The sequence below is a fragment of the Pseudarthrobacter sp. NPDC055928 genome, from assembly GCF_042270935.1.
Lineage (GTDB): Bacteria > Actinomycetota > Actinomycetes > Actinomycetales > Micrococcaceae > Arthrobacter.
On the sequence record NZ_JBHJZH010000015.1, the window covers coordinates 1 to 56191 of the forward strand.

53 protein-coding genes (1 of these 53 cut by a window edge) are annotated in these 56191 nt (G+C 65.7%); 32 read left to right on the forward strand and 21 right to left on the reverse strand.

The window, feature by feature from the left end:
* The first annotated feature begins 201 nt into the window (after positions 1-201).
* Positions 202-474 (forward strand): DUF2277 domain-containing protein, encoded by a 273-nt coding sequence (locus ACFC25_RS17300; protein WP_337348627.1) that lies wholly within the window; start codon positions 202-204, stop codon positions 472-474.
* A 15-nt stretch (positions 475-489) separates the two neighbouring features.
* On the opposite strand, the gene ACFC25_RS17305 is transcribed toward ACFC25_RS17300, so the two are convergent.
* The 6 genes from ACFC25_RS17305 to ACFC25_RS17330 form a co-directional block, all read right to left on the reverse strand.
* A complete protein-coding gene (locus ACFC25_RS17305; RefSeq protein ID WP_376047618.1) occupies positions 490-2838 on the reverse strand; it encodes a heavy metal translocating P-type ATPase in 2349 nt (782 codons plus the stop codon).
* Positions 2839-2924: 86 nt separating this feature from the next.
* A complete protein-coding gene (locus ACFC25_RS17310) occupies positions 2925-3155 on the reverse strand; it encodes a heavy-metal-associated domain-containing protein (protein ID WP_337348629.1) in 231 nt (76 codons plus the stop codon).
* Positions 3156-3200: 45 nt separating this feature from the next.
* The gene (locus ACFC25_RS17315; protein WP_337348630.1) at positions 3201-3551 is read right to left on the reverse strand and encodes a metal-sensitive transcriptional regulator; all 351 of its coding nucleotides are present in this window, start codon (positions 3549-3551) and stop codon (positions 3201-3203) included.
* Between the two features lie 309 nt (positions 3552-3860).
* A complete protein-coding gene (locus tag ACFC25_RS17320; RefSeq protein ID WP_376047389.1) occupies positions 3861-4373 on the reverse strand; it encodes a universal stress protein in 513 nt (170 codons plus the stop codon).
* A gap of 53 nt (positions 4374-4426) precedes the next feature.
* Positions 4427-5149 carry a sortase domain-bontaining protein gene (locus ACFC25_RS17325; protein ID WP_337348632.1) on the reverse strand — a complete coding sequence of 241 codons (723 nt, stop codon included), beginning with the start codon at positions 5147-5149 and terminating at the stop codon, positions 4427-4429.
* 101 nt (positions 5150-5250) lie between these two features.
* Positions 5251-6069, reverse strand: a complete 819-nt coding sequence (locus tag ACFC25_RS17330) for a hypothetical protein (protein WP_376047392.1) — start codon at positions 6067-6069, stop codon at positions 5251-5253.
* A gap of 301 nt (positions 6070-6370) precedes the next feature.
* On the opposite strand from ACFC25_RS17330, the gene ACFC25_RS17335 reads away from it, so the two are divergent.
* The 3 genes from ACFC25_RS17335 to ACFC25_RS17345 all read left to right on the forward strand — a co-directional run bounded on the left by ACFC25_RS17335 (position 6371) and on the right by ACFC25_RS17345 (position 8069).
* Positions 6371-6571, forward strand: coding sequence for a hypothetical protein (locus ACFC25_RS17335; RefSeq protein ID WP_337348634.1), 201 nt, complete (start codon positions 6371-6373; stop codon positions 6569-6571).
* Positions 6572-6634: 63 nt separating this feature from the next.
* Positions 6635-7789 carry an exo-alpha-sialidase gene (locus ACFC25_RS17340; RefSeq protein ID WP_337348635.1) on the forward strand — a complete coding sequence of 385 codons (1155 nt, stop codon included), beginning with the start codon at positions 6635-6637 and terminating at the stop codon, positions 7787-7789.
* Complete coding sequence (locus ACFC25_RS17345) at positions 7782-8069, forward strand: MoaD/ThiS family protein (protein ID WP_376047397.1); 288 nt, start codon at positions 7782-7784, stop codon at positions 8067-8069. The genes ACFC25_RS17340 and ACFC25_RS17345 overlap by 8 nt, the downstream gene beginning before the upstream one ends.
* Positions 8070-8154: 85 nt before the next feature.
* Here the strand turns inward: ACFC25_RS17345 and ACFC25_RS17350 are convergent, their stop codons facing one another.
* Positions 8155-8391 (reverse strand): hypothetical protein, encoded by a 237-nt coding sequence (locus ACFC25_RS17350; RefSeq protein WP_131131975.1) that lies wholly within the window; start codon positions 8389-8391, stop codon positions 8155-8157.
* A gap of 172 nt (positions 8392-8563) precedes the next feature.
* Here ACFC25_RS17350 and ACFC25_RS17355 point away from each other — a divergent pair, with 172 nt between their 5' ends.
* Positions 8564-9052 (forward strand): hypothetical protein, encoded by a 489-nt coding sequence (locus ACFC25_RS17355; RefSeq protein WP_376047399.1) that lies wholly within the window; start codon positions 8564-8566, stop codon positions 9050-9052.
* Positions 9053-9061: 9 nt separating this feature from the next.
* Here the strand turns inward: ACFC25_RS17355 and ACFC25_RS17360 are convergent, their stop codons facing one another.
* Complete coding sequence (locus ACFC25_RS17360; RefSeq protein ID WP_376047402.1) at positions 9062-10288, reverse strand: pyridoxal phosphate-dependent aminotransferase; 1227 nt, start codon at positions 10286-10288, stop codon at positions 9062-9064.
* Between the two features lie 100 nt (positions 10289-10388).
* On the opposite strand from ACFC25_RS17360, the gene ACFC25_RS17365 reads away from it, so the two are divergent.
* Positions 10389-12122, forward strand: coding sequence for an alpha-glucosidase (locus tag ACFC25_RS17365; protein WP_376047405.1), 1734 nt, complete (start codon positions 10389-10391; stop codon positions 12120-12122).
* A 54-nt stretch (positions 12123-12176) separates the two neighbouring features.
* On the opposite strand, the gene ACFC25_RS17370 is transcribed toward ACFC25_RS17365, so the two are convergent.
* Both ACFC25_RS17370 and ACFC25_RS17375 read right to left on the reverse strand, forming a co-directional pair.
* Positions 12177-13871: an alpha-amylase family protein gene (locus tag ACFC25_RS17370; protein ID WP_376047406.1), complete on the reverse strand. Its 1695-nt coding sequence runs from the start codon at positions 13869-13871 to the stop codon at positions 12177-12179.
* Positions 13868-14860, reverse strand: a complete 993-nt coding sequence (locus ACFC25_RS17375) for a TIGR03885 family FMN-dependent LLM class oxidoreductase (RefSeq protein WP_376047409.1) — start codon at positions 14858-14860, stop codon at positions 13868-13870. Before ACFC25_RS17375 ends, ACFC25_RS17370 begins: the two co-directional genes overlap by 4 nt.
* Before the next feature lie 104 nt (positions 14861-14964).
* Here ACFC25_RS17375 and ACFC25_RS17380 point away from each other — a divergent pair, with 104 nt between their 5' ends.
* Positions 14965-16053 (forward strand): ATP-dependent DNA ligase, encoded by a 1089-nt coding sequence (locus tag ACFC25_RS17380; protein ID WP_337348642.1) that lies wholly within the window; start codon positions 14965-14967, stop codon positions 16051-16053.
* A 115-nt stretch (positions 16054-16168) separates the two neighbouring features.
* On the opposite strand, the gene ACFC25_RS17385 is transcribed toward ACFC25_RS17380, so the two are convergent.
* On the reverse strand, positions 16169-17488 hold the full coding sequence (locus ACFC25_RS17385) for an MFS transporter (protein WP_376047413.1): 1320 nt from the start codon (positions 17486-17488) through the stop codon (positions 16169-16171).
* Between the two features lie 231 nt (positions 17489-17719).
* On the opposite strand from ACFC25_RS17385, the gene ACFC25_RS17390 reads away from it, so the two are divergent.
* From ACFC25_RS17390 to ACFC25_RS17470, 17 genes are all read left to right on the forward strand, one after another.
* A complete protein-coding gene (locus tag ACFC25_RS17390; protein WP_376047416.1) occupies positions 17720-18547 on the forward strand; it encodes an IclR family transcriptional regulator in 828 nt (275 codons plus the stop codon).
* Between the two features lie 130 nt (positions 18548-18677).
* Positions 18678-19559, forward strand: coding sequence for a shikimate dehydrogenase (locus tag ACFC25_RS17395; RefSeq protein ID WP_376047419.1), 882 nt, complete (start codon positions 18678-18680; stop codon positions 19557-19559).
* Positions 19559-21505 carry a bifunctional sugar phosphate isomerase/epimerase/4-hydroxyphenylpyruvate dioxygenase family protein gene (locus tag ACFC25_RS17400; RefSeq protein WP_376047422.1) on the forward strand — a complete coding sequence of 649 codons (1947 nt, stop codon included), beginning with the start codon at positions 19559-19561 and terminating at the stop codon, positions 21503-21505. The genes ACFC25_RS17395 and ACFC25_RS17400 overlap by 1 nt, the downstream gene beginning before the upstream one ends.
* Positions 21506-21560: 55 nt before the next feature.
* Positions 21561-22436, forward strand: coding sequence for a protocatechuate 3,4-dioxygenase subunit beta (gene pcaH / locus ACFC25_RS17405; RefSeq protein ID WP_376047425.1), 876 nt, complete (start codon positions 21561-21563; stop codon positions 22434-22436).
* A gap of 3 nt (positions 22437-22439) precedes the next feature.
* Entirely contained in the window at positions 22440-23006 is a 567-nt protein-coding gene (pcaG, locus tag ACFC25_RS17410) for a protocatechuate 3,4-dioxygenase subunit alpha (protein ID WP_376047427.1), read from the forward strand.
* A complete protein-coding gene (locus ACFC25_RS17415) occupies positions 23003-24499 on the forward strand; it encodes a lyase family protein (protein WP_376047430.1) in 1497 nt (498 codons plus the stop codon). Before pcaG ends, ACFC25_RS17415 begins: the two co-directional genes overlap by 4 nt.
* Positions 24492-25310 (forward strand): alpha/beta fold hydrolase, encoded by an 819-nt coding sequence (locus tag ACFC25_RS17420; protein WP_337352664.1) that lies wholly within the window; start codon positions 24492-24494, stop codon positions 25308-25310. The genes ACFC25_RS17415 and ACFC25_RS17420 overlap by 8 nt, the downstream gene beginning before the upstream one ends.
* The gene (gene pcaC, locus ACFC25_RS17425; RefSeq protein WP_337348650.1) at positions 25307-25753 is read left to right on the forward strand and encodes a 4-carboxymuconolactone decarboxylase; all 447 of its coding nucleotides are present in this window, start codon (positions 25307-25309) and stop codon (positions 25751-25753) included. Before ACFC25_RS17420 ends, pcaC begins: the two co-directional genes overlap by 4 nt.
* Positions 25754-25851: 98 nt before the next feature.
* Complete coding sequence (locus tag ACFC25_RS17430; RefSeq protein ID WP_376047435.1) at positions 25852-27051, forward strand: thiolase family protein; 1200 nt, start codon at positions 25852-25854, stop codon at positions 27049-27051.
* 16 nt (positions 27052-27067) lie between these two features.
* On the forward strand, positions 27068-27757 hold the full coding sequence (locus ACFC25_RS17435) for a 3-oxoacid CoA-transferase subunit A (RefSeq protein WP_376047438.1): 690 nt from the start codon (positions 27068-27070) through the stop codon (positions 27755-27757).
* A 2-nt stretch (positions 27758-27759) separates the two neighbouring features.
* Positions 27760-28452: a 3-oxoacid CoA-transferase subunit B gene (locus tag ACFC25_RS17440; protein WP_376047441.1), complete on the forward strand. Its 693-nt coding sequence runs from the start codon at positions 27760-27762 to the stop codon at positions 28450-28452.
* 90 nt (positions 28453-28542) lie between these two features.
* The gene (locus ACFC25_RS17445) at positions 28543-29352 is read left to right on the forward strand and encodes an IclR family transcriptional regulator C-terminal domain-containing protein (RefSeq protein WP_376047444.1); all 810 of its coding nucleotides are present in this window, start codon (positions 28543-28545) and stop codon (positions 29350-29352) included.
* Positions 29353-29623: 271 nt separating this feature from the next.
* On the forward strand, positions 29624-30877 hold the full coding sequence (locus tag ACFC25_RS17450) for a Re/Si-specific NAD(P)(+) transhydrogenase subunit alpha (RefSeq protein ID WP_376047446.1): 1254 nt from the start codon (positions 29624-29626) through the stop codon (positions 30875-30877).
* Positions 30877-31212, forward strand: a complete 336-nt coding sequence (locus ACFC25_RS17455; RefSeq protein ID WP_337348656.1) for an NAD(P) transhydrogenase subunit alpha — start codon at positions 30877-30879, stop codon at positions 31210-31212. Before ACFC25_RS17450 ends, ACFC25_RS17455 begins: the two co-directional genes overlap by 1 nt.
* On the forward strand, positions 31209-32582 hold the full coding sequence (locus tag ACFC25_RS17460) for an NAD(P)(+) transhydrogenase (Re/Si-specific) subunit beta (protein WP_337348657.1): 1374 nt from the start codon (positions 31209-31211) through the stop codon (positions 32580-32582). Before ACFC25_RS17455 ends, ACFC25_RS17460 begins: the two co-directional genes overlap by 4 nt.
* 91 nt (positions 32583-32673) lie before the next feature.
* Positions 32674-32916, forward strand: coding sequence for a hypothetical protein (locus ACFC25_RS17465; RefSeq protein ID WP_337348658.1), 243 nt, complete (start codon positions 32674-32676; stop codon positions 32914-32916).
* A gap of 47 nt (positions 32917-32963) precedes the next feature.
* The gene (locus ACFC25_RS17470) at positions 32964-33881 is read left to right on the forward strand and encodes a diacylglycerol/lipid kinase family protein (RefSeq protein ID WP_376047449.1); all 918 of its coding nucleotides are present in this window, start codon (positions 32964-32966) and stop codon (positions 33879-33881) included.
* Between the two features lie 53 nt (positions 33882-33934).
* Here ACFC25_RS17470 and ACFC25_RS17475 read toward each other — a convergent pair whose 3' ends face one another.
* Entirely contained in the window at positions 33935-34780 is an 846-nt protein-coding gene (locus ACFC25_RS17475; protein ID WP_376047452.1) for an amino acid-binding protein, read from the reverse strand.
* 207 nt (positions 34781-34987) lie between these two features.
* Between ACFC25_RS17475 and ACFC25_RS17480 the strand changes: the two genes are divergently transcribed.
* Both ACFC25_RS17480 and ACFC25_RS17485 read left to right on the forward strand, forming a co-directional pair.
* Positions 34988-35737, forward strand: a complete 750-nt coding sequence (locus ACFC25_RS17480) for an IclR family transcriptional regulator (protein WP_376047455.1) — start codon at positions 34988-34990, stop codon at positions 35735-35737.
* Between the two features lie 122 nt (positions 35738-35859).
* On the forward strand, positions 35860-37053 hold the full coding sequence (locus ACFC25_RS17485) for a 4-hydroxybenzoate 3-monooxygenase (protein WP_376047458.1): 1194 nt from the start codon (positions 35860-35862) through the stop codon (positions 37051-37053).
* A 104-nt stretch (positions 37054-37157) separates the two neighbouring features.
* Here ACFC25_RS17485 and ACFC25_RS17490 read toward each other — a convergent pair whose 3' ends face one another.
* Positions 37158-37697, reverse strand: coding sequence for a TetR/AcrR family transcriptional regulator (locus ACFC25_RS17490; RefSeq protein WP_376047461.1), 540 nt, complete (start codon positions 37695-37697; stop codon positions 37158-37160).
* A 56-nt stretch (positions 37698-37753) separates the two neighbouring features.
* Between ACFC25_RS17490 and ACFC25_RS17495 the strand changes: the two genes are divergently transcribed.
* The gene (locus ACFC25_RS17495; RefSeq protein WP_376047463.1) at positions 37754-38809 is read left to right on the forward strand and encodes an FAD-dependent monooxygenase; all 1056 of its coding nucleotides are present in this window, start codon (positions 37754-37756) and stop codon (positions 38807-38809) included.
* Here the strand turns inward: ACFC25_RS17495 and ACFC25_RS17500 are convergent, their stop codons facing one another.
* From ACFC25_RS17500 to ACFC25_RS17520, 5 genes are all read right to left on the reverse strand, one after another.
* Entirely contained in the window at positions 38810-40651 is a 1842-nt protein-coding gene (locus ACFC25_RS17500) for an ABC transporter permease (protein ID WP_376047466.1), read from the reverse strand.
* Positions 40648-41715: an ABC transporter ATP-binding protein gene (locus ACFC25_RS17505; RefSeq protein ID WP_337348666.1), complete on the reverse strand. Its 1068-nt coding sequence runs from the start codon at positions 41713-41715 to the stop codon at positions 40648-40650. Before ACFC25_RS17505 ends, ACFC25_RS17500 begins: the two co-directional genes overlap by 4 nt.
* 43 nt (positions 41716-41758) lie before the next feature.
* A complete protein-coding gene (locus tag ACFC25_RS17510; protein ID WP_376047469.1) occupies positions 41759-42844 on the reverse strand; it encodes an extracellular solute-binding protein in 1086 nt (361 codons plus the stop codon).
* A gap of 282 nt (positions 42845-43126) precedes the next feature.
* Complete coding sequence (locus ACFC25_RS17515; protein WP_337348668.1) at positions 43127-43630, reverse strand: GNAT family N-acetyltransferase; 504 nt, start codon at positions 43628-43630, stop codon at positions 43127-43129.
* Between the two features lie 140 nt (positions 43631-43770).
* Positions 43771-48636 (reverse strand): NAD-glutamate dehydrogenase, encoded by a 4866-nt coding sequence (locus tag ACFC25_RS17520; protein ID WP_376047471.1) that lies wholly within the window; start codon positions 48634-48636, stop codon positions 43771-43773.
* A 212-nt stretch (positions 48637-48848) separates the two neighbouring features.
* Here ACFC25_RS17520 and ACFC25_RS17525 point away from each other — a divergent pair, with 212 nt between their 5' ends.
* Both ACFC25_RS17525 and ACFC25_RS17530 read left to right on the forward strand, forming a co-directional pair.
* Entirely contained in the window at positions 48849-49358 is a 510-nt protein-coding gene (locus ACFC25_RS17525) for a MarR family transcriptional regulator (RefSeq protein ID WP_337348670.1), read from the forward strand.
* Positions 49359-49705: 347 nt separating this feature from the next.
* A complete protein-coding gene (locus ACFC25_RS17530) occupies positions 49706-50641 on the forward strand; it encodes a serine/threonine-protein kinase (RefSeq protein ID WP_376047473.1) in 936 nt (311 codons plus the stop codon).
* Between the two features lie 4 nt (positions 50642-50645).
* Here the strand turns inward: ACFC25_RS17530 and ACFC25_RS17535 are convergent, their stop codons facing one another.
* Positions 50646-51317, reverse strand: coding sequence for a histidine phosphatase family protein (locus ACFC25_RS17535; protein ID WP_337348672.1), 672 nt, complete (start codon positions 51315-51317; stop codon positions 50646-50648).
* 244 nt (positions 51318-51561) lie between these two features.
* Positions 51562-53004 carry an adenylosuccinate lyase gene (gene purB / locus ACFC25_RS17540; protein WP_376047476.1) on the reverse strand — a complete coding sequence of 481 codons (1443 nt, stop codon included), beginning with the start codon at positions 53002-53004 and terminating at the stop codon, positions 51562-51564.
* 169 nt (positions 53005-53173) lie between these two features.
* Between purB and ACFC25_RS17545 the strand changes: the two genes are divergently transcribed.
* Both ACFC25_RS17545 and ACFC25_RS17550 read left to right on the forward strand, forming a co-directional pair.
* A complete protein-coding gene (locus ACFC25_RS17545) occupies positions 53174-53476 on the forward strand; it encodes a hypothetical protein (RefSeq protein WP_337348674.1) in 303 nt (100 codons plus the stop codon).
* Positions 53476-54921 (forward strand): hypothetical protein, encoded by a 1446-nt coding sequence (locus ACFC25_RS17550; RefSeq protein WP_376047479.1) that lies wholly within the window; start codon positions 53476-53478, stop codon positions 54919-54921. Before ACFC25_RS17545 ends, ACFC25_RS17550 begins: the two co-directional genes overlap by 1 nt.
* An 8-nt stretch (positions 54922-54929) precedes the next feature.
* Here ACFC25_RS17550 and ACFC25_RS17555 read toward each other — a convergent pair whose 3' ends face one another.
* Positions 54930-55358 (reverse strand): phage holin family protein, encoded by a 429-nt coding sequence (locus ACFC25_RS17555; protein ID WP_376047481.1) that lies wholly within the window; start codon positions 55356-55358, stop codon positions 54930-54932.
* Between the two features lie 58 nt (positions 55359-55416).
* Here ACFC25_RS17555 and ACFC25_RS17560 point away from each other — a divergent pair, with 58 nt between their 5' ends.
* Positions 55417-56191, forward strand: partial view of a histidinol-phosphate transaminase gene (locus ACFC25_RS17560; protein WP_376047484.1) — the 5' portion only. The gene runs 344 nt beyond the window's last position; the window shows 775 of its 1119 coding nt (coding positions 1-775); its start codon is at positions 55417-55419; its stop codon lies off the right edge, out of view.

Consider the following 56191-nt stretch of genomic DNA (forward strand, 5'->3'; position numbering starts at 1 on the left):
CGTTTAGTCTTGGATCCGATCAAGGTCGGCATCCCCAGCGGCCCCCGGCTGATCCGGAAGATCCATTACCTAGAACCTATCCCGGCCCCAAAACACTGTCGATGGGGACCGCTGCCCATGCACCGCTGCCCATCGCGGAAGACCGCAAGCAGGATGGGGCAGGGGGTCGATCCCAGGCGTTCCAGAGCCTAGCATGGCCTTATGTGCCGGAACATCCGAACCCTCCACAACTACGAACCGCACGCCACGTCCGAGGAGGTGCACGCCGCCGCCCTGCAGTACGTGCGCAAGATCAGCGGCAGCACCAAGCCCTCCAAAGCTAATGAGGCGGCCTTCAACGAGGCAGTACACGAGATCGCCCATATCACTGCGCACCTTCTCGATGCGCTCGTGAGCCATGCGCCCGCCAAGGACCGGGAAACGGAGGCCGCGAAGGCCAAGGCCCGGGCTGCAGTGCGCTTCGGCGCTGCCTGACCCTAGTCCGCGCGGTTAGCGGCCGAAGCTGCGCAGCCGGAGCGAGTTCGCCACGACCAAGACGGAGCTCGCCGCCATCGCAGCGCCGGCAATCATCGGGTTGAGCAGGCCCAAAGCGGCGACGGGGATACCCACGGCGTTGTAGAAGAACGCCCAGAACAGGTTGGTCCTGATGGTGGCCAGGGTCCTGCGGGACAGCTCAATGGCCTGCGCCACCTGGCCCAGGTCATTGCCCATAACAGTGAGGTCCGCGGCCTCGATGGCCACGTCGGTGCCAGAACCCATGGCGATCCCTAGGTCAGCCTGCGCCAACGCGGCGGCATCGTTCACACCGTCCCCAGCCATGGCCACGATCGCTCCGTTGGCCTGCAGCTTCCGGACAGCGTCCACTTTTCCGGCCGGGAGAATTCCGGCATACACGTCATCGGGCGAAATGCCGACGGCGTCGGCCACTTGGGCGGCGACGGCGGCGTTATCGCCTGTCAGCAGGATGGGCCGGAGCCCCAGGGCCCTCAGCCGGGAGATGGCTGCCGCTGATCCCGGTTTGATGGTGTCCCGGAGGCTGATGACGCCCGCTGCGGTCCCGTCCACGGCCACCCAAATGGCAGTGGCACCGGATGCCTCGGTGGTATGTAGGACCTCTTGCTGCGCGGGGGAGATCTGGACGCCGTTCTCGTGCAGCCACCCGGTGCGGCCGGCAAGCACCGGACGGCCCTCCACTGTGCCGGCCACTCCGCCGCCGGGCGCCGAACGGAACTGCTCGACGGCGGGAAGCCGCCCGCCGTCGTCGTCCTGGCCCTCAGGGCTCCGGACGGAACCCCCCGTGGCAGGCATCCGGGCCGCGGCGGCCGAGACCTGGCCGAGGGCGGCGGCTGCAATGGCGTGGGCAATCGGGTGCTCGGACGCTGCCTCCACCGCGCCGGCGAGTCGCAGTACCTCGGAACGGGTGAACCCGTCGAAAGCTACGGTGTTGTCCACGGCCAGCCGGCCGGTGGTGACCGTCCCGGTCTTGTCCAGCAGGATAGTGTCCACGGTCCGGGTGTCCTCCAGCACCTGGGGCCCCTTGATCAGGATGCCCAGCTGCGCGCCGCGGCCGGTACCGGTGAGCAGTCCCACGGGTGTTGCCAGTCCCAGCGCGCAGGGGCAGGCGATGACCAGGACCGCGACGGCAGCGGTGAAGGCGGCCCGCAGTTCGGCTTCACTGACGGAGGGTCCGGCAAGGAGCAACCAGGCCGCGAAAGTGAGCACTGCGATGACCAGCACTACCGGGACGAAGACGGCGCTGATGCGGTCCGCGAGGCGGGCAATCGGTGCCTTGCCTGTCTGGGCCTGGGAAACCAGGCGCGCCATCTGGGCGAGGGTGGTTTCGGATCCTACCCGGGTTGCGCGAACCAGGAGCCGTCCCGAGGTGTTGATGGTGGCTCCAGTGACTTTGCTGTCCGGGCCCACTTCCACCGGTACGGATTCACCCGTTACCAGGGACTCGTCCACCGCGGAACTGCCCTCGATGACCAAGCCGTCAGTGGCGATCTTTTCACCCGGCCGGACCACGATGACGTCACCCACCTGGAGCTCGTCGGCAGGGATCTTGGTTTCGCCGCTGTCCCGCAGGACCGTGGCGTCCTTGGCGCCCAGGTTCAGCAGGGCCCTGAGTGCGTCCCCGGCCCTCTGTTTGGCGTTGGCCTCCAGGAAGCGGCCCAGGAGCAGGAACGTGGTGACGACGGCGGCCACCTCGAAGTAGAGGCCGCCGGGTTCCATCCCTTCCATCCCGGGGTGTTCGGTCATTCGGGGGTTGCTGAACAGCTGCCACGCTGAGAAGAGGTAGGCGGCAATGACGCCGAGGGACACCAAGGTGTCCATCGTTGACGCTAAGTGCCGGGCGTTGATAGCTGCCGCCCGGTGGAACGGCCACGCTGCCCAAGTGACCACGGGCAACGCCAGGGCTCCCGCCGCCCAACCCCAGTGCGCGAACTGGAAGGCCGGGACCATGGAAATCAGGAAGACCGGCACCGTGAGGACGGCTGCCAGGATGAGGCGCGGCTTGAGCTGGGAGGCCGTGCCGCCGTGCTGCATGTGGTCGCCACCAGGAGTGGCGCCCTCGGTGCCATGGTCCGCGTGGTCACTTTGGGTGGCGCCACCTGAGACAACCTCGGCATGCTCGTGCGCATGGTGGCTGTGGGAGGGTGACTGGCGGATCCTTGCCTTGTAGCCTGCTGCTTCCACCGTGGCCGTAATCTGTTCGTCCGTGATGCCTGCGGGGACTTTCACGTGGGCGGATTCCAGGGGGAGGTTGACCGAGGCTTCCACGCCGTCGAGCTTGCCAAGCTTCTTCTCTACGCGGTTCACGCAGGAGGCGCAGGTCATGCCCTCGATCTCAAGGTCAACCACCCGGCTCCCGGGCTGGTGGGGATGTTCAGTGCTCACGGAGCGTCCTCTGATCAGCGGTGCACTCAGGCATCGTTGGCTACCACCAGGTATCCGGCCTCGGCCACGGCCTCGCCAATTTCCGATGGTGACAGTTCCTGGCTGGAGGTAATGGTGACCGTGGAAATACCACCGGCATTGAGGTCCACGTCCACGGCTTCGACCCCGGCGAGGGATTCAAGTTCTTCGCTGACCGACGAGACACAGTGGCCGCAGGTCATACCCGAAACACTGACGGTGGTGGAGGTGGTGCTCATGGGGGCTCCTTAGGGTGGACCGGCTGGTGGCCGGTAAATGGTGGTTTAGCGAAGCAGGCGCCCGATGGCGTCGGCGGCTTCCTTGACTTTGATGTCGATCGCTTCGGCGCGGAGTTCGGGATCGGGCTCGGAGGCGGCTCCCACGACGCAGTGGCCGATATGCTCCTCCACAAGCCCGAGGCTGACGGCGTGAAGGGCCTTGGTCACGGCGGAAACCTGAGTCAGGATGTCGATGCAGTACTTGTCCTCGTCAACCATCCGGGCGATGCCGCGCACCTGTCCCTCGATGCGCTTGAGCCGGCGAAGGTAGGCCTCTTTGTTGCCGGTATAGCCATGCTCCGTCGCGGAATCCGTGCCATGGGCCAGCTCTGCGACAACTTCTTCCGGTACGTTCATAAAACCCAAGGTATACCCCATGGGGGTATAGCACAAGTACCCCTGGGGGGTATTGAGAAGGGCGGCTTAGGTGAGTGCCGTTGCCAGATGCCCGGGAAAAGGGCAACAAAAAGCTCCGGAGTGCGTTATTGGGGGATACGCACTCCGGAGCAGCTTTTGGGCAGTTTACCCATCCATTCCATCAGGCTGGATCGGTCTGCTTGAACCAGCTTACTTGCCGGTAAGGCGGTCCGCCACCACCTCGAATAACTACTTTCACTTTATTATTCCAGGGCGCCGCAGCCATGGCGTTCTGCGGCAGCTGCGGCCTTATCCGGCGTCCTCGTGGGCGGGCATCCGGTATGGAACCACCAGTACGGGCCTGCTCTGGTGATGGCTGAGCCACGAGGCCACGGAGCCGCTGAGCGCCTCAGAAATCCGGTGCGCGAGTCCCCGTTCGGAGGTCCCCACAATGATCATGGGAGCGTTGGTCTCTGCCGCGAGCCGGGCGAGGGCGCGTGCAGGATCGCCGGCCAAGGTGCGGAGTGTCCAATTGATGGGAGGGTCTCCGGCGGTGGTGACGGCGTCGTTAATGACCGCCCTGATTTCCATTGTCACGGCACGGACGTCCTCGTCATCCTTGTCAGGATGGAGGGACAGCCTGTGCGCGGAGCGGGCCGGATCCCATTCGACCAGGTAGCTCGCCTCGTCTACGTACGCGCAGAGCAAAGGGGCAGAGAGCCGCACCGCGAGTTGGGTCGCGGTACGGAGTACCTCGGGGTGCTGATCAGGGATAACACCCACCAGCAGGGGAGGCGGACCGCTGAATCGTTCTGGCGTCATAAGCTCATTCTCTGCCCGGCGGGTGTGCTTGAACAGTGTCCGGGAGTTCGTTCCTAGGCTGGTGAGGCGGAGACCACCACGTTTTTCCCCCACGGATCTTCCGTGTAGCAACTGATCAGCACCAGCCTGCTGGGCACCATGTCCCAGATGGGGCTGTCCTTGAGTGTGGCCTTGAGGTACGTGGTCACAGTGTCCACGCGATACCGGATAGTTCCGGTGGCGGTGACTACCTCGAACTCGTCGCCCACTGCTGCCGCGGAGCTGAGGTGGTTAAACGGGGCATCCTGGCCTTCCCAGCTGTGGCCAATGACGTAAGTGGTGTTGTTCGATCCGTTTCCCGGCACACCGAAGGGTGTTAGCCAATAACCATCCATGGTGGTGGGCGGCACGATTGTCTGGCTCTCGACGGCGGTGCTGTCCGGCGCCAGTGGATGTACGGCTGTGTCCATCGCAGCTTTCGGATAGACGACCCGCAGTGGCGGCGAAGCCGCCGGGAGGACGGGACCTGCGGCTACGGGCGCGGCAGTTGGTGCGTGGGTGGGAGAGGACGGCAGGCCAGAAACGGCCAGGGGCAATGGCAGTTCGATCGACGACGTTCCCGCCGAGTGCACAGTGCCGGTTGTTCCGGGCGCAGCGGCCCCATGCTGGTCCAGCAGCGGCCCGCCAAATGTGAAGGAAAAGAAACCCAGAACACCGCAGGCAAGAATGGCCAGGTCGGCGCGGTTCCATCCGCGGCGCCGTTTCGCCAGTTCGTGCCTGCCGGTTTGCTTTGCCACGATGCTCCTTAGGCTTTTCGAAAATGTGCTTACAGGAAGGGCGCCCCGCCTTGGGTTGGCGGGGCGCCCTGCAGGTCAGTTCGGCCCAGTCCGAACTGGTGCTAGCCTGCTTCTGCCTCCAGGGACCTGCGGCGGACAGCAACCACTGCGCCTGCGCCCAGCATCACGGCCAGGCCCGCTAGCCACGTAGGAGCACTTTCAGTTCCGCCTACTGCCGTCTGGGCGTTGAAGCCGCGGTTGGTGCCTTGGCTGACGGCCTGCGCCCCGGTGGTTACCGGCGTCTGTACTGTTGCCGGTGCCACGGGGGTCTGTGCTGTTGGGGTCACGGTGGTTACCGGCGTCTGGACAACACCCGGTGTCTGCACCACGGGCGTCTCCACGACGGCGGGCGGGTCCACCACGACGACCGGCGTCTCCACGACAACGGGCGGGTCGACGACGACGACGGGTGGGTCGACGACGACGGCGGGTGGGTCGACGACGACTGGTGGGTCCACCACGACGACGGGTGGGTCGACGACGACGACGGGTGGGTCGACGACGACTGGTGGGTCCACCACGACAACCGGTGGGTCGACGACGACTGGTGGGTCCACCACGACGACTGGTGGGTCCACCGGCGGATAGACCGGAGGCTCCTCGCCCGGCGGCAACGGCGCGCAGTTGGCGATGTAGATAATCTTTCCGGCGTTCGTCCAGTTCAGGCCGCCCGGTATGGACGCATTCGGCGGGATGATGTCGGTGGCATGTCCGTCGTGGCCGTTGAGACCGTTCACGTTGAATTGAATCGCATCCCAGCCGGTCCCGGTTTCTGAACCGTCGTGGCAGACAATAACCATGTTTGGAGCAGCGATTGCTGGTGCTGTCAGGCTGATCAGCCCTAGCCCCATGACCCCCAGTGTTGCAACGGTACGTTTCATTGTTTTCTCCCCAGTGTGTGTGAAACGGACCATGATGAGGGGGAGTAGCGGTGACTCTGAGTGCCCCAGCAGCACGGTCAGCTTGCTTGTCACTTCAGGCTAGGGTGGCCCCAAGAGGCAGTCGCGAGTAGCGGGTACTCGACTTTAAAGGCCGCTGAACTGCGGCGATACCTGCTACTACGCGGAAGCCGTGGGAATACTACTTGTTCCTTCCGCACGGAACTGGCTTCGTGGACTGGCACCCTTGAACGTGGACATGCCCGCGCCTAACGTATGAGTCATACGAAAGGGCGTGACGGGCATGGAAATTTACATGTGGTGGCTGGACTTGGACCTTGCCTCCAAGGAATGGCTCCGGGAGAACCTGCGTGCGGAGGAGCTGCCCCTCCCAGTGCTGCAGGGCATCGCCGAAGCGGGAGGACCCCACCCTGAGAATCCCGTCTCGGTGCTCACTGAAGCGGACTGGGATTTCATCGAGACCCAGTCCGAGTTCGTGGACTAACGCCGCCGGACTAAGAGCCGGCCCTGTCGAAAACCGTTGCGGCCTTCCGGCCGGAGTGGTTGCATGGGGTGCATGGCATCCACAGAGAGCTTTGTCCTGGCGATCGGAACCAAAAAGGGCCTGTGGCTGGCCACCAGCCAAGACAGGCAACAGTGGTCCTTCTCCGGCCCGCATTTCTTGATGAGCGAAATTCCCAGCATTGGCATCGACACCCGAAACGGCCGCACCCGGATCATGGTGGGGGTCCGGTCCGAGCATTGGGGGCCTACCGTGGCCCACTCCGATGACCTCGGCGCCACCTGGTCCGAGCCCGAACAGGGGGCCATCACCTTTCCCGAAGACACCGGAGCCGCCGTCGAGCGTATCTGGCAGATCTATCCGGACGCAGAGTCGCGGCCCGGAGTGGTCTGGGCAGGCGCCGAACCCATTTCCGTGTGGAAATCCACTGACGGCGGCGAACACTTCGAGCTGAACCGCGGGCTGTGGGACCACCCGCACCGCAGTGAGTGGGGTGCCGGCTACGGGGGCGCCGCCGCCCATTCGATCGTGGTCAACCCGGCGGGTGACAACGTCCATATCGCCATGAGTACCGGCGGCGTATACCGCTCGCTCGACGGCGGAGCGTCCTGGGAGGCCAGGAACAAGGGTATTTCGGCCTACTTCATGCCGGACCCCAACCCGGAATTCGGCCAGTGTGTGCACAAGATCGCTGCGGATGCCGCCGTCGAAGGTCGCCTCTACGCCCAAAATCACCACGGCGTGTACCGTACGGACGACAACGGCGAGCACTGGGAATCCATCGCGGAGGGGCTGCCTGCGGACTTTGGCTTTGTGATGCTCACACACCCCCGGCGGGAGGGGACTGCCTGGGTGGTGCCGCTAAAGGCCGACGGCGAACGTATCCCTCCCGAAGGAAAGCTTGCAATGCACCGCACGGACGACGCCGGAGCCACTTGGAAGCGCCTCTCCACCGGACTGCCCGAGGGGGAATACAACAGCGTGCTCCGGGACGCCGCGTGCGTGGACTCCGCCGAGCCGGTGGGCGTCTACTTCGGGACCCGCGGCGGCGCGGTGTACGCCAGCGCGGATGAGGGGGAGACATTTACGGAAGTTGCCAGCCATCTTCCGGATGTTCTGTGTGTCCGCGCCGCCCTGGTGGCGGGAGCAGGGCTGCCGGAGTCGCGTGTTCCGGAAACGGCGGCGTCCCAGGGTGCCTGATATCCGCCTGGTGCTGCCCAGCATCCTGCAGCCCCTGGCCGGCGGGCAGTCCATCCTGACTGCGCCCGCCGAAGGCTCGATGACGGTGCGGAAGCTCCTGGACTCGGTAGCAGGGGACTACCCCGTGCTGGCGAGGCGCCTGCGGGACGAGACCGGTGCCCTGCGCAGGTACGTGAACGTCTACGTGGACGGCGACGAGGTGCGCAGGCTCCAAGGCCTGGAAACTGAGGTGACGGACGGACAGGAAGTTCTGATTATCCAGTCGGTTGCCGGCGGCTAAACCGGCTTGGCTCCATGACGGCGGGCAGTCCTGACTGACTGCGCCCGCCGTCGTGGTGCTGTTTGAGTGGCACGAACGTTCCTGGTCAGGCGATGCGCCACACGCTGCATTCGTCGGTATTGATTGCTTTGCGCATTCCTGTGTGGCGGTCCATGATCCAGACGACTCCGATGCCCGGAGCCGTTTCCTGGACGCTTCCACGGCGGATCACAACGTCGTCGTAGCTGGGCCCAACCGAGAGACGGGCTTCGATTTCATCGCCGCGGTGGAGCTGGTCCAGGGCGCGGACCCGGGTGACATGGGCTTTGACTTCCTTCAACATGGCTGGGGCCTCCTGGACTGGAGCTGGACGCCTGCGCTTGCCGGCACTTCCAGTGTGGCGGGGCATTGTTGCGCCCGCGTTTCCTGACGGTTAGGAGCCGGTTAGATCCCTGCGCCGGGCCCGTTTCCGCGTCCACCAGCCGATCCAGGGGCGGCGTGTCTAAGGTGATGGCATGGAGATCATGGACGGGATCTGGACTGCTGTGCTGGGGGCTGCAGCGGTGGCACCCCTGGCCACCTTCGGAGTAGTCCTGGTGGCCTACCTGACGTACCGGCAGAAGTCGCACGCGGACCGGCGCGACCAATGGTGGAAGCGCGCCCAGTGGGGCATCGACTCGGCCCTGAGCGATGCTGATCCTCAGCGGCGGCTGGCGGGGATTAAAGTCCTGGTGCAACTGATCGGCAGCGACCTCGCCACGGCTGAAGACGCCGAGCTGATGAGTGCGCTGGCCGTTGGCATCCAGGACCAGGAACTGGACCGCCTGGCCTCCCTGGAAGGCGTCCCAGGGGTCCGTCCCGGAGCCGGCCAGCGCCCGGACCGTGACGTGCCGCTGCCCTCCCGGAATATTGCGGTGCCGGTGGGGTCGGCGGCGGCGGCCCACATCCTGCGGGAGGCTGAGAAGCTTATTGCCGCCGCAAAGGAGCGCTCAAACCAGACCTGACTCCCGCGGTCAGTCCGCCACACTGCTGCGGTAGGTCGCCAGGAACGTGGAGATCCTCCGCACGGCTTCCTCGATGTCCAGGACGGAGGGGAGGATCACAAAGCGGAAGTGGTCCGGAGCGGGCCAATTGAAGGCCGAGCCGTGGGACACCAGGATCTTTTGGTCCTGGAGGAGGTCCAGGACGAACTGCTCATCACTCCTGATCGGGTATAGCTCCGGGTCCAGACGGGGAAACAGGTACATGGCTCCCGCCGCAGGGACGCACGTGACGCCGGGGATGGCCGTGAGGAGCTTGTACGCCAGATCGCGTTGGTCGCGCAGCCTGCCGCCCGGCTTCACCAGCGCCTCGATGCTTTGGTAGCCGCCCAGGCACGTCTGGATTGCATGCTGGGCCGGAACGTTGGGGCACAGGCGCAGCGAGGCAAGGAGCTCAAGTCCCTCGCGGTAGTCGGCAGTGGCGGCGTGGGGTCCAGTGACCGCCACCCAGCCTGCCCGGTACCCCGGCATGCGGTACGCCTTGGACAAACCGCTGAAGGTCAGGACGCACACGTCTTCGGCCACGGAGGCCGTGTGGATGTGGGTAGCGTCCTCGTAAAGCACCTTCTCGTAGATCTCGTCCGAGAACAGGACCAGGTTGTGCTTCCGGGCCAGCGCAGCAAACTGTTCCAGTATGTGCCGCGGGTAGACAGCACCGGTGGGGTTGTTCGGGTTGATGATCACGATCCCCTTGGTGCGGTCGGTGATCTTTGCCTCGACATCGGCCATGTCCGGCCACCAGTGCTCAGCCTCATCGCAGAGATAGTGCACCGGCTTGCCTCCGGTGAGGGTCACCGCGGCCGTCCACAGGGGGTAGTCGGGGGCCGGGACCAGGATCTCATCGCCGTTTTCCATAAACGCCTGCAGGCACATGGAAATGAGCTCACTGACACCGTTCCCGATGAAAATGTCCTCCACGCCGATCTGCATGAGGCCACGGGTCTGGTAGTACTGCGAGATGGCCGTCCGGGCGGAGAAGATCCCCTTGGAATCGCTGTAGCCCTGGGCGTCCCGCAGGTGGTGGATCATGTCCACCACCACTGACTCCGGCGCCTCCATGCCGAACGGTGCGGTGTCCCCGAGATTCATCTTGAGGATCCGGTGCCCCTCGGCTTCCATGACCTTGGCCGCCTGGAGGATGGGCCCGCGGAGTTCATACCGGACGTTCTGGAGTTTGCTGGAGTGTTGCATAGGGCGCATGGTTGATCTTTTCATAATGGGGGCCATTGACCGCAGTACCTGCGGGAACCAGACTTTCACTGAGCCCGTATCCCGCCGCGCCGCGTCCCAGGAGGAAGCCATGACCAGCCAGGAAATCCAGTCGGAAACGGCCCGCCGAGCGGGACGGGAATGGTTCAAAAGCGCCGTGGTCTACCAGATCTACCCGCGCAGCTTCGCCGATTCCGACGGCGACGGCGTGGGCGACCTCCGCGGCATCATCGGGCGGCTTGACTACCTCCAGGACCTTGGCATCGACGTCCTCTGGCTGTCCCCGGTTTACCGCTCGCCGCAGGACGACAACGGCTACGACATCAGCGACTACCGTGACATCGATCCGGTGTTCGGGGACCTCGACACCCTGGACGAACTGCTGGACGGCCTCCACGCCCGCGGCATGAAGCTGGTGATGGACCTGGTGGTCAACCACACTTCCGACGAGCATCCGTGGTTTGCCGAGTCCCGCTCCTCCCGGGACAACCCAAAACGGGACTGGTACTGGTGGCGCGCCCCGCGGGACGGCGCGGAGCCGGGTGCGCCCGGAGCCGAACCCAACAACTGGGGCTCGGCGTTCTCCGGCCCGGCGTGGGAGTATGACGCCGCCAGCGGCGAATACTACCTGCACCTTTTTTCGAAGAAGCAGCCGGACCTGAACTGGGAAAACCCCGAGGTCCGGGCCGCCGTCTACGACATGATGAACTGGTGGCTGGACCGCGGTGTGGACGGTTTCCGGATGGACGTCATCAACTTCATCTCCAAGGACCCTTCCCTGCCGGACGGGCCGCGGGCTGACGGCATGCTCTACGGCGACGGCGGCCCGCATTACATCTGCGGTCCGCGGATCCACGAGTTCCTCCACGAGATGCACCAGGAGGTCTTCGAGGGCCGGGATAAGGACCTGCTGACCGTGGGCGAAATGCCTGGCGTCACCGTGGAGGACGCCGTCCTGTTCACCGACCCCGCCCGGGCGGAGGTCGACATGGTCTTCCAGTTTGAGCACGTGGCCCTGGACCAGGAGGGCGGCAACAAATGGCGGCCCAGGAAGCTCCGGCTCACCGACCTGAAGAAGTCACTGGGCCGCTGGCAGGAGGCGCTGGGGGAGCGCGGGTGGAACAGCCTCTACTGGGGCAACCATGACCAGGCCCGGGCCGTGTCCCGCTTCGGCGACGACGGCCAATACCGTGACGTGTCCGCCAAGATGCTGGCTGCCGTCCTCCACCTGCACCGTGGCACGCCGTATGTCTACCAGGGCGAGGAGTTGGGCATGACCAACATGACCTTCGGCGCCATCAGTGACTACCGGGACATCGAAGTACTCAACCACCACCGCGAGGCCACCACCCACCTCGGCCACACCGATGCCGAGGTGCTGGCCGCCCTGGCACCACTGAACCGGGACAACGCCCGCACTCCCGTCCAATGGGACGCAACCCGCCACGGCGGCTTCACCACCGGGGCGCCATGGATTGCCGTGAACCCCAACGCCAACACCATTAACGCTGCCGCGCAGGTGGACGACCCGGACTCCGTGTACAGCTTCTACCGCAGGGTGATCGGCCTGCGCCACACGGACCCCGTGGTGGCCTATGGAGATTTCACTATGCTGCTGCCCGACGACGAACACGTCTATGCCTTCACGCGCTCGCTGCCGGACGCCGAACTGCTGGTACTGGGCAACTTCTCCGGTTCAGACCAAATGGCCGACGTCGGTGACCCCAGTTGGGCGGGCGCCGCCCAAGTCCTGGGGAACTACCCACCCGACGGCGGTCCGGCGTTGCGGCCCTGGGAAGTGAGGGTCCTGCGCCGGGAACTGTAGGTCCACACCTGTCAGCTGCCGAGGAGCTGCCACAAGGGCAGGGCGCCAGTCTGCTCAGGGCGCCAACCGGTCGCCCGGCTGCTGCACGCGGAACCACCGGTAGCCGTAACGGCCCAGCTCCACGCTGAAGCCGCCGTCGGGCTCCAGCGGCACGTTGTCGCCGTCGAGCACGTCCAGCAAGGTGGCCCCCCTAAACGCCCGCTTCGGCCCGTCCTCAGGCCCCACCTTGCCGGTGACCTTGACCGTGCTGGTGCCGAAGTTGTGCAGCAGCACCATGGTGGCCCCGTCCGAGACGCATGTGTGGGCGAAGACGCCAGGCTCAGCCTGGTCGATCACTGCGAACTCGCCCCAGCCGAGCTCCGGGGATTCGCGGTAGCGCTGGATCAGCTTGGCCATGAAGTTCCAGAGGGAATCCGGGTCCCGTTTGGCGGCGGAGGCGTTGACGTTCGCCGGACCGTACTCGCCGCGGGCCAGCGGGACCACGAGGTCGGACGCCTTGGCGCTTGAGAATCCGCCGTTCCTGGTGCTGTTCCACTGCATGGGCGTGCGAACCGCGGCGCGGCTCTTCTGCCGCAAGTCCTCCCCCATGCCGATTTCCTCGCCGTAGAACAGGACAGGGGTGCCGGGAAGGGAGAACATCAGCGAGTACACCATCCTGATCCTTTCGGCGTCACCGCCGAGCATGGGTGGCAGCCTGCGGCGGAGCCCGCGCCCGTAGATCTGCATGTTCTTCTCAGGGCCGAAGGCAGCAAAGACCTCCTGGCGCTCGGCGTCATTGAGCTTGTCCAGGGTCAGTTCATCGTGGTTGCGCACGAACATCGCCCACTGATTGTCGGGGTGCAGCGGCGGGCGGCTCTTAAGGTTCTCGGTCAGCGGCCGGGCATCCTGGCGGGCCAGGGACAGGTAAAGGTGCTGCATAGTCATGAAGTCGAACTGCATGTTCAGCTCGTTGCCCTCGGCCCCGCCGAAGTATTCAAGCTGCTCCTTGTAGGGGAGGTTGACCTCGCCGAGCATCACGGCGCTGCCGTTGCGGCGGCCCAGGAAGCTGCGCAGCGCGCTGAGGTATTCGTGCGGATCGCGGTTGGCGGCCTCGTCCTTGGGCTGGCCCCGCGTCTCGAGGAAGAACGGCACGGCGTCCAGCCTGAATCCGTCCAGGCCCAGTTCAAGCCAGAGACCCATGGCTTTGGCGATCTCGTTGCGGACCTTGGGGTTTGTCACGTTCAGGTCCGGCTGGTGTTCGGCGAACATGTGCAGAGACCACTCGCCGGTGGGTTCATCCTTGGTCCAGAGGGAGGTCTGCTCACCGGGGAAAACCACCTCGGAGGAGGTGTCCGGCGGAGTGTCGCTCCGCCACACGAAGTAGTCCCGATACGGATTGTCCTTGGACTTCCGGGCCTCAACGAACCAAGGGTGCTGGTTGGAGGTGTGGTTGACCACGAAGTCAGCGATGACGCGCATTCCCCGGTCCTTGGCGCTGCGGATGAACTCGACGAGGTCGCCCATGGTGCCCAGCCGGGAATCCACCGTGAAGAAATCCGTCACGTCATATCCGTCGTCGCGGTCCGGTGACGGGTAGAACGGCATCAGCCAGATGCACGTCACGCCCAAGGCAGAGAGGTAGTCCACCCGCTGCGTGAGGCCGGCGAAATCACCGGTGCCGTCGCCGTCGTCGTCGAAGAAAGTCTCGACGTCCAGGCAGTAGATCACGGCGTTTTTCCACCAGAGGTCCGAGGTCTCGGCGATCCTCACAGCCTGGCCTCCAGCGGGTCCGTAACGGCCGCCGGGCGCAGTTGCGGCAGCACGTCGGCGCCGAAAGTATCGATGAACGGCGCCTGCTCCTGCCCCACAAAGTGCAGGTACAACTCGTCGAAACCCAGGTCAACGTACCCGGCCAGCCACTCCGCGTGCCGGTCCAGGCTGGCGGAGATATTCACCGACTTCCGGACCTGGTCCTCGCCGACGTGGCCGCTGACGCCGTCGAAATGGGCCGCAGTGGGGAGGTCCCACGGCACGGGAGGGGCGAAGGTGTTGGTCCTCCACTGGTCCAGCGCCGTGGCCACGGCGTCCTCCTCGCGCGGCGCCCACGACAGGTGCACCTGCAGGACCGCTTTGCCCTGGCCCCCGTTGTCCCGGTACGCGGCCAGCATGTGTTTCAGCTTGTCAGCCGGCTGGTTGACCGTCACCAGACCGTCCGCCCAAGCTGCGGCACGGCGGGCGGTCTCCACGCTGATGGCAGGGGCGATCAGCGGGGGCGGAGGTTCCGGCACGTCCCAGATCCGGGCCTGCTCTACGGTCACCAGCCCGTGGTGGGTGACCTCCTCGCCGCGGTGCAGGCGCCGGATGATGTCCACGCACTCCTCAAGCCGGCGCTGGCGGGTCTCCTTGGGCGGCCAGGCATCGCCCGTGACGTGCTCGTTCATGTTCTCGCCGCTGCCCGGCGCCAGCCAGAACCGGCCCGGGAACATGCCCGCCAGGGTGGCCGAGGCATGCGCGGTGATGGCGGGGTGATAGCGCTGGCCCGGGGCGGTGACGACACCAAAGCGCAGGCTTGTGGTGGCCAGAGCGGCACCCAGCCAGGACCAGGCGAAGCCAGAGTGGCCCTGCCGGGCAGACCATGGCTCAATGTGGTCCGAGCACATGGCGGCGTCGAAACCCGCCTGCTCCGCGTGCTGGACGTCCTCAAGGAGCTGGCGGGGACTGATCTGTTCATGCGAGGCGTGAAAGCCGACGGTGACCATCGTTAAGGTCTACAGGTCCGCGGCGCATGGTGTCGAGGCTTTCAGCTCGGCTGTTCCTGGACCGGGCCTACCGCTGGCGCGGCCGCCGGGCAAGAATGGGGCCTATGAAACTTCCTGTGATGCCGCCCGTCCCGCCGATGCTCGCGAAAGCCGTCAGTGGATTTGGTGGTGTCCCGCAGGGGCGTGCCCTGAGCTATGAGCCCAAGTGGGACGGCTTCCGGTCCATCATTTTCCGGGACGGCGACGAGGTGGAGATCGGCAGCAGGAACGAGAAACCCATGACACGGTACTTCCCCGAGGTGGTGGAAGCGCTGAAGGCCAACCTGCCTCCGCGTTGCGTGCTCGATGGTGAGATCGTCCTGGTGGGCCGGTCGGGGGACCGGCTGGACTTCGACGCCCTGCAGCAGCGTATCCATCCGGCGGCAAGCCGGGTGAAACTCCTTTCGGAGCAGACGCCGGCGAAGTTCGTCGCCTTTGACCTGCTGGCACTCGGAGACGAGGACTACACCGGCCGGCCGTTCTCCGAGCGTCGGGCCGCCCTGGAGAAGGCGCTCGCCGGCAGCAGCGCGCCAATCCACGTCACCGCCGCCACCCAGGACAGGGCAGTCGCCGAGCAATGGTTCCAGCAGTTCGAGGGCGCGGGGCTGGACGGCATCGTGGCCAAGCACCTTGACAGCAGCTACCAGCCGGACAAGCGCGTGATGTTCAAGGTCAAGCACGAACGCACGGCGGACTGCGTGGTGGCGGGCTACCGCCTGCACAAGAGCGGACCGGATGCGATCGGCTCGCTCCTGCTCGGGCTGTACAAGGACGACGGCGCCCTGGCCAGTGTGGGTGTGATCGGCGCCTTCCCCATGAAGCGCCGCCAGGAACTGTTCGCCGAGCTCCAACCATTGGTCACCGACTTTGAGGGGCATCCCTGGGCCTGGGCCAAGCAGGAGGAAGGCGAAAGGACGCCGCGGAACGCCGAAGGCAGCCGGTGGAGTGCGGGCAAGGACCTGTCCTTCGTGCCCCTGCGCCCCGAGTTGGTGGTGGAGGTCAGGTACGACCATATGGAAGGTGAAAGGTTCCGGCACACCGCACAGTTCAACCGGTGGCGGCCGGACCGGGATCCCGGGTCATGCACCTTCGAACAGCTCGAAGAGCCGGTTAACTTCGATCTTGCCGAGGTGCTTCAAACCGGGCGGCCCTGACTCTCCGGCCACCCGCCGTCGCACTTTTGCTGCCGGAGTGGCCCATTTATCACCAGGGAAAGCCCGCCATTTGGGGGAATGGCGGGCTTTCCGGTCTCAAAAGTGGGCTGGTGCGTTACTTAAGGCCGAGCTGCTTGGTGGGAATCCGGAAGGTTTCCTTGGCCGTCAGCGCGGAGACCGCAGCGACGGAGCAGATGATGGCTGTGAAGATGCTGATCTGGACCCAGCCGCCGGGCTTGATGCCGCCCATGGCTGCCACGATCGCCGGGGCAAAGCCAGCCATCAGGAAGCCCAGCTGCGTGCCGATCGCCAGGCCCGAGAAGCGGACCTTTGTGCTGAACATTTCGGCGTAGAAGGACGGCCAGACGGCGTTGGAGGCAGCGTAGCCGCAGGAGAAGAACCCGATGGCTGCGAGGAACATCAGCGGGACGCTGCCGGATTCCAGGCTGAGCAGGAAGACCGGGGTAAGGATGGCGCTGGAGAGTGCGCCGTAGATGAAGACGGGCTTGCGGCCGATCTTGTCGGCGAGCTTGCCGAAAAGGGGCTGCGTGCCCAGGGCCACAAGGTTGGCGCCCACCACGAGCCACAACGTGGTGGTGCCGTCCACGCCGGCGACGGTCTTTGCGTAGCTGATGGCCAGCGTGCCGAACACGGTGGAGACGGCGGCAATGAAAGCGCAGCAGATGACCCGGAGGACGTCGCGCCAGTGTGCTTTGAGGAGGTCGGCGACGGGGAGCTTGGAGATCTGGGCGGTCTTCTGGGCTTCCTCGAAGGCGGGCGGTTCGTGCAGCGTGCGGCGGATAAAGAACGCAACAACAACCACGACGGCGCTGAGCCAGAACGGGACGCGCCAGCCGATGCCGTACTTGATCTCATCCGGGAGGGCCAGGACGGGGATGAAGACGAGGGCTGCGAGGATCTGACCGCCCTGGGTGCCCGTGAGGGTCCAGGAGGTAAAGAAGGAGCGCTGGTTGTCAGGGGCGTGCTCGAGCGTCATGGAGGAGGCCCCTGCCTGCTCGCCCGCGGCGGAGAGGCCCTGGCACAGCCGGGCAAGGACCAGCAGGGCCGGAGCCCACCAGCCAACAGTGTTGAAGTCCGGCAGGCAGCCGATCAGGAAGGTGGAGGCACCCATCAGCAGGAGGGTGAACATCAGGACCTTCCGCCGGCCCACCCGGTCACCGAAGTGGCCGAGGATGACGGCGCCCACCGGGCGGGCCACGTAGGCGAAGCCGAAGGTGGCGAAGGACATGATGGCTGCGTTCGCGTCAGCATTCGGGAAGAAGACCGTGGGGAAGATCAGGGCGGCGGCGGAACCGAAGATGAAGAAGTCGTAGTATTCGACGGCGCTGCCCAGGAAGCTTGCGAGGGCTGCCTTCTTCGGCGTCCCGGCCGGGGCAGCGATGCCTGGCTCGGCGGACGGAAGTATCTGGCTCATGGAGTTCCTTTGATGTGACGACATTGTCGCGGATGGATCAGGGGCTGGCCGACGGCGCGGCCTGGGATGGAGGCTTCGGTGCGGCACGGCTGGAGTTGGGGGGAACCCGGACAGTAGCCACATGGTGGGAGCTACTTGTGCGATATAGCAATGATGACTGTGAGGGTGGTCACCTGTCAAGAAAATAATCACCATCTAGGAATAGTTGCCACCATGTGGCAATATCAGGTTATGAGTGTGAACCAAACCACAGTGGGCGATGACATGGCCGCCGAATCAAAAGCCGAGTCAAAGGCGGCCAAGGGCGACCGGACGGACATGGTGGGCAAGGCGCTGGGCCTCCTGGTCCTCCTGGGGGATGAACCCCGCGGCGCCAGTGCTGCGGAGATCTCCCGGCGTGCGGATCTTCCCTTCAGCACCACGTACCGCCTTCTGGGTTCGCTCACGCGGGACGGCTTTGTGGACTATGAAGCGGATGGGCGCCGCTACCATCTGGGGCTGCGCATCTTCCAGCTGGGCCAGCGGGTGTCCAACCATCACGGTTTCGCCGGTACGGCCATGCCCGTTCTCCGGCGGGTGACCGAGCAGACGGGTGAGGCCACCATCCTCAGTGTCCGCGACGGCCACCACCACCTGACGGTGAACAAGGTTGACGGTCCGCAGATGTTCCGGGTGACCAGCGATCCCGGCCACCTCGGCTCCCTTCACACCACGGCCGTGGGCAAGGCGCTGGTGGCATTTGCGGAGGACTCGGAGCGTGAACGCCTGCTGGAGGAGCTGGACCTCGAGCCTCTCACCGAGCGTTCCATCACGGACCGTGACGTCTTTCGCGCCGAAATAGACAAAGTCCGGCGCCAGGGGTTCGCGGTGATGGATGAGGAAAATGAGACCGGCATGCGGGCTGTGGCGGTTCCTCTTCTCAACTCCCAGGGCCATGCCTTCGCGTCCCTGGCCACGGCCGTTCCGGTCTTCCGCCTGAGCCTGGAAGCTCTCATAGCCCACGTCCCCCTGCTGCAGGAGGCGGCGGCCGAGCTCTCCGCCCGGCTCCCGCAGCGTTAGTCAATGTTCGCATCTCGAACAAGCGTGCGAGATATGAACAAATGTTGTACTGTAATCCCTAACATCGGACTTGCCGCGCCTGCCTTGGCCTGCGCGCCCGCCCGGTGCTGTTATCAAAGGAGCTGCACGGATGAGTAATCGAACTGAGTCCTACCTGGTGGGACTGGTCGGCGATGGCGTGACGCCGTCACTCACCCCCCACATGCACGAACGCGAAGGCGACGTGCAGGGACTGCGCTATCTGTACCGCCCTATTGACCTGCTGGAACTCGGCCTTCCCGGCGAGTCCGTGGGCCACCTGCTGCAGAGCGCCCGCAGCCTCGGATTCAACGGCCTGAACATTACCCACCCCTGCAAGCAGCTGGTGCTGCAGCACCTCGATGAGGTTTCGCCGGACGCCCTCCGGCTCGGTGCCGTCAACACTGTGGTGATCGAGGACGGCCGGTTCATAGGCCATAACACCGACTTCTCCGGCTTCGGCGCCGCGCTCGCCTCCGGCCTCCCGGGCGCGAAGCTGGACCGGGTGGTCCAGCTCGGTGCCGGCGGTGCGGGTTCCGCCGTCGCCTATGCCCTGCTCGCCGCCGGCGTGAAGGCCCTGGACCTGGTGGACGTGGACACCGCACGCGGCACTGCGAAAGCCGAGGAACTGGCTGGCTTCTTCCCTGACAGCGCCGTCACAGCACGCACGACGGTGGAGCTGCCGCAGCTTTTGCCCATCGCCGACGGCCTGGTGCACTGCACCCCCGTAGGAATGGCGGCACACCCGGGTGTCCCGCTTGACCTTGACCTGCTCGAAGCCCGGCACTGGGTGGCGGACATCGTCTACCGCCCCATCGACACCGAACTGGTCCGCGGCGCCCGGGCCAGGGGCTGCGACGTCCTGGACGGCGGCCGCATGGCCGTGGGCCAGGCGGCGGATGCCTTCCGGATCTTCACCGGACTGGCAGCGGACGCCGATAGGATGCGGTCGCACTTCCTGGAGCTCGTGGCAGCAGAAGAGGTGGCCGCCTGATGCGCACCGGAATCGCCACCGTCTGCCTCTCCGGGACGCTGATGGAGAAGATGCAGGCCTGCGCCATCGCAGGCTTCGACGGCATCGAAATCTTCGAACAGGACCTGGTCACGTCACCGCTGACGCCTGAGGACGTGCGCAAGATGGCGGCAGACCTGGGCCTGACCTTGGACCTCTACCAACCGTTCCGCGATTTCGACAGCGTGTCCGAGGACCTCCTGGCAGCCAACCTCCGCCGTGCTGACGCCAAGTTCAGGCTCATGGAGCGCCTGGGCATGGACACCGTCCTGGTCTGTTCCAACGTTGCCACCGCCAGCATAGACAGCGACGACCTTCGGACCGAGCAGCTGGGCCTGCTGGCCGACCTCGCGGGCCAGCACGGCGTCAAGGTTGCCTACGAAGCATTGGCGTGGGGCAAGTATGTCAGCGACTACGAACACGCCCACCGGCTCGTGGAGGCCGTGGACCACCCGAACCTGGGTACCTGCCTGGACTCCTTCCATATCCTTTCCCGCGACTGGGACACCGGACCCATTGAGGCCTTCAATCCGGACAAGATCTTCTTCGTCCAGGTGGCGGACGCCCCCAAGCTCTCCATGGACGTGCTGTCCTGGAGCCGGCACTACCGGGTGTTCCCGGGTGAGGGCCAGTTCGAACTCGCCAAGTTCATGGGACACGTAGTCCGCGCGGGCTATGCCGGCCCGGTGTCACTGGAAATTTTCAACGACGTCTTCCGCCAGTCGGACGTGGAGCGCACTGCCGTGGACGGCATGCGGTCGCTGATCTGGCTGGAGGAGCAGAGCGCCAAGTGGCTGGACGCCAACGCTCCCGTTCTTTCCAGCACCGCCACCGGTGGCGAGGCCGGCACCCAAGCCCCGATCCGCCGTCGTTATCCCATGGAACTGGCCACCCTCCCCCAGGTGGCAGAACCGGCTGGGTACAACTTTGCCGAGGTCAAAGCTGCCGATACCGCCGGGCTCGAAACCCTCCTGGGCCAGCTGGGCTTCGAGTTCAACGGCCGCCACCGCACCAAGGATGTCCAGCTCTGGACCATGGGCCACGCCCGGGTGATCATCAACGAAGCCGGCCCCGGGTCGGGGGATGATTCGCCGGCGATCGCGGCCCTTGGCTTCGACGTCGATTCGCCCGTGATTGCTTCCGCCCGGGCCCAGCAGCTCAAGGCTCCTGCAGTGCCGCGCAAGAGCCAGGCCAACGAGGAAGTGTTCCAGGGCTTCGCCGCCCCGGACTCCACCGAGATCTTCCTGTGCCAGGGCAGCCCGGACGGGACAGCGGCCTGGACCAGCGAATTCGGCGAGGGGCTGGAAGTGCCCGCAGCGGCCGCTACCGCCGTGATCGACCACGTGAACCTGGCCCAGCCCTGGCAGCACTTCGACGAAGCAGTCCTCTTTTACACCAGCGCCCTGGCCCTGGCACCGCAGCCGTTCGCCGAGGTGCCCAGCCCCACCGGCCTGGTCCGATCCCAGGTGATGCTCACCGAAAGCCGCGCCGTGCGCCTGGTGCTGAACCTTGCCCCGCTCATGCAGCAGGATGGCGCCTCGGACGGTTCGGACGCTCTGGACTCCGACGGCGGGAGAACCGGTACGCGCAGGACCTACCAGGAACACATCGCGTTCGCCGTGGACGACCTCGTGGCCACTGCGCGGGATTGCAAAGCCCGCGGTCTGGAGTTCCTGGAGATCCCGGCGAACTACTACGAGGACCTCGACGCGCGGTTCGGCCTGGCGCCGGAGTTCCTGGCCACCCTGCAGGAACTGAACCTCCTCTACGACCGCGACGCCGACGGTGAGTTCCTGCACTTCTACACCGCCACCGTGGGGAGCGTGTTTTTCGAAATGGTGGAACGCCGCGGCAGCTATGACGGCTACGGCGCGCCCAACGCCCCCGTCCGGCATGCGGTGCAGTACGACCACCAGCAGCGGCGCTGACGCTGCCCCGGAACCCTTCAACTCAACCAGCAAGCAACCACGAAAGGAGCCAGCCGTGCCGCAGCACACCAATGCCCAACAGCTTGACACCGACGAGCTCGTACCGGCCGCCGAACCACATGCCGGCCACCTGCCCCTGGACCGTGCAATCGAGACCCAGGCCGACCTCAGTGCAGAGATCAACGCCCTGGGAGACGCTTATGCACGGGCACTCAAGGACGGTGCCGCCGTCGAGACCCAGCCCCGCCTGGACTACCCGCCCTACCGCAGCAGTATCCTCCGGCACCCCACCAAGAGCCTGCACCACGCAGACCCGGAGACCATCGAGCTGTACTCGCCGGCGTTCGGACACCAGGACGTGCACGCCCTGGAGTCGGACCTGACCATCCAGCACAACGGCGAACCACAGGGTGAGCGCATCATCGTCGCCGGCAAGGTCCTGGACGGCGACGGCCGCCCGGTGGCCGGACAGCTCGTGGAAATCTGGCAGGCCAACGCCGCCGGCCGGTACATCCACAAGCGCGACCAGCACCCGGCCCCGCTGGACCCCAACTTCACGGGCATCGGCCGCTGCATCACCGGCCCGGACGGCTCCTACCGGTTCACCACCATCAAACCCGGCGCCTACCCGTGGAAGAACCACCTCAACGCCTGGCGCCCGGCCCACATCCACTTTTCGATGTTCGGCACCGAGTTCACCCAGCGCATCATCACGCAGATGTACTTCCCCGGCGACCAGCTTTTCCCGCTGGACCCCATTTACCAGACCATCGTGGACCAGGACGCCCGCGACCGCCTCGTGGCCAAGTATGACCACAACCTCACGGAGCCGGAGTGGGCCCTGGGCTACAACTGGGACATCATCCTGACCGGGCCCAAGCGGACCTGGACCGAAAACGAGGCGCTCGGCGCAGAAGGTGATGAGGACTAGGCAATGAGCAACCAGACCACCCAGCTTGTTCCCACCCCCGGCCAGACGGTGGGCCCGTTCTACGGCTACGCCCTGCCGTTCGAGAAGGACAACGAACTCCTGGCCCCGGGGTCGCCGGGCTCCATCCGCCTCCAGGGCACCGTGTACGACGGCGCCGGGGAGACTGTCCCGGACGCCATCCTGGAAATCTGGCAGCCCGACGCCGACGGCAAGGTTGTCCAAAAGACCGGTTCGCTGGTCCGGGACGGCTACACCTTTACCGGCTGGGGCCGCGGCTCCGTAGGCTACTCCGGCGTGTTCACATTCACCACGGTCAACCCCGGCCCCACTTCCCCCGGGGCTGCGCCGTTCATTTCTGTGGCCCTCTTTGCCCGCGGCCTGACGAACCGCCTGTTCACCCGCATTTACCTGCCGGAGAACGGGGAAGCCCTGGCCAAGGACCCGCTGCTCAGCACCCTGGATCCGGAACGCCGCAAGACCCTGATCGCACGCCGCGATGCGGACGGCGGGCTGACCTGGGACATCCACCTGCAGGGTCCGAACGAAACAGTCTTCCTGGACTTCCAATGAGCGACCCCGCCCTGGGCAGGTTCGAAAGCGCGGCCGACGGCGACGTCGACCTGCTGAGTCCCGTCTCGGCGTCGCCACTGGTACTGGCGCTGACCGGGGACCGCGCGGTGCTGGCCGCGATCCTCGCCGTCGAATCCGGCTGGGCCGCCGTGCTGGAGAAGGCGGGCCTGGCGCCTGCCGGTTCCGCCGCCGTCGTGGCCTCCGCCGCTGAACCCGGCCGCTACGACGCCGCAGACATCGCGCTCCGTGCCCTGGGTGGCGGCAATCCCGTGATCCCGCTCCTCGCCGACCTGCGGAAGCAGGTCGAGGCGAGGGACACGTCCAACGTAGGCGCAGTGAAGGCGGTGCACACGTCACTGACCAGCCAGGACGTGCTGGACACCGCCCTGATGCTGCTAGCCCGCAACACGGTCGAGGCGCTGCTGGCAGACCTGAAAACCACGACGGCGGCACTCGCCGCCCTTGCGGAACAGCACGCGGAAACGCTGTGCGTGGGCAGGAGCCTGACCCAGCACTCGTTGCCGTTCACTTTTGGGCTCCGCGCTGCGCAGTGGTTCAACGGCGTCGCCGCCGCAGGCAGGCAGCTGGAGGACCTGGAGCTGCCGATACAGTTCGGCGGTGCAGCAGGAACACTGGCCGCCGGGACCGTGCTGACCTCCGGGACGGCGTCCACGCCCTTTGGCCTGGCCGATTCGCTGGCCGCCCAGCTGGGCCTGGCCGCAGCGTCCGCACCGTGGCACACCAACCGCCTGGCCATCACGTCCCTCGGGCATGCGCTCGCCTCGGTGCTGGGAGCCTACGGCAAGATCGCCGCCGATGTCCTGTTCCTTAGCCGGCCGGAAGTTGCCGAGCTCGCCGAACCGCGGGCCGCGGGCCGGGGTGTGTCCTCGGCCATGCCGCAGAAGCAGAACCCCGTGCTCTCCGTCCTGGTCCGCAGCGCCGCCCTCCAGGCGCCGCAGCTCGCGGCCCAGCTCCACCTTGCTGCCGCCAACTTCAACGACGAACGTCCCGATGGCGCCTGGCACACGGAATGGCCTGCCCTGCGCGGGCTGCTCCGGCTCGCCCTGGCCGCCGCGGGGCACGTCAAGGAACTGACGGAAGGCCTGCAGGTCTTCCCGGACGCCATGCGCCGAAACCTGGACCTTTCCGGGCCGCTGCTGCTGGCCGAAGGGGTGGGGGCCGCCGTCGCGCCTCTTCTGGAGGACAAGGACGGAGCCACCGGAAAGCAGCAACTCCAAGCTGTAGTGGACCGAACCCTCGCGGCACCGGCCGCGGAACAGGCCGCTACCTACCGGCGCCTGCTCCGCGAGGCTGTGCCGGCCGGCCAGCTCACCGATCTCCGGCTGGAACAGCTCCTGGATCCGGCCAGCTACCTGGGCCAGGCCACCGAGATCACCCGGCGTATCCTCGCTGCTTTTCCAGACTTTGCGCAGTCCCCAGTTCCTGCAGAGAACCATTCCGCCAACGACGCGAACGGAGCCAACCATGGCTAAACCCACCCTGAAGGCAGTGCTGCTTTCGCCCCAGCGCCAGCTGGGGGACAGGCCCCTGCTGGTCGCGGGCCCGTCCCTGGGCACATCCACCCTCCTGTGGACCGAGGCGGCAACACTGCTCGGCACCGACTACGACGTCGTGGCCTGGGACCTGCCCGGCCACGGCGTCTCCCCGGCAGCCATCGAAACCTTTGACGTGGCCGACCTCGCGGACGCAGTGGTGGACCTCGTGGACTCCATCGCACCCGGGGCTGCCTTCCACTACGCGGGTGTTTCGCTCGGTGGCGCCACTGGACTGCAACTGGGTATCAAGCATGGCGAACGACTCAAAAGCCTCTCCGTCCAGTGCAGCGGCGCCAAGCTGGGCACCCCGGAGGGCTGGCTGGAACGCGCCGAAACCGTACGCAGCCAGGGCACGCCCGTGATGATCCAGGGCTCCGCGGAGCGGTGGTTCGCGCGGGGCTTTATGGACCGCGAACCCGCGCGGAGCAGCCGCCTCCTGCACGCCCTCCGCGACGCCGACCGCTTCAGCTACGCCTTCTGCTGCGAGGCCCTGGCATCCTTTGACGTCCGCGGGGACCTCGGCAGCATCAGTGTCCCCACGCAGGCACTGGCGGGTGCCGAGGATACTGTTGCGCCGCCGTCGTTCGCCGAAGAAGTGGCGGCGGGAATTACCGCCGGCGGAGGCACTGCCAGCGCCGTGACGCTGGGCGGGGTGGCGCACCTGGCGCCGTTTGAGGCACCCGGGCACGTGGCCGATCTGCTCCGGAACCTCATCTCCTGGAGCGAATCCCGGGAGGCAGCCAAGTGAGCGGGCTTCCGGGCAGTGAACGGAACGGCGTCGTCCAGCCGGACGCCACCAGCCAGGAGATCTACGACGGCGGCATGGTGGTCCGCCGCGAGGTGCTGGGCGCCGCCCATGTGGACCGGGCCAACGCCACCAAGGACGAATTCACCGACGACTTCCAGGACATGATCACGCGGATCGCGTGGGGTGGCATCTGGACCCGCCCGGGCCTCAGCCGGCAGATGCGCTCTGCCGTGACCATCACCGCCATGGTGGCCCACGGGCATTGGGAAGAGCTGGCCATGCATATCCGCGCAGCCATCACCAACGGCCTGAGCAGGGACGAAATCAAGGAAATCCTGCTCCAGACCGCCATCTACTGCGGTGTTCCCTCCGCCAACACAGCCTTCAAGACCGCCCAGCAGGTGTTCCGTGACATGGACAACGCTGCGGGCCCACCCAACTAGCACCCCACCCAACTAGGTAGCAGCAGATGTCGTTTTGAGCCCTCATAACGACATCAGCTGCTACCTAGTTGGGCCCGACACAGATTTAGAGGAGCACCATGAATCAGGCTTTTGTGTACGACGCAGTGCGCACCCCGTTTGGCAAGTTCGGCTCCGGCCTCGCGGCCGTCCGCCCGGATGACTTGGCAGCGCACGTGATCACCGAGTCGGTAAAGCGCGCGCCCGGGCTCGATCCGGAGCGGATCGACGAGGTTGTGTTCGGCAACGCCAACGGCGCCGGCGAGGAAAACCGCAACATCGCCCGGATGGGTACGCTTTTGGCCGGACTGCCGGTGTCCATCCCGGGTACCACGGTGAACCGGCTCTGCGGCTCCTCCCTGGATGCCGCGATCATCGCCTCGCGCCAGATCAACGCCGGGGATGCGGATCTGATGCTGGTGGGCGGCGCCGAGTCGATGTCCCGTGCCCCCTGGGTACTGCCCAAGACGGAAAAGCCCTACCCCGCCGGCGACATGACCCTGGCCTCCACCACGCTGGGCTGGCGCCTGGTGAACAAGGCCATGCCTCAGGAATGGACCATCTCCCTGGGCGAGGCCACCGAGCGGCTGCGCGAGAAGTACGGTGTGACCCGCGAGCAGCAGGACGAATTCGCCGCGAACTCGCACAACCTCTCCGCTGCTGCGTGGGACGAGGGTTTCTACGACAACCTCGTGGCCCCGGTTCCGGGAACGGACCTGGTCCGGGATGAAGGCATCCGCGCGGGTTCTTCCGCCGAGAAGCTCGCCGGGCTGAAGACCGTGTTCCGGGCCGAGAACGGGACGGTCACGGCTGGAAATGCGTCCCCGCTGTCCGACGGCGCCTCCGCGGCCTGGATCGGCTCCGAAGCTGCCGCCGGGCTGCTCGGGCTCGAACCGCTGGCCAGGATCGCCGGCCGCGGCGCGCACGGCAACGACCCCCAGTACTTCGGCTACGCCCCGGTGGAGGCCGCCAACAAGGCCCTCGCGAAGGCGGGCATCGGCTGGGACCAGGTGGGCGCCGTCGAACTTAACGAAGCGTTCGCCGCGCAGTCCCTGGCCTGCATCAACGCCTGGGGCATCAGCCACGAGATTGTGAACCGGCACGGCGGTGCCATCGCGATGGGCCATCCGCTCGGCGCGTCCGGCACCCGGATCCTGGGCACCCTCGCCCGGTCGCTGCAGGCCTCCGGTCAACGCTGGGGCGTCGCGGCGATCTGCATCGGCGTTGGGCAGGGCCTGGCCGTGGTGCTTGAAAACGTCACTGCCGGTGCTTCGGCGTAAAGGAAAGGGCTAAGCGATGCTGAATTTCGTAGACACTGTGGCCGATGCCGTCGCCGGCATCCGGGACGGTTCCACCGTGATGATCGGCGGGTTCGGCAATGCCGGGCAGCCGTTCGAACTGATCGACGCGCTGATGGACTGCGGCGCCACCGACCTGACTGTGGTGAACAACAACGCCGGCCAGGGCGACCAGGGCCTTGCGCTGCTGATCAAGGAAGGCCGGGTGAAGAAGATGATCTGCTCCTTCCCGCGGCAGTCCGACTCCTGGCACTTCGACGCCAAGTACAAGGCCGGGCAGATCGAGCTGGAACTCGTCCCGCAGGGCAACCTGGCCGAGCGCATCCGGGCCGCCGGCGCGGGAATCGGCGGGTTCTTCACCCCCACCGGCTACGGCACCATGCTGGCCGAGGGCAAGGAAACCCGGATCATCGACGGCCGCGGGCAGGTCTTTGAGACCCCCATCCACGCCGACGTCGCACTGATCAAGGCCCTCAAAGCCGACGGCAAGGGCAACCTCGTTTACCGTAAAACCGCCCGGAACTTCGGCCCGATCATGGCCGCCGCTGCCAAGCAGAGCATCGTCCAGGTTTCCGAGATCGTCCCCACCGGGGCACTGGACCCGGAGGCCGTGGTTACCCCGGGAATCTACGTCAACACCGTTGTCCGCGTGCCCGCAGACGCCGGAACACCAGAACAGGTGGCCTGAAAATGAGCGCACAGACCAACAGCCAGACCAGCATCCAGACATCCGCAACGCCACTGGGCCGCGACGACCTCGCCCGGCTCGTGGCCAAGGACATCAAGCCCGGCTCGTTCGTGAACCTGGGTATCGGCCAGCCCACCCTGGTGTCCAACTACCTCACAGCGGACCAGGACATCACGCTCCACACCGAGAACGGCATGCTGGGCATGGGCCCCGAAGCCCAGGGCGAGGAGATCGACGAGGACCTCATTAACGCAGGCAAAATCCCCGTCACCGAACTCCCGGGGGCGTCCTACTTCCACCACGCCGACTCCTTCGCGATCATGCGCGGCGGGCATCTGGACATCTGCGTCCTGGGCGCCTTCCAGGTCTCCGCCACCGGCGACCTCGCCAACTGGCACACCGGCGCCCCGGGCGCGATCCCGGCCGTGGGCGGCGCGATGGACCTCGCCACGGGCGCCAAGGACGTGTTTGTGATGATGACGCTGCTGACCCGCGAAGGCGCCTCCAAGATCGTGGAAGCCTGCACCTACCCCCTCACCGGTGTCGGCTGCGTGACCCGCGTGTACACGGACAAGGCGGTGTTCCTTACCGGGCCTGAAGGCGTCCAGGTCCGCGAAACCTTCGGCTGCACGCTGGAGGAGCTCCAGGAACTGGTGCCGGTCCCGCTCACAGCAGCCCCCGCCGTCGCGCCTTAACACTGGCCCTGGCACGAACTTGGCAGCAATCCCCTCAAACCCATGAGTTGAGGGGCATCTGCCAGTTCCCGCCGAATAGGATTGGTAACCATGACCAACGCACCAGCAGACACGCAGGCCGCTCCGCAGGCGGGCGACCAGTACGTGCAGTCGCTGGCGCGCGGGCTGGCCGTCATCCGTGCGTTCGATACCGACCACCCACTGATGACCCTCACTGAAGTGGCGGCCCGCACGGACCTCACCCGGGCCACCGCGCGGCGTTTCCTGCACACGCTGGTGGAACTGGGCTATGTCCGCACCGACGGCAAGACGTTCGCGCTGACGGCCAAGGTGCTCCAGCTCGGGTACGCGTATCTGTCCGGAATGTCGCTGCCGCAGCTTGCCCAGCCGCATTTGGAAGAACTGTCGCTGAAACTGGGCGAGTCCACCTCCGCGGCTGTATTGGACGGCACGGACATCGCGTACATCGCCAGGGTGACCACCCGCCGGATCATGAACGTTGGCATCACGGTGGGCACCCGCTTCCCGGCGTACGCCACATCGATGGGCAGGGTGCTCCTTGCCGCGCTGCCGCCGGCCGAGCTGAAGGCCTACTTGGCCGCCGCTGAGATCAAACCGCTGACGCCCCGCGCGCTGGGCACTGTCCCGGAACTGTTGGCCGTCCTGGAAAAGGTCCGCACCCAGGGTTGGTGCCTGCTGGACCAGGAGCTGGAACTTGGACTTATGTCCGTCGCCGCTCCGGTTTATGACGGACCCAAAGTGGTGGCAGCCGTCAACGTGTCCCTGCAGGCCCAATCCGTCGCGGCCCAGCCGGACCCGGATGCGTATCTTGCCTCGGTGGCGCAGGAAATAGTGGCGACGGCGAAGCTCATTTCGGCCGATCTGACCGCCCGGCGGTAGCCGAGACAAACAGAAGAGGCCGACGGCGGAATGTTCCGCCGTCGCCCTCTTGTCCCTTCTGCCTGCCTGGAACTGGACCGCGGGCCCTTTTCTGGGCCCCTGTGGGTAACTGTTTCCACATAAGCCTGCTGCGCTACTGCCGCCGGAGCGGTGCTGGCCATAGACTCTAGCCAACTACGTGCAGCAGTGCCGCTCGCGAAGTTCCCGCCGGTCAAACGGACGGACACGGACCCTGAGGCACTGCCGCACACGGCTGTGAGGGGAGTGGCGGGTGAAACTGGGCATACCGCGGGAACGCCATGAGGGTGAACGGCGAGTGGCCGCCACCCCGGAGACGGTCAAGCAATTGGCCGGCCTGGGGCTGGACGTGCTGATCGAGTCGGGGGCAGGGGACCCAGCCGGATACGGCGACCACGAATACATGCATGCCGGCGCCATGACAGTCCCAGCCCTGAATCCCGCCGACCTGGACATCCTGGTCCACGTACGTCCGCTGGAACCGGCAACGGCCCGGTCCTTGAAGCCCGGGGCCGTTACCGTGGGGATGGCGTCGCCCTCGTCCGAACTGGCCACCGTCCAGGCGCTCGCGGACGCCGGCGTCACGGCCTTCGCCTTGGAACTGGTGCCCCGCATTTCCCGGGCCCAGTCCATGGACGCGCTCAGCTCCCAGGCCTTGGTAGCCGGCTACCGCTGCGTGTTGGAGGCCGCCATCAGGCTGCCGCGCTTCTTCCCGCTGTACATGACCGCTGCCGGCACTGTGCCGCCGGCCCGGGTACTGGTGCTTGGCGCCGGTGTGGCCGGGCTCCAGGCTATTGGCACCGCCAAGCGGCTCGGTGCCCGCGTCTCCGCCAACGACATCCGGCCTGCCTCCGCGGATGAAGTCGCATCGATGGGCGGCACCTTCATCAGGCTCGACCTCGAAACGGCGGAGGCCTCCGGCGGCTACGCCCGTGAACTCAGCGCCGACCGCGGCGCCCTCCAGCGTGAGTTGCTCGCGCCGCATGTCGCCCAGGCGGATGTCCTGATTACGACGGCGGCTGTACCCGGCAGGCGGGCACCGCTTCTGGTGAGCCGGCAAATGGTGCAGGCCATGCGGCCCGGTTCCGTCGTCGTCGACCTCGCCGCGGAATCCGGCGGCAACGTGGAGGGCTCGGTTCCCGGCGAAGATATTCCGGTGCCCACAGCAGACGGGCAGGGCCACGTCACCTTGGTGGGACTGAAGGACGCACCGTCCGCGATGGCCTCGGATGCGTCCCGCCTGTACGCCAAGAACGTGGCCAACCTGCTGGCCCTGATGACTCGGGACGGGGTGGTCAGCCCAGATTTCGACGACGAAGTGGTGGCCGGCGCCTGCCTCACGCACGACGGCGCGGTGCGGCATTTGCCCACGGCCGAAGCTCTGGCGGCGCTCATCCCCGCCCCTCCGGACCATTCGCCCACGGTCCAAAACGACACGGTCCAAAACGACACTGTCCACAACGAAACGCTCCACAACGACATCGTCCGCAGCGAGGGAGGAATCTGATGGACGGCATGAGCCTGCTCACCGTCACCGTCCTGGCCGTCTTTGTGGGTTTTGAAGTGGTCTCCAAGGTCTCCAGCACCCTGCACACGCCGCTGATGTCTGGGGCGAATGCCATCCACGGCATCATCCTGGTGGGTGCCATCATCGTGGCCGGGCAGGCTGCCGATCCGGGGATCCTGGCCGTGGCCCTGCTCGCCGTAGTGCTGGCCACCGCCAACCTGGTGGGCGGTTTTGTGGTTACTGACCGGATGCTGCACATGTTCCGGGGCCGCCAGGAAGCCCCAGGCAGGGATGGCACCGTCGGGAAAGCCGTAGGCAAGGGGGAAGGACAATGACCCTCCTCGATCCGGTCTGGACCGCCCTGCTCTACCTTGCAGCGGCCGTGTTCTTCATCCTCGCCCTTCGCGGCCTCAGCTCCCCGCGCACCGCCCGCCGCGGAAACCTGGTGGGTGCCTTCGGTGCGTTGGTCGCCGTCGTCACGGTGTTCCTGTCCTCACGCCTGGACAATATTCCGTGGATTATCGGGGCCATCGCGGTGGGAACCGCCGTGGCCGCCCCGGTGGCCAGGCGGGTGAAAATGACCCAGATGCCCCAGCTGGTGGCGCTCTTCAACGGGGTGGGCGGCGGTGCTGCCGCGCTGGTGGCGCTCCTGGAACTCGGCCATACGCCGGATCCGTGGGTGCGGCTCGCCATTGTCTTCACGCTCCTGGTGGGCGCAGTTTCCTTCGCCGGGTCCGGAGTCACCTTCGCGAAGCTCCAGGAACTGATGACCACCCGCCCCGTCGTCTTCCCGGGACTGCCTGTAGTGATGGCGTTGGTGCTGCTCGCCGCGGTGGGTACCTCTGTCGCCGTCGTCCTGACCGGTTCCCTGCCGCTCGCCGTGCTGCTGATGGTCCTGGGTCTCGCCGCCGGCGTGCTGCTGGTGCTGCCGGTGGGCGGCGCGGATGTGCCGATCGTCATTTCCCTGCTGAACGCGTTCACCGGCCTCGCCGTGGCCGCGTCCGGCGTGGTGCTGGGCAACGTGCTGCTGGTGGTGGCGGGAACCCTGGTGGGTGCCTCCGGTACCATCCTCACCCGCGCCATGGCCGCGGCCATGGGCCGCAGCGTGGCCGGCATCCTGTTCGGCGCCTTCCGGGGAGGTTCGACGGCGGGATCCACCGCCGTGAGCGAACGTCCCGTGAGGTCCTCCAGCGCCGAGGACGTCGCAGTGCTGCTGGGCTACGCGCAGCGGGTCATCATTGTGCCTGGCTACGGCCTGGCCGTGGCGCAGGGACAACATACCGCCGCCGAGCTGGCCCTGGCCCTGGAGGCCCGGGGCATCGAGGTGGACTTCGCCATCCATCCGGTGGCCGGGCGGATGCCGGGGCACATGAACGTGCTTCTCGCCGAGGCCAATGTGCCGTATGAGTCGCTCAAGGAGATGGGCGAGATCAACTCTGAGTTCCGGACCGCGGATGTGGCGCTGGTGGTGGGCGCCAACGATGTGGTGAACCCGGCGGCGAAGACGTCCTCCGGCTCGCCGATCTACGGCATGCCCATCCTGGAGGTCTCTGACGCCCGCCAGGTGATCTTCCTGAAGCGCTCGATGCGGCCCGGTTTCGCGGGAATCGAGAACGAGCTGCTCTATGAACCGCAGACTTCCCTGCTGTTCGGCGACGCCAAGGATTCGCTGGCCAAAGTCCTGGGTGCTGTGAAGGCGCTGTAGTCTTGCTGGCCATAGGACCGACCCTGACGCTTACCAGCCTGGCACGTCATTCGCTGGCGATTCCATCCACGTTTCACGAGGAGACTCATCCATGAGCTACCCGCAGACTACGCCCGAAGAAGCACCCCGAACGGCCCGCCCCGTTTGGCTGCTGCCGGTCATCATGACAGTTGTTACCGGTGTGATCGGCATGGTCCTGGTGGCGGGGCAGGGCCTGTACTGGATGATCGCCGTCATCGCCGTGGTTGATGCTCTCGGCGTCTTCACCATCGTGCGGTCGGCCCGGATCAACGCCCGGAACCACGAAGCCAGGGCTCAGGAAATCCAGACTTAGGAAGTACGCTTTCTATTAACGCCCATCCAACGTCACCGAAGGACACCATGACAGGCAACAGCTCCCCTGCCCTTAAGCGCGCGGCCATCATCGTCAATCCTGCCAAGCCGGTGGATGTTGACGTGCGTGCCCTCGCAGCCAAGCACTGTTCTGAGAATGGCTGGGGCGAACCCATTTGGCTGGAAACCACCAAGGAGGACCCAGGCGTCGGCCAGGCAAAGGAAGCGCTGGAGCAGGGCGCCGCCATCGTTATTGCCGCAGGTGGCGATGGCACCGTGCGATGTGTGGCCGAAGTCCTCGCCGGCGGTGACGTGCCCATGGGCCTGCTTCCGTTCGGCACGGGCAACCTCCTGGCCCGCAACCTGGGCATGGACGTCACCGACTTTGACGGCGCCATGGCCGGGGCCCTAGCGGGAACCGAGCGGAAGATCGACGTCGTCCGCGCCCGCCGGAGCAACCCCGACAAGGAGCAGCTGTTCCTGGTGATGGCCGGCGTGGGCTACGACGCCACGATCATGGCCGACACCAACGAGGACCTCAAGGACAAGGTGGGCTGGCTGGCCTACGTGGATGCCGGCATCCGGAACCTGCCGGGCAAGCCGGTCAAGGCCACCATCGTTGTCGACGGCAAGGACGTGGTGCACCGCCGGGTCCGCAGCGTCATGGTGGGCAACTGCGGCAAGGTCCAGGGCGGCCTGGAGATCTTCCCCGACGCCAAGGTAGACGACGGCCTCCTCGATGTGGTGGTTCTGGCACCGCGGGGGAAGCTCGGCTGGTTCTCCGTGATCGCGGGCATGATCGGCAAGGGGAAGGGCCGGGACACCTCAGTGGAGTACTTCCAAGGCAAAACCGTGGAGATCACCCTGGAACACAACGACGACTACCAACTCGACGGCGACCACGAGGGTGACGGCAAGCATGTCCTCATGACCCTGGAGCCCTCCGCCCTCACCCTCCGGATGTAACCCAACTAGGTAGCAGCAGATGTCGTTTTGAGGCTCCATAACGACATCTGCTGCTACCTAGATGGGGGGCCGGCAGCGACGGGGCGGTGGGCCAGGATCTCGGCGAGCTCCGCGAGGCGGTGCGCGCGGGCCGACTCAGCGGGCGTGAACGGTTCGCCGGGACGGACGAACGTGAGGGGTCCGTGCCAGGCGGTAGGGATTTTCAGCCGCGTTCCGGCGTCGTGCTTTTCCAGAACAGCCTCCGACGGCGTGAGGATGCGTGCGCGCAGCAGTTCGGCCACGGCCAGCGGCAGTTCGTCCGGGGCGTCGGCGATCCTGGCCGCCAGGCTCAGCGCCCTGGTCTGGCCGTCTGCCATGGCCAGTGCCGTGGTGGGCCACACATGGGACCGGGAGCCGCCGCCGTCGTGCAGTGCATCCAGCAGGTCCCGTTCGCTGAGGTTTCCTGGGGCGGAGAGCACAAATTCGTCCAGGACGCCGCCGGCCACAGGGTGGACGTGGATGCTCAAAATGTTGGTGTCCAGGCGGGCCAGGGCCTTGGTGATTTTCTGGAGCGAACCCGGCTGGTCCTGGAGTACGGTGCGGGCCCGCCACAGCGACGGTGCCTTTCCCAACTGACGGCGGTGGCGCAGGGCTGGTGCATGCAGCCAGCCGCGCAGGACGCGGGCAGCGGACGGCTCGGCCACCCAGATCACCAGGATGGTGGCCGTGAGGGTGAGCACCAGTACCTTGGCCAGGTAAGGGAGATGGGTCCCTACCACCAGGGCGTGGACCAGAAGCTCGATGGGAAGCATGACGGCGACATTCGCTACCGTGAGCCGGGTCTTGGTGGGTTCGGGCATCAGGCCGCAGACTTCGCAGCTCAAATCAGCCGCGGCAGGGCTGCTTGCGGTGGGCTTCATGTTCCAAGGATCACGTGGTGCTGTTTCGGGGGTGTTGCCCCGCCGTTCCGATCGTGGGAACGCTCCGCAACATAGGATTTACGGGCAGCTTTCCATGACTGCCCGACGGCGGCACATGGCTGGGTGCGTACGCGCCGGCTGCGTGGCTGAGTCAGGCGGCGAGGTATTCTTGGAAAAAGTCACCCCATTCAATGGAAGCGACGGATCATGGCCAATTCAGTTTCCGGGGACTCTGTGGTGGATCGTGTGGTCAGGGTCATTTCAGCGTTCCCTGAAGGCGTCAGCAGCCTCCAGCTTTCGGACTTGGCCGCCCGGGCGGAGCTTCCCCTCACTACGGCGCATCGGCTTGTCCGGCAGTTGGCAGCGCACGGCCTGCTTGAGACCGGCGCCGGTGGAACCGTCCGGCTGGGGCTGCGTCTGTGGGAACTGGTGAACCGTAATTCGCCTACCTTGGCGCTGCGGCAGGCCGCCATGCCGTTCATGGAGGACATCCAGCAGGTCCTCAACCAGAACGTGAACCTGGCGGTCCTGGACCACTGGGAGGCCCTCTTCGTGGAACGGCTGTCCCACCGCGGTTCCGTGGCCAACCGGGCCAAAGTGGCCGGACGGATGCCCGTCCACGTTTCCTCAGCCGGGCTCGCGCTGATGGCGCACCAGGGGAAGGCGCTGCAGGCTGAGTACCTCGAGCAGTTCGCCGACCCCTCCGGGAAGGTAACGCGGGATGCGGTGCGCGGCCTGCTCAGCGAAACGGCCTTGCAGGGCTTTGCGCAGCTCGCCGGCGTCGTGGATCCGGACACCTGGGGCATTGCCGTTCCCGTCCTGGACGCGAGGCAGCGCGCGGTGGCAGCGCTCGGCGTGGTGGTTCCGCTCCGGGAGATGCGCCTGCAGGCCCTGGTTCCTGCTCTGCAGACTGCCGCGCGGGGAATCGCCCGGCGACTGGGCGAGGCCGGTAGCTGATTTCGGACTTCCGTTGAATGGAATATGCGTTACGCCAGTCAGGCTTCCTGCTGCACACTGAAGCCTAGACGCCCCACGCAGCTCTTCCAGCACGAGCCCCCGCAACGAAGCGAGAAACAACCATGGCACCACGCAAAATCATCACCACCCAGGTGGCCATCATGGGCGCCGGCCCGGCCGGCCTGATGCTCTCCCACCTCCTGGCCAACGCCGGGATTGACTCCACCGTGGTCGAAGTCCGCAGTCACAAGGTCATCTCCGAAACCGTCCGCGCCGGCATCCTGGAGCACGGCACCGTCAACCTGCTCGTGGACAGCGGAGTCTCGGACCGGGTGCTGCGTGACGGGGACCGGCATGACGGCATCGAGCTGCGGTTCAACGGCGAAAGCCACCGCGTCGACTTCAAGGACCTCGTGGGGGAGTCCGTGTGGCTCTACCCGCAGACGGACGTCTTCCTGGACCTCGCAGCACGACGGAAGGCCGACGGCGGCGACGTCCGCTACAGCGTCACGGACACCACCGTGCACGACCTCGAAGGCAAGCCGAAGGTGTGGTTCACCGACGCCGACGGTGTGGAGTGCGAGATCCAGGCGGACTTCGTGGTGGGCGCGGACGGTTCCCGCAGCCACTGCCGCTTCCAGATCCCGGAGGCCAACCGGAAGTGGTACTTCCACGAGTACCCTTTCGCCTGGTTCGGCATCCTGGCCGAAGCTCCGCACAGCGCGGACGAGCTGATCTATGCCAACTCCGCCAACGGCTTCGCCCTGATCAGCCAGCGCACCGAAACCGTGCAGCGGATGTACTTCCAGTGCGATCCCCATGAGAACGTGGCTGACTGGGACGACGACCGGATCTGGGCCGAGTTCCGCAGCCGGGTCAACGGCAACGGCTTTGAACTCAAGGAAGGCCCCGTCATCGACAAGATGGTCCTGCCGTTCCGCAGCTTTGTGCACTCCCCCATGCGCCACGGCAACCTGTTCCTGGCCGGCGATGCAGCGCACACTGTCCCGCCCACCGGCGCCAAGGGCCTGAATCTGGCCATCCATGACGTCAAGGTCCTCTTCGAAGGACTGGACAGCTACTACAACTCGGGCTCCACGCACCTGCTGGACACTTTCAGTGACCGGGCACTGGAGCGCGTGTGGAAGGCCCAGCAGTTCTCGTACTGGATGACCACCATGCTCCACACGTCGGTGGACGCGGATGACTTCACCCGCGCCCGCCAGCTCGGCGAACTGAACTCCGTGGTCTCCTCCCGGAATGGCATGGCCTACCTGGCCGAGGCCTACACCGGCTGGCCCGGCGCCGTTTCCTAGAATGCCGTGACATAGGCTGCGTGAAATTGAAGTACGACGGCGGGGCTGACGCCGGCTGTGCGGGCCTGTCCCCGATGTGCGGAATCAGGCAGGGCGTCAGAGCGTCAGGGCGCCAGCAGCCGCCGGATTGGGGCGGCAATGGCTGCAACGTCCGGATGCTCGCCTTGCCTGACGGTGAGCATGTGGAGCAGTATGCCGTCGCCGTAATCCGCCACGTCCCGAGCCCGCGCGGCTGCGTCAGCCACCCCTAAGGCGGTCAGCGCCTGCTCCAGCCCGCCCACCAGCCGGAGATGCCCGGCGGTCACCGCCTCGGGTTTGTCCAGGGAAAGCGCCAATCGGGCACGCGTGAGGGCAGCGTGCTGTCCTGCCAGCGCCAACACCAGGGCGGCCAGTTGACGGGCCAGCTCCTCAATGTTCCCGGGCGGGCCGGCCTGCCCCTGGTCCTGCAGGAGTGCGACGTCCAGCTGCTCCAGGCGGTCCAGAACGGCCTCCACTAAGGCAGCCCGGTTCCGGTAGTAATTGGAGGTGGTCCCTTCGGCCAGCTGCGCCGCCGCGTCAACGGCCCGGTGGGTGAGGCCTTTCATTCCTTTGTCCGCCACTACCCTCAAGGCGGCGTCCATAAGTTCTGTGCGGCGGTCAGGCATGGGCCCAGTGTAATTGACCCCTTCCGAATTACTACAAAAGTAGTAGGATCGCACGCATGGAAACAATCTCGATTGTTGGCGGAGGAATTGCCGGGCTGGCACTGGCTGCCTGCCTGGACCAGGACCGTTTCGATGTGACGGTCACAGAGAAGCGGCCGGAGTTGCCCGCGGTTGGGACAGTGCTGGCCATGTGGCCCGACGCGCAACGTGCCCTGGAAAAAGTGGGTGTCCTGGCTGAGGCCCGCACCGTGAGCCCGGTGATTGGAAGCGGATCCATCCGCAATGCCGCGGGCGTGCCCTGGGTTACCGTGAACGGCGGCCAAATGTTCGGCATTTCGAGGGTGGACCTGCTGCGCCTGCTGGACGCTGCCGTGCCGGACACTGTCCGCCGGATCACGGGCCGCTTCCACGCGGTCCCGTCCGGGGCCGGCCTGGTGGTAGGGGCCGATGGCGTACACAGCGCGGTGCGTCGCGGCATCTGGGGGGAGCGGACCGCAGCCCGGCCCACCTCGTACCTTGCTGTCCGGGGTACGCTTCCGGTGCCTGTCCACCCGGAACACGTTGGCGAATACTGGGGGCGCGGAGATCTTTTTGGCATCGCCTCTGCAGCCGCCGGCACCAATTGGTACGCGAGCTATCGCTCCAACCTTGGGATGGAGGGAATCGACGTCGCCTCAGCCCTTGAGCAGGCACGGATCCGCTACGCCGGGCACGCGGGTGCCATCCGCGACGTCCTTGCCCAAGCCACTCCGGAGCGTTCGCTTGCCCAGGGGATCTGGACCACCCCGCGGTTGCGGTCCTTCGTCCGCGGCCGGGTTGTGCTGATCGGCGATGCAGCCCATGCCATGACGCCCAACCTCGGCAGGGGAGCCTGCGAAGCATTAGTCGATGCAGTCACACTGGCGGAACTTTTGAATGTCCTTCCTGCTGACGAGGCACTGAGGTCATACGATCGCCAGCGGCGGCTCCGCACTCAAGCCCTGGGCCTGGCGTCGTCCGCGCTGATGCGCGTGGCGCTGACGGAAGCCGCCCAGCCCCTGCGCGACCGGCTGCTGACGCTGGCCCGGCGCCCGAAGGCGCACGCCGCCGTCGTTACTGGTTCCCCCACCTGATCAGCGGACGGGGGCGGCTGGTTCTGCGCCGGCCGCCACCAGCCCAGGTGACTTGGCCGCATCTGGAGCAGCCCCCGGGACGTTTTTGCGCCCCGCACCGCGGCGGCTGGAGCGGCCGTAGACGAGGTACATGGTGAGCCCCGTGATGATCATCAGCAGCACGGTGTACACGAACGTGTTCCCCACGCCCTCAACTCCTTCTGCACCGTCGGTATTGGCCTTGATCACCAGCCCCAGCGGCTGGACCAGTGGGTGCGCCAGGAAGATCGCGGTGTCATAGTCATCCAGCATGCTGTTGAAGTTCAAGGCCGCGATGGCTGCAGCAGCCGGGAGGACAATGGGCAGCAGGATCCGGCGGAACACATACAGCGTTTTGGCTCCCATGATGGCTGCGGCTTCCTCCATCGAGGAGTTGACCGACGCGAACGAGGCTTTGAGCATACGGAGGGTGAACGGGATCTTCACAGTCACGAACGCGATCAGGAGGATCACCGTGGTTCCTGTCAGCACGGCCCCGCCCACGAGCGGATTCGGGTGGTCGTAGCTGATGATGAGTCCGAGGGCGAGCAGGGCGGACGGCAGGATCCAGGGAATGTGGAGCAAGTATTCGAAAACGGACGCGACCCAATTCTTGTACTTCTGCAGCAGTCGGGCCACAAACAGCAGGCCGCCCACCGCTATCAGGGTGGCCAGCCCACTGTAAACAACGCTGACGATGAAAGGGCGCAGGCCCGACTCCTGCGTGAGGACCCGTACATAGTTGTCCAGGGTCAGGCTGCCCGGGGAGATCTGGCCGGTCTGGATCGCGGCGCCGTCGGCAAAGGAATACAACACGATAAGCACCACGGGCAAGGTGTACAAGGCAAAAAGCAGGTAGGCGATGGCGTGCACGGCAGCGTTGGCAACAGGGCTGGTGATTCGCTGTTTCTGCAGGGCCGAGGACACTTTGGACAGCGAGTAGTACGTGCCGCGCTTCTCCAGCCGGGACATGACCGCGAGCATCAGGATGGTGGAAACGCCCAGGATGACGGCCAGCAGCGCAGCCAGGTCCCGGGAGGTGGGGCTGTTGGCGAACGTCAGGATCATCGGCGTGATGGTCTGGAACTCCCGGCCACCCAGCACCTGCGGAGCGCTGAGTGCGCCCAGGCCAGTCAGGAAGGACAGGATGGTGACGGCGAACAGCGTGGGTTTGAGCATGGGCAGCACCACGCGGCGCAGGATGGTCCACGTGGACGCCCCCAGGTTCCTGGCCGCCTCGATGGTCTGGTAGTCAACGCCCTTGAGCGCATTGCCCACGAACAGCATGTGGTTGGTGGTCGTGGCGAAGGTCATCACCACAAGGACAGCAAAGAAGCCGGAGAACCATGCCGGGTCCATTCCGGGGAAGACCGTGAGCAGCAGGGAAGTGACGATGCCTTTGTCGCCATAGATGAACTTGTAGCCAGCGGCCAGCACGATGCCGCCGTAGATGAACGTGGTGGCGTAGCCGAGGAAAAGGATACGGGAGCCGCGGATCTTGAAGTAGTGCGTGACCAGCACAATGAAGATTCCCACGGCGTTCACCGTGATGGACAGGGCGAGTGCCAGCAGGAAGCTGTTGCCCAGTGACTTCATGGCGCGCTGCGAGGAGAACAGCTTCTCGGCCGCCCGCCCCGAGAAGCTGCCGTCCGGGAAGAACGTTGCAATCAGGACGTTGAGGTTGGGCCAGACCAGGAACGCTGCGATAAACCAGGTGAGCACTGCGCCGACCATCAGGACGAAGGGGGACCGGAGCATGCTCCTGGCAGAGCCGCCGTTCCTGCCGCCCTTCTTACCGCCGATGTTAGCGGGACCGCGGTTCATGGCAGGGCCACTGCCTGGTCCTGCTTGGCCAGGGCGGCTCCGGTGCCCGGATGGTACTGCAGCACGTGGGCCGGCTGGACGTACACTGTGGCTTCGGCGCCGGCTTCGGGGTGGGCACCGCCGTCTTCCTTGACCAACAGCCGGATGTCCGCGCCGCGGCTCCGCACCACATAGCGGCTGTGCAGGCCGTGGTAGGTACGAGATACGACTGTTCCGGACAGCCCGACGGCGGTGCCTCCGTCCGCCGGCGGTGTCAGTGACGCCTTTTCCACCCGCAGGTAGGAATTGGCGTCAGGGTCCAGGCCGGCGCCGGAGAGCCGGTTCAGCTCCGCCACGAACTCCGGGGTCAGCGGGGAGCTATCACCGATGAAGTTGCAGACAAACTCGGTGGCTGACTGGTCGTAGATGTCCTTCGGCGTGCCCACCTGCTCAACCACTCCCTTGTTGAACACGGCCACGCGGTCGCTCATGGCCAGGGCCTCATCCTGGTCGTGGGTGACGTAGACGGTGGTGATGCCGAACTCGCTTTGCAGGTCTTTGAGCTGCTGCCGGAGCTGGTTCCGCAGCTTGGCGTCCAGGTTGGACAGCGGCTCGTCCAACAGCAGGATCTTGGGCCGCAGAACCAGTGCGCGGGCCACGGCCACACGTTGCTGCTGACCTCCCGACAGCTCCGCCACGTTCTTGCCCAGCTGGTCTTCGCTGAGCTCCACCCGGCGCGCAATATCGCGCACCAGGCGGTCAGTGTCGGCGGATTTTTCCTTCCGGACCCGGAGTCCGAATGCGATGTTCTCCCATACGCTCATGCTGGGGAACAGGGCATAGTTCTGGAAGACCATGCCCACCTGGCGTTTGTCGCTGGCCAGCCGGGTGACGTTTTTCCCATCCACGTGGACGGTTCCCCTGGAGGGCTCGATGAACCCAGCCAAGGTGCGCAACGCCGTCGTTTTTCCGCAGCCGGAGGGGCCCAGGAGTGTGAAGAATTCCCCTGGCCTGACGTGGAGGTTCAGGTCTGGGATGGCTGTGAAGTCGCCGAAGGAAACTTCGATGTTGTCCAAGCGGATCATGGGAAACCTGTCTGGTGGGACTGTGGGTGCGGATAGGGGGCGGCTACGTCATGTACTCGAGCTCGATCTTCTCCACCCAGGCGCCCATGTTCTCCTGCACGAAATCCCAGTCGATGTCCTGCTGCTTCACGTCGGCGAAGAACTCCACTACCTCAGGATTCGCTTTCGAGGCGGCGCTGGTGTTCACCGGCATGGCGTTGAACTGCTGGGCAAAGGCGCTTTGGACTTCGGCGCTGCCGAACCAGTCAATGAACTTCTGCGCCTGTTCCTTCTTGTCGGTCCCCTTCACCAGTGCTATCTGTTCCACTGCCAGGGGTACGCCCACGGACGGCGCCACAGTTTCGACGTTGACCTTGAAGGACTTCTCCCGTTCGGCGATGATCGACGACGGCATCTGTCCCAGGTCCACCTCGCCCGAGGCAATCCGGGCAAACAGGTCGGTCTTGGCCACGGCGGGGCTGCCGTTCTGGAAGTACTGCTCCACCTGCTTCCAACCTTCATCCGAAACGCCGAGGTCTCCGGAGTCGTCCTTGTAGCGGGTGAGGATGCCGGCAAAGACCAGCTGCGCGGTGGCAGTACCGAGTCCGGTCACGCGCTCATAGCGTTCCTTGAGTGCGTCTTTGGTCCAGAGATCTGTCCAGTCCTTCGGAGCATCGTCGGCGCTGATTTTGTCTGAGTTGTAACCGAGCAGGATGGCCTGCTTGACCAAGGGCCAGTAAGCCTTACCGTCCCCGCTGTCGCCCAGGGCCGTGTCAACCTCGCCCGCCCATGAGGGCTCATAGGGCTCAAGCGCGCCTTCGTCCTTGATCTGGGCAAAGTACATGTTGTTCAGGCCGTAGGCTACGTCGGCAATGGGATTGTTCTTTTCCGCGATCAACTTGTTCGTGGCATCGGCGCCACCGGCGCCTACAATCTCGATTTTGAAGCCGGCCTCCGCGGCTTTGGCGGTCACCCACTCGCCGCGGCCTTCGCCGTTTGAGTTGGTGTAGATCACGAGGGTTTCGCCGGAACTGGCTGCCGGGGAGGTAGACGCCGCCCCTGAAGCGGCGGGCGATGCTGTGCCGCCTCCGCATCCGGCGAGAAGGGTGACGGCGACTGCGGCGGCAACCAATGTCTGCAATTTACGCACGATCAGGACTCATTTCTGGACTGTCAGCGGAGCATGTCCGGCCAGCCTATCGCCGGACGCGCCAATTTCAGGCTGTTATAGCTATCGATTCGATAAACAGCTCGGCTGATGAGTCTGGAGGACCCGATAAAACGTTCAGGGCACGGTGCGTAAACGTGCGGTGAACGCTGGGCGGCATGCCCACGGCGGTGCGTGCCGCCGTCGTCAGTCCTGGGCGGGGGTCTCGGTGGGGATGCTGTGGCGCATGATCAGCGAGTTAGCGGACAGCCCAGTTTCTCCGGTTCAGGCCATGGCCGTGTGGGCGGCGCTGCGCGAGTTGATGGATTTCGCGTAGCAGTAGGAGTGCGCCACTCCGATGTACGGGCCGAAGTTGGGAACGCTTTCGAAGCCGGAGTTTTCGTAGAAATTCCGCCCATCCGGCTGTGCCGATCCGGCCTCGGCCTTGATCCGGGTGATCCCCTGCTTGTATGCCTCGGCCTCAAGGGCAGCAAGGATGGAGCTGGCCACTCCCGAACCCCGCGTGTACGGGAGGACGTACAGCCGTTTGATCTCCGCCGTCGTGGAATCCAGCAGCCTCAGGCCACCGCAGCCCACGGGCTGCCCGGAGCCTTTGTCGTAGGCCACCAGGAACACGGCGCAGTCCGCGGACGACGGCGGCGTACCGGGTTCGTGGTCAGGGGTGCCAAAGCGGGCGTCCAGTTCCGCCTGCTGGGCCCGGCGCAGGTCGGCACCCACGGGGTTCGACCAGGTGACCTGCCTGATGTTGAGTCGGGGATTGGTCTGCATGGCTGCCTCGTTTCGCCGAAGGGTTATGCCTGACAAGCCTAGGAGGCCGCGGTTACCGCGGTGTTTCCTTCGCGTAAGCGCCCAGAGAACAGTCAGTGATGGTGCAGCCCGCGCGCCCTGGCGGGACAAACGCGGCGGGCTTACTGCCGCACGAGCGTCCGCAGGAGCTTGAGCGCTACTGAGATTGACGCGATGTCCACCTGGCCCGGGCCGGTCACCTCCGCGAAGGTGTCCTTGATCCGTGCCAGCTGCTCCTGGTGTCCCCGCTCCCAGGCCACGATGCGTTCCACGGCGTCGGGTCCTCCTGCTCCCGGCGTCGAACTGGATTGCATCACCGAGATGGTCATGTCGGCGACGGCCGAGTAGACGTCGTCACGCAGCGCCGCCCGGGCGAGTGTCTCCCACCGGCTTTGGCGCGGCAGGTCCGTGATGCGCAGGAGGAGGCCGGCGGCGTCGATCCTTTGGAAGACCGCGTAGTAGAGATCGGCGATGATGGGGATGGGCTCGTGCACCTGTTCGGATATGAGGGAGATATCCAGCAGGCCGAAGCTCTCCAGGAGATCAGAGGCACGCAGGCCCAACTCCCGCGGGAGGCCCAGGCTGTCCCAGTGTGCCAGGCGCCCCTGGACCCGGTCGATATCGGAGCCGCGCAGGTAGTCCGACGTCCGCGTTCGCAGCAGCTCCAACGTGGGCATGATCCGGGCCAGGGCTGTGGCGATGCGCTGGTCCCGGTGGTCGTGCGTCACATACCAGCGGGTGGCCCGGTCAAGGACGCGGCGCATATGGATGGCGAGTTCAGCGGCCTGATCACTGGGAAAATCCGGGGGCAGGGCATCAATGTTGTCCATGATCCAAGGCAAGTCGTACGCCTGGCGCGCCACCACGAAGGCCCGCGCCACCGCCGCTGCGGTGGCGGTGGTCTCTTCTTTTGCCCGAAACGCAAAGGTGATGCCGCCCAGGTTGATCATGTCGTTCGCCACCACCGTACAGATGATCTGGCGGCGGAGCGGGTGCGAGTCCAGCTCGGCGTCGAAGCGTTCGGCCAGCTGGTGGGGGAAGTAGCCTCGGAGCGTGCCTTGGAACCACGGGTCATCGGCCAGGTCGCTGGACGTGAGTTCCTTGGCGAGTTCGATTTTCGCGTAGCCGGCAAGGACAGACAGCTCCGGGGAGGTCAGCCCCTTGCCGGACCGGAGCCGTTCGCGAAGCTGCTCCGTGCTGGGCAGTGCTTCCTGTCCGCGGTCCAGTTCCGAAGCGTTCTCCAGCCACTCCATGGCACGTTCGAACCCGGGACTCCACTCAAGCACCAAGTGCCTGTCATTGAGCAGCAGCACGTTCTGGTCGGCGTTGTTGGTTAGTACCAGCCGGGACACTTCGTCAGTGAGGGAGTGCAGGAACGGGCCGCGTTCGGTGTCCGGCATGCGCCCCGCGGCGATCATTCGGTCAACGAAGATCTTGATGTTGACCTCGTGGTCCGAACAGTCCACTCCGGCTGAGTTGTCGATCGCGTCCGTGTTCAGCAGCGTGCCGCTGAGGGCCGCCTCGATCCGGCCACGCTGGGTGATGCCCAGGTTGCCGCCCTCCACGATGACACGGGCCCGTACCTGGTCGCCGTCGATCCGGAGGGGGTCGTTGGCTTTGTCGCCTACGTCCTGGTGACGTTCGAAGGAAGCCTTGACGTAGGTTCCGATCCCGCCGTTGTAGAGCAGGTCCACCGGCGCCCGGAGGATGGCCTGGAGCAGGGCATGCGGCGGGAGCGCGGACGTACCGGCCGGCAGGCCGAGGCAAACCCGGACCTGCTCGGTGATGCCGATGGCCTTCGCGCTGCGCGGGTGGACTCCGCCGCCCTCGCTGATGAGTGACGGATCGTAGTCGGCCCAGGATGAGCGCGGCAGGCTGAAGAGCCGCTGGCGTTCACGGAAGGAGGTCTCGGCGTCGGGCGTTGGATCGAGGAAGATGTGGCGGTGGTCAAACGCTGCCACCAGCCTGATGTGCCGTGAGAGCAGCATGCCGTTCCCGAAGACGTCCCCGCTCATGTCTCCGATGCCCGCCACGGTGAAGTCCTGCGCCTGTGGATCCATGCCCAACGCACGGAAGTGCTGCTTGACGGATTCCCAGGCCCCACGGGCAGTGATGCCCATCTTCTTGTGGTCATAGCCCACGGAGCCTCCTGACGCGAAGGCGTCCCCGAGCCAGAAGCCGTATTCGTGCGCCACTGAGTTCGCCGTATCGGAAAAGGCCGCTGTACCCTTGTCCGCCGCCACCACCAGGTAGTAGTCATCACCGTCGTGGCGAACCACCTGAGGCGGCGGCACTATCTTCTCGCCCGCCGGTGACACCACGAGGTTGTCCGTAAGGTCCAGGAGTCCGCGGATGAAAATGCGGTAACACTCGGTTCCTTCCGCCAGCCATCCCGTACGGTCAACGGCGGGATCCGGGAGGCGTTTGGGATAGAAGCCGCCTTTGGCCCCGGTAGGCACAATGACGGAATTCTTCAGGTTTTGGGCTTTGACCAGGCCCAGGACCTCGGTGCGGAAATCTTCGCTCCTTTCGGACCACCGCAGCCCGCCGCGGGCCAGCTCGCCGAAGCGGAGATGGACTCCTTCCACCCGTGGCGAGTAAACCCAGATCTCATATTTCGGCCGCGGAAACGGGGCGTTGACGATGGCAGCCGGAGTCAGCTTGAAGCTCAGGTGCCCTTTGTCCTGGAAGTAGTTGGTGCGCAGCGTGGATTCCACCAGGTTCATGAACGTGCGCAACAGCCTGTCGGCATCCAAGACGGGTACGGCCTCGATGGCTGCCAGGACCTCCGTGCGCGCCGCGGCCGTTTCACGGAACCGGGCGGCAGGTTCCAGGGTGGGGTCGAACTTTGCCTGGAAGAGCGCCAGGAGGGCGTGGGTTGCCCGGACATTGTTTTTCAGGGTCTCGGCGATGAAGCCGTAGGAATTGGTGGTTCCCAGCTGTTGGAGGTACTTCGCGTAGCTTCGCAGGATTACGGCCTGCCGCCACGCCACGCCCTCCCTGATGACCAAGGCATCGATTGCATCGGACTCGATGTCCCCGCGCATCGCGGCGCGAAAAGCCTGCGCCAGCAGGTCGCTGGTTGCCTCCGGGTCTACGCCGGCCGGATACTTCACGCCCAAGTCGTACAGGAACAGCTCGCGGGCCGTTCCGCGCCGGATCCCGAATGGACGCTGGTCCAGGACCTCCAGGCCCAGGTTGTGCAGGAACGGCAGGATCTGCGTCAGGCTCCGGGGCCGTGTCAGGTAAAGCCGGATCCGTGCCTCTCCCGGGGTGGCTGTTGACCGGGTCACCGTCAGGAGGGGATCGCCGGAGGGGCGGCCACCGTCTCCGTCCAGGTCGAATGCTTCGAAGTTCGCAATGTCCCGGACCGCGGTGTCCAAGCGGTAGTCCGCGCGGTATGCCGGCGGAAACGCGTGGGACCACAGGCGGGAAATTCCCGCTGCCTCCGCAGCCGGGAAGCGCTCGCGGATGAGTTCGTCGAGGCCTTCCGCCCAGGAGCGTGTGGCAGCGATCAGGTCACGCTCCAGTTGGGCAGGGTCGACGCCAGGCTGGCCTGCTGGTGCCTCGCGGACTGCCGCTGGACGTGTGTCAGCCTGTGGCTCCGCAGTTCCGATCCGAAAGAAGATCCGCGCCATGGGCGATTCGGAGAGCCGCACCTCGAACTCGATGGAAGTGGCCTTGAAGGCGTGAGTAAACTCGCGCTCCATCTGCAGCCGGACAGCGGTGTTGTAACGCTTACGGGGAAAGAAGACGAGAGCCAGCACAAACCTGCCGAGTGTATCGGGGCGGAGGAACAGCCGTGTCTGCCGGAGCTGTTCCGCGCGCATGATTTCACGCGCGAGCCGGCTGAGGTCTGGGATGTCGATCTGGAAAAGCACCTCGCGCGGGATCGCTTCCAGAGCGGCAATCAGATCCTTGCCCTGCGGGGATTCGGGCGCCGATCCAAGAGCGTCGCTGACTGCGTTCAATTTTTCCCGGATCACCGGGATCCGCCGGACGGACTGGTGCTCGGCGCTGGGTGTGAAGAGGCCCAGGAACCGTTGTTCTCCGGTGGTTTTTCCTGACTGGTCGAAGGCCTTCACCCGGATCTCGTCCAGGTACGATCCCCGCAGGACAGTGGAGCGAACATCAGAGGTGGCCAAGGCGAGGACCTGCTGGTCCTTCATGCCGGATTCCCCTGCGCTGTTCCGGGGACCGGGGCCGGTGTCCGGGACGAGTGTGGCGGAGGGACTTCGGTGGCGCAGCAGCCCCAGCTCCGAGCCTGGCCTGAGGGCGAGCGAGCCAACGCCTGCCGCCGTCGTCAATCTGTATTCGCTGTAGCCCAGGAAGACGAAGTTGCCCTCGGCCAGCCAGCGGAGCAGATCACGGAGCTGCTGGGCCGCCGGAACAGCATGAGGCGGCGCCTGCCCCGCTGCGGCGATGGCTGCGGACAGCTTGCGATGGATAGCGGCCTCGTCATGGGCCACTGCACGCACGTCGGCCACGACGGCCCGCAGCCGTTCCATCAGTGCCCGGGCCGCCTCGGTGTCGGCCAACCGCCCAATTTCCATGCCGATCCAGACCTCGGGCGTTCCATCGGATGGCACAGCATTGCCCGCCTCCAGTCCCTCCCGGGCCGGACCAGGGCGGACTTCCAGCAGTGAATGGGAAACAGGGTCGCGGTGCACCAGGAAGGTGGGGTGGACCAGTTGGTGGATCGGGGTGTCCTCGCGCGTGAGCTCTGCGGTGACCGACTGGACCAGATAGGGCAGGTCTTCGGCGACCACCGCCACGACGCTGGTGTCCAGTTCATTCAGGATGCCGACGGCCGCCTCACCGGGACGCCGCCGGGAAGCCAGCTCCAGATGGTGGGCTGCCCTGGCGCGGAGGGTCTCAGGATCGTCATTGTGCAGGTCCTCGGCCGCTACGTGCGCGTAGTATGCGGCGAGGAAATCCGCGTCGGGTTCCAGCGAACCTGCGGGGGTCTGCTCCGATGTCCGTGCCATGCCACTGCGCCTCCGTGCGCGGCGGGCTGCCGGGATCACGCCTCCCCGCGCCTACTCTTCATCATGGTCGCCGCGGCCAATGCAGTCCAGTGTTGTTCCCCGGCGTCATGCGACTACTGTTCCCCGGCATCATGCACCCGCAAGCCCGCCGCCTGCGGGCCACCTGCCGGATCGCAAGCTTGTCTAGATACCAGCCCGTCTAGGATTGTGGAATGGGCGCACATCAAACTGACGGATCCGGCTACTGGTACGGCCCGGACGGCCAACTCGACTCCGGGGCGGCCGTCCTGAAAGCCCTGCGGGATTACCGGGCGGCGGAACAGTCCGTTCGACGGTCAACCCGGAATTCGATGGGCATGGGCGAAACCGACATCCTCGCCCTCCGCTTCCTCCTGCGGGCGCAGGCTTCCGGCGAGACCGTGGTGCCAAAGGATCTAAGCCGGATTCTGGGCATCACCAGCGCTTCCACCACCTCGCTCATCGATCGGTTGGTTGCAAGCGGCCATGTCCGCCGCGAGGCGCACCCATCGGACCGCCGTTCGGTGATCGTCGTTCCCACCACGGAATCGGATCAGGAGGTGAGGCTCACGCTGGGGGCCATGCATCGCCGAATGATGTCTGTTGCCGAAGGCCTGAGCGCAGAGGAGGCCCGCATTGTGGTGCAGTTCCTCAACAGCATGACCTCCGCTGTTCACGAGGACACGGCCCCTGAGATTAGCTAGTCTGACTAGTTATATGTATGCTTACGATCAGTCCTGGGGTTTGTGAGTGTGAAGGAGGCGTGTGCGTTGGTAAGTATTGCCGGAGTTTGCGAACCGGAATCCATGCTTTGCGAAGACGAATATCCCGTCGAGGGCCCGGACGCTCCGGTCCACTGCGGAAGCCTGATGGAACTGGGGACGCCGACAATGGGGCCGCTGGCGACCGGCTACAGCTTCGAACCTCCTGCCGAGCCTGTGCGCCTGCCGCCCGTATGGCGCTGCAGTTGCGGCTTCCAGCTGGATGCCTGGGGCGCCGGACCGTTCTTCGAAAGTTCACTGGCCAGCCATCCCGTTTCTGCTTCAAGGCCATGACAGCCCTGGCCGTCCCGGTCCATGCTCTCCGGAATGGTGGGCAGGCGGCCGCCGGGGGCCTCCTCCTCGGCCGCTACCAGCTTCGTGAGCGGCTGGGCCGGGGCTCGCTGGCCGAGGTATACCGCGCAGTGGACCTTGCCGGCGGACGCGACGTTGCGGTCAAGATCGCTGCGGATTCCACTACCAAGCAGCTGGCAAGGATCCACAATGAGGCCAGGATATTGGCCGGGTTGGACCACCCTGCCATTATCGGCTTCGTGGCGGAGGGACTTGTGCCTGACGGCTCCCCGCAGGCGGGGAGGCCATTCATTGTCGAGGAACTTGCATTTGGCACCAGCCTTTCGGAAAGGCTGAGGGTCGCGGACCACAGCCGGACAGACGTCGCCGCGTGGGCCGTGGACCTCTTCGACGGAGTCAGCCACCTCCATGCGCGGGGCTTGGTCCATCGCGACATCAAACCTGCAAACCTGATGCTGAGCGGGCTACGGCGTAGCCCTGTGAGGATAGTAGATTTTGGCATTGCCGCCCGCGCCGGGACCTTGCCCGAGCCGGGCATTTCCTCCGGAACGGCGCATTACATGAGTCCGGAGCAGGCATCAGGGGAGGCCGCCCAGCCATCCGGGGATGTCTACGCGCTCGGGCTTGTCCTGCTTGAGTTGCTGACCGGTACAAAAGCCTTTCCCGGGACACCCCTGGAATCACTCGTGGCCCGTACCCTGCGCAGCCCCGAGATCCCGCACAGCCTGGGCCGCGGGTGGCACGAGTTGCTGGCCGCCGCCACTGCCATGGACGCAGCCGACAGGCCGACAGCCGCCGAAGCTTCGGCCCTGGCCTCCCGCCTCATTCCCCGCGGCCGCCCGCGGTATGCCAACCTGGTGGCCTTGGGCACGGCACGCCAGGTCCGCTTCGGGAAGCCCGCGTCAGCGGACTGACACGCTAGGCGGTCCCGCCGGTGGGATCCTCGGCGGTGGGATCGGCCAGGGCAAGGCCACCCACCGGGCTCCCGTCCCAATGGATGAGCTTCCAGCCTGCGTCCGGATCACCTTCCAACGCCACGATGCCTGTATTGGACAAGACATGGCGGGCCGCGAACTCATGGTCGGCGTCCGCAGCGCGGAGGCCGGCCCAAGTACGGATGGCGGCGCCGTGGCTGACCACGGCAGCAGCGGCAGAATTCCCGTTGCTGGCGGCGCGCTGGGCAATCCGGGTGATGGCGGCGTCATACCGCTCGAAGAATTCATGACCGTCCGGACCGGCCGGCATACGGCGGCCCAGGTCACCGGCTGCCCACGCGAACACCGTGCTCATGTACCGCATGTGTGATTCGTGGTCGGTCAGTTTTTCAAGTGCACCGGCCTCTATCTCGTGGAGCCCGTCCAGCACCTCAACGTCGAGGCCATGCAGCCGTGCCAGCGGTGCCGCCGTGATCTGCGTGCGGAGCAGTGTTGAGGCGTAGAGGGCCCCGATCGGTTCATCGGCGAGTGACCGGGCCATGGCCTCTGCCTGCCGCTTTCCCAGCTCCGTCAGCCCAGGCCCCGGATGGGCCGTGTCCAGCTGGCCGAGTACGTTACCGGGGGTCTGTCCGTGGCGGATGAGCAGCAACTTCATGCTCCCAGTTTCGCATCTTGCGGCAAGACCGGGGCGCCTTCGTGACCGTCCGGCGTCGTGCGTTCCTTCCCGGTTCCTGATGCCACAGGGCGGCAAGACACGGCGTGTCACTGCGACACGCGCGAAGCCCGGGCCAGCAACTGGGCGGGAACGAACCAGGCGCGGACACCGAAGCCCAAAACGAAGGCGCCGGGCCCTCGAGGAGCCCGGCGCCGCCGTACTTTTGTTGGACGTACAGGCCGTCCTACTTGAGGTGGTCCACCAGCTGGTCCGCGATGCCGGTGTACTTGCCGGGCGTCAGCGCGAGCAGGCGCGCCTCGGCCTCGGCGGACAGGCCCAGGCTCTGGACGAATTCCTGCATCCGCGCGGCATCCACACGCTGTCCGCGGGTGAGGTCCTTCAGGCGCTCGTACGGGTTTTCCATTCCTTCGACGCCGGCAATCGCCTCGGCCCGCATGACCATTTGGATGGCCTCGCCCAGGACTTCCCAGTTGGTGTCCAGGTCACCGGCGAGGACGTCCTCGGCTACGTCGAGGCGGTCCAGGCCCTTGGCGACGTTGGAGATGGCCAGCAGGGAGTGGCCGAATGCCACGCCGATGTTGCGCTGGCTGGAGGAGTCCGTGAGGTCGCGCTGCCAGCGGGACGTGACCAGCGTGGAGCCCAGCACGTCCAGGAGGCCCGAGGAAATTTCGAGGTTGGCCTCGGCGTTTTCGAACCGGATCGGGTTGACCTTGTGCGGCATCGTCGAGGATCCGGTGGCGCCGGCCACGGGGATCTGGGCAAAGTAGCCGATGGAGATGTAGCTCCAAATGTCCGTGCAGACGTTGTGCAGAATCCGGTTGAAGCGCGCGACGTCGGCGTACAGCTCCGCCTGCCAGTCGTGGCTTTCAATCTGGGTGGTCAGCGGGTTCCAGGTCAGGCCCAACCCCTCCACGAAGGACTTGGAAACCTGCTGCCAGTCGGCTCCGGGAACTGAAGCCACGTGGGCTGCGTAGGTGCCGGTGGCGCCGTTGATCTTGCCGAGGTATTCGGTCTTGGCAATGCGGTCCAACTGGCGGGTCAACCGGTGCGCGATGACAGCAAGTTCCTTGCCCAGCGTGGTGGGCGTGGCCGGCTGGCCGTGCGTGCGGGACAGCATGGGAACTGCGCGGTTGTCCTCGGCCATCTTGCTGATCTGCGCCACAAGGGCACGGGCGGCAGGCAGCCACACGTCCTCCACAGCACCCTTGACGCCCAGTGCGTAGGAGAGGTTGTTGATGTCTTCTGAAGTGCAGCCGAAGTGGACCATGGCGGTCAGATGCTCGATGCCGATGGCGGGCAGGCGGCGGCCGATGTAGTACTCCACGGCTTTCACGTCGTGGACGGTGACGGCCTCGATCTCGGCGAGTTCGGAGACCGAGGCGGAATCGAATTCAGTGACGATGCCGCGGAGCTTCTCTTGCTGTTCCGCTGTGAGCGGGCCGGCGCCGGGAAGGACGTTGTTGCTGGTCAGGTGAATGAGCCATTCGACTTCGACGGCCACACGGTCGCGGTTGAGGGCCGCCTCGGACAGGTAGTCAACAAGGCGTGCGACGGCGGACTGGTAGCGGCCGTCCAGCGGGCCCAGGGCGATCTGGTCCGGTGACGCGGCGAGGGCCAGGCGTCCGGAGGGCGTGCGGGTATCAGCTGTGGCGGCAGTTTCAGGCATGTGCTGATTCTTTCACGAACTGCCCACCCCCCGCTTAAGCGGCTGCTGGGTGTGACTTGTCCACATAGCCGACGGCGGTGCTTCCGTGGCCGGGCGCCGTTCCGTAGCGTCAGGTCCAGACAGCGGCGGCTAAGGGATCAGGCATCCCGACCTGCAGGGGGATTTGGACATGGGCAGTGACGTGGCAGCAGCCGACATGGCGGCATGCGAGTCCCGCAGTTATGAGGTTCAGCGGTTGGCAGGCCGGGTTGACTTGTGTCTTGGGCGGGTGGAAAAGGTCCTCGCCGGGTTTCGGGAGATCCAGCTCCTGGACTGGCAGTCGCCGGCAGGACGGGCATACCGGAATTCAGTCGCACTCCAAGAGGTGTCGCTGGGCAGGGCGCGCGGGCGGCTCGAGGACGCAGTAGCATCCGTGAGGCGCCACTCGCAGGCGGTGGGAGCCTTGGCCGGCAGCCCGGCGGGGAGCTTCTGATGGCAGAGGTAACCCCGTCCGGCAGCGGCGGACCCATCCACCTGACCGGACCGGCAGTGGACGGTCCCCTGGAGATCCGCGGAGGCTTGGGCGGCATCAGTTTTCAGCTGGAGGAACTTGCCGGGGGCGCTGAGAAGCTTGACGCCGCCGCGGAGGAGTTGGCTGCCGTGGAAGTGGAGGTTCGCCGCATCTGGGAAGACCTCTGCCTTTACGGGAATGAATCGCGCCCCACCGGCACGGCTGCCCTGATGGACATCGGGGAGGCCCAGTGGAGCATCCAGGCAGTCCGGACGGAGCTGCAGCACATCAGCCAGCAGGTACGCGACTGCAAGAAAGACTACGAAGTGGCCGAGGCAGTGATGTCTTTCAGGCGGGAGCACGCTTTGACGGGGCTGGGGACTTGCCTGAAACAGATCCGGGATGCCGAGGTGACAGGTTCCTTCAATAGGGACGCCGCTGAGCTTGCATTGGGAAATATCCCGGCCTTACTCGGCGTCATGTACGGGCCGCAGGCATACCTGGCTGGAAAGATTGCGGCCGATGCCTCGGCCGCCGCGCACGTAGGGGCGGCCACCCCCATGATCAGGAGCTTGGCCGGACTTCATCCCCGGATGTTGGAGCCACGCCCGGTTGCTGCCCGCGAGGTGGAGTCCTATCCCGTGGAGCTGGACGCATCACCGGCAGGACTGCTGGAACGCGCACGGCTCATTGATGAACGGGGAGACGGCTACATCGAGGTCCTCAAAGTGGATAACGGCGGTCAGAAAGCCTTCGTGGTCATTGTTCCCGGCACGCAGCCCGCAGGCGGGGAGATGGGCGGCGACAATCCTTTCGACGAAGCCGGCATCGCGGAGGGGCTGGGTTACGGCTCTGCCGAGGTCAATGCGGCCGTGTTGAAGGCCCTGCGGGCAGCCGGTGCGGAACAGGGGGCATCCGTGGTCACCGTCGGCTACAGCCAAGGCGGGATCCATGCCATGAACATGGCGGCCGACGCGCAGTTCCGTGCCGAGTACAACGTCAAGTACGTGCTGACGGCAGGATCTCCAGTGGGCAGCATTGAACCGGACCCAGCCATCAGCACCCTGCATCTGGAGCATAGGCAGGACTGGGTGCCTGGATCCGATGGCGCTGCCAGTCCTGATACCCGCAATCGTGTCACCGTGACGCTCACCAACGACGTCCGAACCGACGATGGCGAGGACCCAGGGTTGGGTCCAGGCCATAAGCTCACTAACTACCAGGAAGGCGCCCGGCTCGTTGCCGTGAGCGATGATCCTTGCCTTGTGGCCTCAACCGCTGTCCTGGGCAGCGTCCTGGGAGTCGGCGGCACGGCAACGGCTACCCGCTTCGCACTGACCCGTTCGAAGCCACCCGAACTGCCGCCCGTGGCTGTACGGAAACCAATGCCCCCTCCGCGTCCGTCTGAGATTGATCGGGCGCGGTGAGCTGTCCTTCAGCGCCGCCGTGCGCCTGGGAGCCGCCCTGCCACCACCGAGATGACACTGATGATGACTGCCGCGAGAACCGCAGTCCAGAAGAAGGAATCGATGGTGAAACGCACCGGCGTGTATCCGCTGATCCAGGACGTCAAATACAGCATGGCGGCATTAATGACGATGGTGAAAAGGCCCAGGGTGAGGATGGTGATGGGCAATGAGAGGAAGCTGACCAGCGGCCGGACGAACGCGTTGACAACGCCGAAAATCAGCCCCACGAAAAGATAGGCCAGGGTGACCCCGATGGCATCCGTGCCCTGCGTGACACCGGTTTCGGCAACGGCGTTCGTGGTGGCGGCAGTGGAAATATCCAGGCCTGGCAGGATCCAACTGGCAATCCAGAGAGCCAGACCGTTGATCAGGACCCGCATGATGAAAGAGCGCATGTGCCCATGCTGTCACACCGCCCGAACACCAGGGCAGGGGAGAAGTAGGCTAGTTGGCATGACCTCACCAGAGACCCTTGCAGGGGGAATCATGCCGCGTCCAGTGGTGGGCCGGCTTCCCCGCTACGCAGCCGGCAAGCCACCCGTCGCTGTTGACGGACTGGCCAGCTACAAACTGTCCTCCAACGAGAACCCGCTGCCCCCGCTCCCCGCCGTTGTGGAGGCCATCGTACGCCAGACCGACTTCAACCGCTATCCGGACCCCCTCAGCAGCAAGCTCCGCGCGGCGCTCGCCGAGTTCCTCGACGTCCCGGCGGAGGACATCGTGACCGGGGCGGGAAGCCTCGGCGCCCTCAACCAATTGCTGACCACCTTCGCCGGCCAGAACGACGACGGCAAGGCGGACGAAGTGATCTATGCCTGGCGCTCTTTCGAGGCGTATCCCATCAGCGTCGGCCTGTCGGGGGCGGAAAGCGTCCGCATTCCCCTGACCGCGGACGGGCGCCACGACCTCGAGGCCATGGCGGCGGCGGTCACCGTCCGGACCAAGGTAATCCTCCTGTGCACCCCCAACAACCCCACCGGTCCCGTTCTGACCACCTCGGAAACAGAGCGCTTCATCCAGGCCGTCCCGTCCGACGTCGTGGTGGTCATCGATGAGGCCTACCAGGAGTTCGTGCGGGCCGAGGACGCGGTTGACGGCATCGCCATGTACCGCAAGTACCCCAACGTAGTGGTGCTCCGGACCTTCTCCAAGGCCCATGGCCTGGCAGGGCTGCGGGTGGGTTACAGCGTGTCGAATCCTGGGCTCACGCAGCACCTCCGCGTTGCAG

Bases quoted from the DNA above. Each gene is read 5' to 3' on its own strand.
- ACFC25_RS17545 (WP_337348674.1), top strand. From the start codon at position 53,174: ATGGGCAGTGACGTGGCAGCAGCCGACATGGCGGCATGCGAGTCCCGC.
- ACFC25_RS17430 (WP_376047435.1), top strand. From the start codon at position 25,852: ATGAATCAGGCTTTTGTGTACGACGCAGTGCGCACCCCGTTTGGCAAG.
- ACFC25_RS17320 (WP_376047389.1), bottom strand. From the start codon at position 4,373: ATGACGCCAGAACGATTCAGCGGTCCGCCTCCCCTGCTGGTGGGTGTT.
- ACFC25_RS17505 (WP_337348666.1), bottom strand. From the start codon at position 41,715: ATGATCCGCTTGGACAACATCGAAGTTTCCTTCGGCGACTTCACAGCC.
- ACFC25_RS17470 (WP_376047449.1), top strand. From the start codon at position 32,964: ATGACAGGCAACAGCTCCCCTGCCCTTAAGCGCGCGGCCATCATCGTC.
- ACFC25_RS17445 (WP_376047444.1), top strand. From the start codon at position 28,543: ATGACCAACGCACCAGCAGACACGCAGGCCGCTCCGCAGGCGGGCGAC.
- ACFC25_RS17480 (WP_376047455.1), top strand. From the start codon at position 34,988: ATGGCCAATTCAGTTTCCGGGGACTCTGTGGTGGATCGTGTGGTCAGG.
- ACFC25_RS17300 (WP_337348627.1), top strand. From the start codon at position 202: ATGTGCCGGAACATCCGAACCCTCCACAACTACGAACCGCACGCCACG.
- ACFC25_RS17385 (WP_376047413.1), bottom strand. From the start codon at position 17,488: ATGAGCCAGATACTTCCGTCCGCCGAGCCAGGCATCGCTGCCCCGGCC.
- ACFC25_RS17515 (WP_337348668.1), bottom strand. From the start codon at position 43,630: ATGCAGACCAATCCCCGACTCAACATCAGGCAGGTCACCTGGTCGAAC.
- ACFC25_RS17550 (WP_376047479.1), top strand. From the start codon at position 53,476: ATGGCAGAGGTAACCCCGTCCGGCAGCGGCGGACCCATCCACCTGACC.
- ACFC25_RS17415 (WP_376047430.1), top strand. From the start codon at position 23,003: ATGAGCGACCCCGCCCTGGGCAGGTTCGAAAGCGCGGCCGACGGCGAC.
- ACFC25_RS17340 (WP_337348635.1), top strand. From the start codon at position 6,635: ATGGGGTGCATGGCATCCACAGAGAGCTTTGTCCTGGCGATCGGAACC.
- ACFC25_RS17335 (WP_337348634.1), top strand. From the start codon at position 6,371: ATGGAAATTTACATGTGGTGGCTGGACTTGGACCTTGCCTCCAAGGAA.
- ACFC25_RS17390 (WP_376047416.1), top strand. From the start codon at position 17,720: ATGAGTGTGAACCAAACCACAGTGGGCGATGACATGGCCGCCGAATCA.
- purB (WP_376047476.1), bottom strand. From the start codon at position 53,004: ATGCCTGAAACTGCCGCCACAGCTGATACCCGCACGCCCTCCGGACGC.
- ACFC25_RS17555 (WP_376047481.1), bottom strand. From the start codon at position 55,358: ATGCGCTCTTTCATCATGCGGGTCCTGATCAACGGTCTGGCTCTCTGG.
- ACFC25_RS17420 (WP_337352664.1), top strand. From the start codon at position 24,492: ATGGCTAAACCCACCCTGAAGGCAGTGCTGCTTTCGCCCCAGCGCCAG.
- ACFC25_RS17520 (WP_376047471.1), bottom strand. From the start codon at position 48,636: ATGGCACGGACATCGGAGCAGACCCCCGCAGGTTCGCTGGAACCCGAC.
- ACFC25_RS17360 (WP_376047402.1), bottom strand. From the start codon at position 10,288: ATGCGCCCTATGCAACACTCCAGCAAACTCCAGAACGTCCGGTATGAA.
- ACFC25_RS17455 (WP_337348656.1), top strand. From the start codon at position 30,877: ATGGACGGCATGAGCCTGCTCACCGTCACCGTCCTGGCCGTCTTTGTG.
- ACFC25_RS17310 (WP_337348629.1), bottom strand. From the start codon at position 3,155: ATGAGCACCACCTCCACCACCGTCAGTGTTTCGGGTATGACCTGCGGC.
- ACFC25_RS17500 (WP_376047466.1), bottom strand. From the start codon at position 40,651: ATGAACCGCGGTCCCGCTAACATCGGCGGTAAGAAGGGCGGCAGGAAC.
- ACFC25_RS17315 (WP_337348630.1), bottom strand. From the start codon at position 3,551: ATGAACGTACCGGAAGAAGTTGTCGCAGAGCTGGCCCATGGCACGGAT.
- ACFC25_RS17530 (WP_376047473.1), top strand. From the start codon at position 49,706: ATGACAGCCCTGGCCGTCCCGGTCCATGCTCTCCGGAATGGTGGGCAG.
- ACFC25_RS17435 (WP_376047438.1), top strand. From the start codon at position 27,068: ATGCTGAATTTCGTAGACACTGTGGCCGATGCCGTCGCCGGCATCCGG.
- ACFC25_RS17400 (WP_376047422.1), top strand. From the start codon at position 19,559: ATGCGCACCGGAATCGCCACCGTCTGCCTCTCCGGGACGCTGATGGAG.
- ACFC25_RS17535 (WP_337348672.1), bottom strand. From the start codon at position 51,317: ATGAAGTTGCTGCTCATCCGCCACGGACAGACCCCCGGTAACGTACTC.
- ACFC25_RS17475 (WP_376047452.1), bottom strand. From the start codon at position 34,780: ATGAAGCCCACCGCAAGCAGCCCTGCCGCGGCTGATTTGAGCTGCGAA.
- ACFC25_RS17485 (WP_376047458.1), top strand. From the start codon at position 35,860: ATGGCACCACGCAAAATCATCACCACCCAGGTGGCCATCATGGGCGCC.
- ACFC25_RS17395 (WP_376047419.1), top strand. From the start codon at position 18,678: ATGAGTAATCGAACTGAGTCCTACCTGGTGGGACTGGTCGGCGATGGC.
- ACFC25_RS17380 (WP_337348642.1), top strand. From the start codon at position 14,965: ATGAAACTTCCTGTGATGCCGCCCGTCCCGCCGATGCTCGCGAAAGCC.
- ACFC25_RS17330 (WP_376047392.1), bottom strand. From the start codon at position 6,069: ATGAAACGTACCGTTGCAACACTGGGGGTCATGGGGCTAGGGCTGATC.
- ACFC25_RS17490 (WP_376047461.1), bottom strand. From the start codon at position 37,697: ATGCCTGACCGCCGCACAGAACTTATGGACGCCGCCTTGAGGGTAGTG.
- pcaG (WP_376047427.1), top strand. From the start codon at position 22,440: ATGAGCAACCAGACCACCCAGCTTGTTCCCACCCCCGGCCAGACGGTG.
- ACFC25_RS17375 (WP_376047409.1), bottom strand. From the start codon at position 14,860: ATGGTCACCGTCGGCTTTCACGCCTCGCATGAACAGATCAGTCCCCGC.
- ACFC25_RS17465 (WP_337348658.1), top strand. From the start codon at position 32,674: ATGAGCTACCCGCAGACTACGCCCGAAGAAGCACCCCGAACGGCCCGC.
- ACFC25_RS17440 (WP_376047441.1), top strand. From the start codon at position 27,760: ATGAGCGCACAGACCAACAGCCAGACCAGCATCCAGACATCCGCAACG.
- ACFC25_RS17305 (WP_376047618.1), bottom strand. From the start codon at position 2,838: ATGACCTGCGCCTCCTGCGTGAACCGCGTAGAGAAGAAGCTTGGCAAG.
- ACFC25_RS17355 (WP_376047399.1), top strand. From the start codon at position 8,564: ATGGAGATCATGGACGGGATCTGGACTGCTGTGCTGGGGGCTGCAGCG.
- ACFC25_RS17495 (WP_376047463.1), top strand. From the start codon at position 37,754: ATGGAAACAATCTCGATTGTTGGCGGAGGAATTGCCGGGCTGGCACTG.
- ACFC25_RS17365 (WP_376047405.1), top strand. From the start codon at position 10,389: ATGACCAGCCAGGAAATCCAGTCGGAAACGGCCCGCCGAGCGGGACGG.
- ACFC25_RS17525 (WP_337348670.1), top strand. From the start codon at position 48,849: ATGGGCGCACATCAAACTGACGGATCCGGCTACTGGTACGGCCCGGAC.
- ACFC25_RS17350 (WP_131131975.1), bottom strand. From the start codon at position 8,391: ATGTTGAAGGAAGTCAAAGCCCATGTCACCCGGGTCCGCGCCCTGGAC.
- ACFC25_RS17460 (WP_337348657.1), top strand. From the start codon at position 31,209: ATGACCCTCCTCGATCCGGTCTGGACCGCCCTGCTCTACCTTGCAGCG.